The sequence below is a fragment of the Mucilaginibacter sp. genome (genome assembly GCF_036568825.1).
In the GTDB taxonomy this organism is placed as follows: domain Bacteria; phylum Bacteroidota; class Bacteroidia; order Sphingobacteriales; family Sphingobacteriaceae; genus Mucilaginibacter.
Genome location: NZ_DATCRU010000086.1, coordinates 1 through 56,761 on the forward strand (window position 1 = coordinate 1; position 56,761 = coordinate 56,761).

Here is a 56,761-nt window from a genome sequence, read left to right on the forward strand (position 1 = left end):
ATGGCTGCTACGGCCGACCCTGCCGAAATTAAAGAAGCAGTGAGGCCTGAAGGAATACCATGAATGGTAGCCAATGTACCGCCAAGACCAGCCAGGCCAACGCCGAATACTTGTACTTTTTTGAAAAATGCAGGCGTATCAGCGGTGATACGCTGCCAGAGGGTGAGGTTTTGCATGAGGGAAAGAGGAATAGGGATTTAATGAATAAAATTATTTTTTTGCTAAGGATTCGTCAATGTAAATCCATTGGTATTTAATGTAGCAGGGGAAGTGAGGATATATGTTCCTTTTACAGATATATTACCCAACAGCCTTTTTGCCCCTGAACCATTTAATGTGAGGTTTTGATAGCCTGAAGTTGGGTCGGATGGTATTTGAATATCCTGATTGCCCGATGCACCATAAACAAATGTATTGGTCGCTTGATTACAGTATAGTTTGCCGGTTATCATTGGCGCCGTAGTATTTTGGTAAGTAAGTATGCCTCTGCAATCAAATGTTGAAGATGTATTATCTCCATTAATTGTGCCTGTCATTGGTACCAGGACATTGCCATGCAAATGAATGACAGATATCGCTCCACTTACAAGCCAGCTGCATGCCAATACGCCTCCATTAATTATGGCAAAATCAACAATCTGATTTGTCGTTGTAAATTTAAAAGTACCTGTTCCAGTGTAAACAGAATATACACTCAAAGTAAGACCAGCTCTGAATTCAACATTTGGGTTGCCTGCTCTTAAATCCACTACGGTTGAAGTATTTGATCCGTGATCGAATCTTGCAGCGCCCTCAAAAGTTATATTGCAGAATGAGCTTGCCAAAAAAGCATCATAACAAGTAAATGCGCCTTTTACATCCAAATCAAATCCTGAACAATCAAGTATCGAGCCAGCAAAACCATTTGAACCTATTACTAAAGTTTGATTTACTATAGTGGAGTCACTTAGATGTTTTGTGCCGCTTGAACCTCCTATAAAAAGATTCGCATAAGATGTATACGGTAAGGTGAAATCGCCATTAAATACATAGCCAAGCGTAGAAGATGAGGTGTTTTTATAATTAAAAATTCCGGTTGCCATTGGCACATGGTTGTAACCTAACCAAAGAACGCCATTATTATTAAAAGTAGAACTCGATACAGTGCCACTAATAGTGCTATTAGTTTGAAGTGTGCCACCCGTTAATGTAACCGTAATAGAACCCGAAACAACAATAGCAGCATTCCATACTCCTCCTACATATGCAGCGCAATTAAGAGTTTGACTGTTAGTTGAAAATGTCCAAGTTCCTGACCCTGTTGTTAAATTAAAGGTGTGTATAATCAATCCCTCTCTAAACTCAACGTTTGGGTTTCCTACTGATAAATCAGTGATTCCTTCAAAATCTGCACTGCCAATAAATAGTAGTGATCCAGTTGAAGAATTCTTTGTAAATTTATATGGCTGGCCCGTTTGACCTATTGTGGAATTGCCATTTACTACCAAATTATATGCTCCACATTCAAAACCACTTAATGGGGTGAATGTTCCCGAAATCGTCAAATCACTTACCATATATTTTTGAGCACCAGTTGTGCTTAGATTTTTATATGGTAGATTTAAGATAAACTGATCATTATAAGGTGCTCCAAAGTTTATTGTCGAGTTCCCAGGTGTAAAGTTTGAGTATTGAATTGAGTTTGAAAGTCCATTTAAGTTAACAGTTATATTTGAGCCTGTAAAATCAATAAACCCTGTAACTTGCAGATTCCCATTTATTGTGAGGATTTGAGATGCATTTGCAGCTGTTAATTTCCCCGAAATAAAAAGGTTGTTTATTGTAGTAGATTGTAAACTGTTCGTATCAAGATTTACGGAATGACCTATGTATACATCATCAGCGCTCTGGGGTACGGTAATTAGATGCTTAGCCAACGCATTACTCATCCACGTGTTCGGATCTTCCCAATTACCATCGCGGACACTATACCAGACATTTTTCTTCCGGCGCATTATGGCGTGGTTTTGTGATGTGGATACTGCCAGCTGCATGTTAGAATCCTCTTGTTTTTAGTCGTACGTAGATATCGGCGGTTAGGGCGGTTTTGTTTACTACGTAAAGGGGTAGGCCGCTTTCGATAGTGATGACGCGGTTGCCTGCCAGGTCGAGGTCGAATACCGCAGGGGCTAGTGCTGCCAGAGATGCCAGGGTGGTGCTACCGTTATTGCCCGAGTTTGCCGGGATGCTTACCTGCACCAGGTTGTTTTCGGCTGTGGCGGTGTTTCCTATGAAGAAGTCGAGGTTGCGGGCGGTGGAGGTTTCGGTGCTTCTGAAAAGTATATCGGTGATGACCGAGCCGTTGGTTGCTCCTGTAAAAAGCAGGGTGGCTGTGTTGGCTGCCAACCCTGATGCCAGCTTTACGGCAACATAGGTTGAGGTTAAAGTGGCGAAGACGGTTTGATTTGAGTTACTTGTCATTGGTTGTAGTGGTTAGAAAGGTTGGAGAAGTTGTAGTAGCTGAAGTAGTTGTAGTGGTGTAATCTCTAACAATTCCAACCTTTACAACTTTTACAACCACTTCAACCTAATCAACTAAATAATGGATTGCGTAAAGTTTGCATTGAATTTATTGGCGGCTGATTGGCGGGCGGTGGCTTCGGCATTTACCAGGCTGGTGGTTTTGGCGCTGCTGTATACCGATGTGGTCGAAGCGGTTGTGTCATCAATAGATGGCCCTGTGGCGGGTGGGTCTATCCAGTGATCATTGTAATCGGTGCCGTCTATTTTGGCTAATACCTGTCCGGCGGTTCCACCGGTTGGTACGCCTGTTCCTGCCGGCCCGGCAGGACCTGTGTCGCCGGTATCGCCTTTTATTCCCTGCGGACCTGTTGGGCCTGTAGCTCCGGTTGGCCCGATTGCACCATCGGCTCCGGCTAAACTTACACCATCCGGCCATACTCCCCCGGCTTTCGGGCCAAAGAACATGAATGTGCTGGTATTGATATAGAAGTCGCCATCAGCACCGGTTGACAGGTTGGAAGGATCGGTTGTTCCATTGAGAATGGATTTGCCGTTGGTGCCATTTGTGCCGTTGGTTCCAGGTATGCCTTGTGGTCCGGCGGGTCCGGTCTGCATGGAAAATGACTGGTTCCAGGTACCGGCTGATTTCTTGTAGAAAATGCCGGTTCCGGTATTGATGTAGGTATCATTGTTGTTTCCGGTTGCGCTGCCCGGAACACCCAGGCCATATAACACCGTTCCATCTGTTGAGCCTGAAGATGATGGAAGGGTATATACGACGGTCCACACGCCGGATATTTTTTGTGCGAAATTGCCTGCTGAGGTATTGATGAATACATCGCCGTTTTTGCCAATGGTGTTTTGAGGTAGTGTTCCGCCGAAGGAGATATTGGCGCCGAGGTTTAGGTTGGAACCGATAAATCCCAGCAGGGTAGAGAAGGCGAATTGGTAATCGGTGCCGTTATCTACCAGGATTGAAATATCAGAGGTGCTGATGGATGTGGCTATGGGGAGTTCGGTTATTTTTTTGTCAGACATAATGATATTGTTGTTTCAATTGGTGTGTGGGCTGCTCAATTGCCGCTAGGCTGTTACTTTTTTCTTGATAAAAAAGTAACCAAAAAATCAAGTCAATAGACGCTTGCTTCTTTGCCGCACCTGGCCTTTGCCCTGCAAATCAGACAAAACCATCCCGATAATTATCGGGACAATACTTTGCCCTACTATCGTTCGCTCTGGCCCTTGCTTCGGCAAAGTTTGTTAATGCCCTTTCCTGCGCTTGAGGCCACCATTGTTTTGTCTGATTTTGGCCGAAGCTGGTCTATTGACGGTTGGTTTCATGTGAAGGAATCCAAAATATAGTAAACGAGGTTTATCGCACCGCACTATCCTTCGATAAACTCAGGACAGGCTGGCTCAGTTTGATACCCTTTTTGCTTAATTATTTAGGATTGAATCGAGCGGTAAGTAGTTGCCTGCATAATCATCGCCGGGATAATTGAAGGCTGTTTTGTCAATACTGCGGATGCGTGGGCCGGCCTGGCGGCTGCTCCTGTTTTTAGGGTTGAATTGCCATAGCGGGAAATCGGCTTTATGGTCGCGCAGGAATTTTTCTACTTCGTTGGCGTGGGCATTGGCTACGCTTCTGTGTTGCTGTACCAGTTTGGTTATATCCTGGGGCGAAAGTGGGTCGGCATTGTCGTGGTGTTTGATCACGGGGCCTGAGGATGTGTAATGTACTGCGTCGGCCTCGACAAAGCGGGCAAAGGTGAAATAAACCAAGGTCGGCAACAAGCCTTCATAAAGAACGATGTGACCATAGCGGTCGAGGTACTCAGTGCCGTTCAACAGGTCTTTGTACTGCTGGGGGGTATTATCCTGCAATGTACCGTCAACATTGAAATACTGGATAAAATCATAATACAAAGCATGACCCAGGAAAGGCTTCAGATCGAGCTCCTGTGCTTTTTTAACGAAGACTTTTATCCGGTCGGATTTGATGTTGACCGATAAGTCCTCGTAGTTTTGAAATGTGATCTGGTCGATCAGGTATGGGGTGGGCATTTTGTTAATGAGTGAATGAGTGAATGAGTGAATGAGTGAGTTGGTTAAATGGTTGATTATGTTAGATTGATGGCACAGTGTTGTGGCGTAGAGTTGACTCACCCGGTCATAGCTTCGCTCGACCACCCTCTCTATGCTGCGCATAAAGAGGGGATTTTTTATTTTTTAATTTTTTCTTCTCCCTCTTTATGGCTTGCCATAGAGAGGGACTAACAGCGTAGCGCATTCGGGGTGAGTCAACTCTGCGACTGGCTGAATAGATTGGTCAATGTGCAAGTTCAACCGCAATCAACCACTTAACTCAATCAACTAATCAACCATTCTCTCTGCTTCTTCCTGTTTAAAGCCGTAGGCGTAAACCAGGGTGGCGATTTTGTTTTGGGTTGGTATTGTGGAAAGCAGCAGGTCGTTGATGCTGTTTCCTGCGGTGATGCCGGCATTGTCGTCGGCGACTGAGGTTGGTACAGGTAAGATATTCCAGTTACAGGATGGGTTGATATTGGTGCAGAAGTTGCCAAATATTTCGGCGAAGGTTTCAGATAATTCCTGCCTGTCGGGGGCGGTGTTATCGTTGAATTCGCGGATGGCTTCTTTCTTTTCGCCGCCATTACTCAAGCCGGATGATTTTTCAGCGTTAATCAATTCCTTTGGTATCGAGAAGCCTTTGATTATACGTGCCTCTACTGATTTTTCCGTCGACTCAAATAGTTTGTCATTATTTTGGATAGAATAAGGCTTGAACTCGGGCTTTGAGTTCTCATCTTCATATTCGATCACAATGATCTTCTGTGCGCTTTTTGCTCCCTGGAAAGTACCAAGGTCGCGCTCCAATTGTGAAGGTACATTGTAATAATGCTGCTCATCGCTGTCAGGGCGACTATTATCTGCTTCCTCTCTGCGTGATTGCATAAAGAGCATGGTTGACGGCAGAAAGCCTGTGGTTACCTCGCGGTTGTTGAATATTTTGATGCCGGCTTCGGTTTCAAAATCTTCCCAAACGCTGTCGGCTTCAATCAACGGATAATCATCAACTTCGGGGTTAAAGTAAAAGAGCTGCCCTTTATACTTATCCCATCCGCCTGCAGCAATTACCTGTTGTTTAATGGCCGTCGGATCAGGGTTGTATTTATCCAGGAAAGTGATCTTGCTGCGCATGATGTTTTTCCAGGTTTTGCGTCCCCAATCGGAGTATAAGGCATATTTGTCGGCAGTCTCCGGCGAATCGGTATCGCCCATGCGAATGTCTTCGAATTTCATATAATTCACTGAAGCCACTTTGTAAGCAGCATTATAGTTGATATGAATGCCGAAGCCTGTAAATAAAGCTTTATCGGAAGCGACAGCCTTTAACAATTTTGCGAGTGTGAGCCCTTTTGAATTGATCACCGCCTTACCCAGATCGATCTGCTCAAAACCGGTTCCGCCTATAAATTTTGCCCGTTTGTTCCAGCAGTCTTTTGCTGTAGGTGAAGATGCAACCAGTTCCAGCATGCGTTGAGGATAGGCATTGTCGAGGTCGTAATTCAGTATGCCGAAAGTTTGATTAGGACGTACTAATATGCGGCGTTCAATTTGTGGTAGATAGGTTTTCATTAATTTTTGTGATTACACAGATTTTATTGGTGATTACACCGATTTGTGTGAGTAGTCAGTGGTGAATAGTGAATTCATAGTGAGTGATGAATCGCGCCGTTTTAATTGTCTTGATACCAGCAGAGGGGTGACCGCGTTTGCGACGTTTATTCACTATTCACAATTCACTATGCCGCCAGCGCTTCAATAGCGGCAAGTGTGCTGGCGTAAGTTGCTGATCCGCTTTCTGGTGCGATGGATACAGCACGGGGAGGGTAGGGTTCCCGCATTTTGTCGGGATTGGTTAATTTAAGTTTGTAACCGCCTTCCAGGGTTTCGTCGGCTGCGTTGCGCTCGGCATCGGTCAGGATCAGGCCGTTAACTGCACCAAATAATTCGATAGCCGAATCGCCTGATTTGTAATTGTTAACAGCGATAGCTTTTACCCGTCCGTAGCCCATTGCCATTAGCTGTGTTTTGATATCGGTTGATAAGCCGGCAATGTTAAAATCGATTTCCTCGGTATAACGTGGCCCAACCTGTGTTTTGGCCAGTTTCGACATGGTATTGAAGCTGTTGTTGGTACCTTCGAACTTGTAGATCTTGGCTCCGGATACAGCAGTGAGACCGGTTACGATAAGTGGATTACTGATATTGTAGGTTAGGGTGATGTCATCCTGATTGAAGATGTAGATGACATCCTCGATACCGGAAGTGACGGGATCCGCTGTACCCAGGCTGAACCCTGCGTTTATTTTGTTGTAAATTGACATGTGTTGTTTAATTAGTGAATGAGTGAGTTAGCGAATGAGTGAGTTAATTATTTGATTTAATGAATTATCAATTTAATAAAAGATCAGTAGCTTATTTTTTGCATTCACTAAATCGCTAACTCACTCATTCACTCATTATGATCAGGCGCTCAAGTAAAAAATCTCGTTGGCAAATTTGTAGTTCACGGCGGCTTTCATTCGGGCCTTCATGCGCACTACGTTGTCGTTAGTGTAAGGCTTCATGTAAACAGTTGACAGTTCGGATGCATCACCTAACAAATCGACTCCTAAAAACAAGTTTGATGAGCGTGCACCAAGAATAGTATTTGCCTGCCAATGGTTCATCAGTTGAAGAGGTACACCTAAATAATCCATTTTTTTAGGGTCAGAGAAAGCATTCAGGACGTTTGTTGCTTTGTTTGCCTGAGCCTGTGCATAAGCATAACCTATATGCAGGGGGATTTGCAGGTTGAAGTCTTCCTGGCTGCGATCGGCAGGGTCGAGTTGTGAATAAACGCTGCTCAATACGCCTAATACGTTGCTGGCGTTAATATAGCTGACAGTAGCTGCGGTTGCAGTTCCGCTGAAAGTTGCCGGTTTGCGCGTATTGATCTCATTGAAATTGCGAACCAGTTTAAAGGTTGTACCGCTTGCTATCTGAATGAAATAAGACTGACCTTGAATTGCGATACCCGGCGCGCCATTGGTAGTATCTTTGCTGGTACCGGTTACAGCGGTAATGGTTACCACGTCGCCATCAGACAAGGTAGAGGTATCGGATACGGTAACTACTCCTGAAGCATCGATAGCTGTAGCGGTCATAGAGGTTGCTGATTTGCCCAAGCCTACTTTATAAACGCCTGTAGCTGCTGAGATAGTTGGCAATAAACCCGCGAATGAAGCTGTAAAGGCGGCTTCTTTAGTTGCGGATTTACCCAACCAATATAGGCGTTCATTTGCAATTTGAATTTTGGTTAAATAGCGCTGAACCATAAAATCTGACAAATCGACAACACCTTCGTAATCCATAAAGGCACCTGGTTTAAGGCTTTGTGATTCCCATGACTGGACGAGTTTGTCCCATTGTTCCTGTTTCATAAACTCGTATACTACCGGGTCGAGGTAGCTTTCGTTTTGTAATGCGGTGGTTCCCTGGTCGGCGAATATACCGGAAGGGTCCTGTAGCACTACGTCGTCGTCCACATCAAGGATGACCTTGCGGGATTTGACGTCGTTAATAACAGTCAGCAAACCGCGTTTCACCGAATCGGCTTCCAGTAATGTGCTGGCCATAAAACCTGCCAGCGCTTCGCCGGCGTAGGTATTGTTTGTAAATGTAAATTGGGGCATTTTGGTTGTATTTGTTGTAGGGGTTGTAAAGGTTGTAGTAGTTGTAGAGGTTGTAGTAGTTGTAGAGGTTGTATTGGTTGTAGAGGTTGTAGTAGTTGTAAAGAAGTTGTATTGGCTGAATTAATTGTAGTTATAGAAGATAGGGTTGTCGCCTTAAAATTTAAAAGTCGGCCTTTTTAACCACTCCAACTTTTACAACCAATACAACCTTTTCAACTATTTAGCAATAGCTTTTTTAACAGCGTTTTTTGCGAGAGTGGATTGCGGGGCGAAGAATGGGGCCGGTTCGGATTTGGCTTTGTTGCTGCGGCGGGAGTTTTCGGGAGTGAAGTCGGAGTGGATCTCGTTTTTTATTTCATCGCGGGTTTTGTTCAGGCGACCATTTGCTGCATCAAGCGCTGCTTTTGCTTCCGCTAGCAGGGCATTTTGTGCATGTAATTTAGCTTTGATCGAACGGATACGATTTTGTACGTCAGTTTTTTTCCTGGGATTGATGAGGAAGTCATCAGAAATGTCGGTATCGTCATCATCGTCAGCATCCGGATCACTTGAGGGTGTTACCGATTGCACTTTTCCGCCTTTTACTGCTACCTTCTGGCCCGATGGGGTGGTATAGCAGTCAGCTGTCGCCGGAGTGGTCATGTCTTCATCCTGGTACACTTCTGTACCTTCGTCCAGTTCTCCGGCATGATGTAATGTGCCTTTGTCGGTAATGGTTTGTTTGTTGACGACCTTCCTGAAGAAGTTCATAATCTTATCCAAAACCGTTGTGGTTTTTTCGATAAGGTCCTTGTTTTCAATGTTCATGTTTGTATTTGTGTTTAAGAGCTTGTTGATGCAGCGTCGATAAATGGCAGGTGCCGAGTCAGTATATTTTTTGATAAGTGCACTATTAATGATAGGTTGACTGTAATCCTCAATTTGGTCGATAAAACCCAGATCGAGCGCCTGATCTGCAGTCATCCAGGTGACGGAGTTGATCAAACTGTTCACAGTAACTCCGTCCAAACCGGTTTTGTCCATATAGATCTGTGCGAGGCGCGATTGAACTACATTGAGCATTTGTACATCTTTCAATAATTCATCGGCATTGCCGCCCGAGCCAACCATTGGTTTGTGGATCATGAGCAAGGCATATTTGCTCATCGCCACCGTCTGGCCGCCCATAGCCACTATGGAAGCGGCGGAGGCGGCCAGTGCATCTATATAGGTTGTTACTTTGCCAGGGTACTTTTTTAGTAGGTCGTAGATAGCAATGGCGTCGAAAGCGCTGCCGCCGACGGAACTGATGTGTATTTCTACATCCTGGCCGGCTGCGTTTTGCAGCTCGGCCTGAATGTAAGCTGATGATAAAGTGCCTGAGCCGATGTTATCGGTTTCGGTGTCGTATAGGTAGATTTTGTACATTTTTTAAGATGTGAGATTTGAGACGTGAGATTTGAGATGAACACAATTTTGGGATTATCGAGATTTTCAAGATTGAATCACTTAATCTTGTTCAATTTCTGATTCTCTCCAATAATAGATTACCAGCGCTGTCAGATAGATAATGATTATTCTGCTGATTGGCATATTTCAAAGATCGGGTTTATTGTTTGTTAAGGTGGTGACAGGGATTTGTCAGTGGTTTGAACACGATTTTTAGATTTATCGGATTTGCAAGATCATGGTGATTCTTTTAATCCTTTAATCGTGTTCTGATTGATATATTCAAATATCGGGATAGTTGTTCAAGATGGTGGTGCCAGGATTTTGTCAGTGGTGGAGAATTTCTATTTTTGTAATAGCTCATAAACCTGACTCTAATCGATTGGAAAAAATACTCCTTGTCATTAATTTGACGATTTGTGTATGTTTTGCGAATGCACAGTCAAAGCACATAACTAATCCGGATAAAATCTACACAGCCGTTGAGAAGGAGCCTCAATTCCCGGGCGGCCAGGTCGGCTTTTACAAATCACTTCAAAAAATAATAGTCATTCCTCAAAATTGTTTAAAAGACTTGAGCGATTTAAAGGTAGTCATTGAATTTGTGGTCGAAAAGAACGGACGATTAACTCATATAAAAGCTGTTAAGGGTGGATGTCCGGAAACGAAAGAAAGAATTTTAAATTTTTAAGAAATGGGCCTAAATGGAAGCCCGGCAGTATTGCGGGAAAAGTTTGTAGGGTTCGTTTAAGGATACCCATTCAGATTGAACCATCTCTTACGGAATAAAAGCGATTCATCTATATATCTTTCTATGAAAAAATACCTGATATTATTGATTGCCATTATATTATTCAGCTCTTTCGGCCAAAAGAAAATAGTTTGGGTAGCGATCGGCGACTCGATTACTTATTTAAACGATCACCCGGATGAAACAATGAACAGAGTGACCAGTGGCTATCTGAGCCGGGTTACAGCCACATTGCCAAACGTTCAATACATTAACCAAGGCCACAACGGATGGAAATCAACCGACATTGCAGCCAACATAGACAAACTGGGGCTTATAAAGGCTGACGTTTATACTATTTTCCTGGGAACGAACGATTGGTGGGGCGGTGTTCCTGTTGGCAATATTAATGATTATAAAAATGCAACCGGAACAGGGACTGTTTTTGGTTCATTCCGGATAATTATAGATAAAGTTCGCCAGTTGAACGGGCAGGCTAAAATAATATTGATAACGCCCATGCAGCGCAGTGATTTTGTTTATGTGCTTGATCACAACAATAATGCCTATGGATCTTACAAGCCGAAAAACGGGCAGTTGCTGTCGGAAGTTGCGGATGCGGTGATCGCCATTGGAAAATATGAACATCTGCCAGTGATCGATATTTATCATGATCCACGGTTTGATATTAAGAATATAGTCAATTTTAAACGCCTGAAGGATCCGCAAACAGGTAAATACAAAGATTTTCTATATCCGGAGTCGACGACGATTCCCTATGATCCAAAAACCGATGAGTATCCTTATCCTCCGGCAGCTATCAACATGACTTATGACGGTCTGCACCCATCGGATAAAGGGGATTCGGTTATTGCCCGTTTGATTGTGGATAGTTTTGACCGGCTGGGCGTTTCCGGGAGAGATAAATAGATCTGGCCTATCAGGATATTTATTTAGCTAAATCTCAACTTAAATTGGTTATTAGTTTTACTTTCAACTCAAAATCTTCCCGGCTTAGTTTGCCTTTACGCAACTGGCTTAAATATTTTAACCCGCTTAACCTGTCAAGTTCGTTTTGGTATACCTGGTGTTCTTCGTCAGTTTTTGGCGCTTGCTGAAGCCGTAAACGGATGGAGGTACGTGATATTTCATCTTCGAGCGTATCGGGCGGGCAAGTACTGAATTGCTCATAAACTTTTTGGGGGAGTGGAACGGCAGTCATCTGTTTGGTTTGTTTACCTATTATACGACCTGCTAAAAAATTAGGTTTTAAGGTGGTGTTACCATTGTGTTATGAATTTTGTAGATTTGAGATAAACCTTGTTACAATGAAAGACTTACCATATTTTCTGGCACTTGTTAAGAAAAACGTGATCTTGTGGACAATCATCACAACAGGTTCTTTTGCAAAGATTGATTTTAGTAATACACAACACAGTTCAACAAGCCATAGTATATTGCTGAAAAACTATTCATTGAGTAATGAAGATAGATTTGACGATGTTATGATAAGCATCAGGCCATTTGAAACAATTGTGATATTTAGAGGTGCAGATAAGAAATATAGCCAAAACGAAAAATATTATTTTGGAACTGATGAAATAACCGGTAGCGCAAGTGTTGTAAACGACTCATCTAAATACAAGAGAACAATAACTATGCTGGGGCCAATAAAATTAAATGCAGATACCAGCGTGTATATTTTTCCTGATGAGTCTCGAATTACGCTCAGATATGTTTCAAATAACTACCTTATTGTCAAGAAGAAACGATTAGATAGTCTGGAAAAAATAGACAGCTTGAAAAAATAATCCGCTTGAATCAAGCAATCGTTAATTCACTAATTTAATTTATCGGCTTAAATATCCTGTTCCATCTGATCTTACTGAAGAAATTTTGTGTTGAATCGGTGCTGAAAAAGGTGATCATTGCCTTACCCACGATGTGATCCTCGGGTACATAGCCCCAGAAGCGGCAGTCCCATGAGTTGTGACGGTTGTCGCCCATCATCCAGTAATAATTCATTTTAAAAGTATAGCTGGTAGTTTTCTGTCCGTTTAGAAGAATATCGTTACCCTGGATTTCTACTTTATTATGTTCGTATAGCTCAATAGCGCGCCGATATAATGCCATTGTTGAATCATTTAGTGGAATTGTATATCCTCGTTTAGGCATAACCAGAGGGCCATAATTGTCCTGGTTCCACTTAAAAAGTGGATTGCGTGGAAAGACATCTTTAGCATAAACGCCCGGTGGCTGGACAAAAGGGGTTACGCTTTTTATAAAAGAGTTGCTTTTTAAGACCGTCACATTTTTATATGGGATTGTGACGGCGGTATGTGTACTGTCTGTTTCAGATGGCTTAATATTTAAGTTTGAATAGAAATCCGGGTTGATATTGGAGCCGTCAGTAACTATTCGATAATCGGTTTGAGAATCAGGGGCATTCGGCGCGGCCTTGCCGTTGATGTAGACTTGTCCGTTTACAATGGTCAGTACATCACCTGGTGTTGCCTGACAGCGTTTGATTAGGGCGGTGCGTTCGTCTACGGGTAAATTATATTGCGGATCGGCTTCTTCGGGTTTGTTGAATACCACAATGTCGCCTTTTTTTACCTCAGTGAATCCCGGCAGACGCCAATAGGGTAGTTTGATCCAGTCGAGATAGGTTTTTATACCATAAACTTTCGGTTCGGTAAAAGGTATGGAAAGCGGTGTATTGGCTATGCGGGGACCGTAGCTGATCTTGCTTACAAAAAGATAATCTCCAACCAGTTCCGTCCCTTCCATAGAGCCGGAAGGAATGGCATAAGCTGAAAAAAGCAATCCACGGATAATAGTAGCAGCAACGAAGGCGAATAGCAGTGCATCCATCCACTCGCGCAGTTTGCTTTTCTTCGGTTTTTGGGTATCAGTCTTTTTTCGGAACGGGGATTTCCAATTCATGATAAATATGATTTATCATGTTAGATGGGTGAGGGGGCTAATTGTTACAGCGAACGACAATTATTTGCTATTTTAGTAAAACCTAAGCCGATGAAGCGACTTATTCTGGCAATTTTATTTTCGGGATTTTATCTTCTTACAAGCAATTATGTTTGTGCTCAGTCAAGTATTAACTATGATAGAGCTAAAAAGTTGAGCGATTCTGCGCTTATGTTGGAGGCCACACAACCGAGTCTGGATGCAGAGAGTTTGTATGAAAAGAAAATAGAGCTTATTAACCAAGCCATAAAAATTGATAGCAACTACTTCCTAGCATATTCTGACAGATTTATGGTTGAGTTTGAACATAAAAAATATAATGAGGCGATTCTGACAGGGAAGCAGATGATTAGAATAGAGCCGACAAATCCTGATTTAGAAATAGACGTTGGTGGTGTCTGCGAAAATAATAATGATACGAGTTCTGCTATTCAACACTATAAGCAAGGTTTAGCAAAATATAATCGGATACTCGACACAATTAGCGTTAAAAATAAAAAACGATCTGAATATGAAGCAGGAAGAGCCATCGCGTTTATTTTATTAGGTGATGAGCAAAAAGGACGCACATTATTAAAAGAGCTTTACGATAAGGCAACAGATGATGCAGAAAAGTGGGCATTGCGGAATTTTATAAGTGCGCCCCGAAAGTTTTTTGTCTATTAAATATCATTATTACTTCAATGAACGCCTTTTTGATGATCAATTCTCCTCAAAACTATTTAGCGCCCGCCAGATGGTGCGCTCATCCCTGTTGAATTTTCCGCCGGCTTCAAGTACTGCCTGGTTCTTGGTTAGGCCGCGGGTTTGTATTTGTGCCTGTACCCAAAGATATATTTCGCGATAAGTGAAAACTTTAGCGGTGATGAATCCTGCTTTGTATAGTTCGGAGAATATGCCGTCGTCGAAGAGTGTGTTGGCGATTTTGATGTTCATGGGGAGAGTTAAGTGGTTGATTAGGTTGAGTGGTTGATTGGGTTGGATTAAGTTGGGCCTCATCCTAAATCCTTCTCCAAGGGAGAAGGACTTTTAATGCACAGTTATAGATTTACCCTGTTGATGGTTTGGGCGAGGATGTTTTGCTGATTGTTGATGTCTTTTACATCGACATATACAGGAGGGAAGTTATTGATCATTTGATAAGCTACTGTGTTGGCTAAATTCTTTTGGTCATTTGCAGGTTGGTTATAGTAACGGTTGGCATTGCCGCCATCGGTAAATATGCCACCTACAGCATAACCTCTTGACAGGTGGGGAACCGAGAAATCGCGACCCCCATAAGCAACATTGATAGCGCTGACCAGGTTGCGAGCCCAAGGATCGCGCATAGCTTCTGAGACCACAACTGCTTCGCCGGAACGCAGAAATGCATTGGTATCGTCTGTATGACTATAGCCTGATAGCACAGCGCCCTTTCCATCTGATTTGAAATAACCGCCTTTGGCAAGTGCGGGTGGTTGTTGTTTGCTGATAATTGCTAATTGTGCCGCTGTTTGTGCAGCAATAACTCCTATTGCTATAGTTCCGGCTATTGGGCCTAATGTGGCTTCAGCTTTGGTAATGGCAATGGCACCATTTATAATTGCCTGCGCCCTTGCTGCATTTTGATCAGCTTTGAAAGCCTTCTTTTTTGCATTATTTTCTAGATTATCATAGGTCTGGTTAATACTTGCTATTTGGGCCTTATCATCTCCAGCAGCCGCTATTCTAGCCTTTCTATCTCTTTCATCTTTTAAGATCTCATAGTCACGCTGTGAATCATTGCTTTTAGTCATTATAGAAAAAATCGAGTCGGCAGTTTTTTGAGTGCTATCGATAATACTTGCACGGATTTTATCCTGGGATGCTTTCGTGTCCGTTTCAGCTTTTTTATTGGCATCCTTATTAATATCGACTATTGCCTTACCCGCAGAATCTGAAGAAGATTTGTAAAAACCGATAACGTTACTAAAGACTTTTTTAAATCCATCGCTAAAGAAACTAAATATTCCTGTGCCCGTTTTTTTTATATTTTCCGTTGTAGTTTGTAGCTGAGTACCCTGATCTTTTGCTGTTTCGGATAATTTTGCAGCACTTTTTTCAGCATTGGCAGCCAATTGCGAAAAGTCTTTATTCAGGGTGTCAATATTTCCGGAAAGAGTATCAAATGGTTTGCTGAGGCCACTGATACTGTTCCGAAGATTGTCGATAGATGCTTTATATTGATCAATCTGATCCTGACCATCTTTTATAATTTCTATATCAATCGTGATTTTTTTGTTAATGTCGTCAGTCATATATTTAAGAGTTATTATGTTTTATATGCTAATTGGCATAATTTGATGTGAAAGATAAATTGTTGAAGGCTTATTAAATTATTAAAAAAATTGGACTTTGTTTAAAGATCGGATCGCCTTTTTGCTGCAGCCGCGTTCGAAAGATCAGTGTTCTGATACCTGAGTCGAAGAATTAATGCATTGCCGTAAAGAACAATGTGAAGAGATATCACGTTTCTATTTTTTGATTGCCATAACGTTCTTATATCAATATTTCCCTTTAGAAGCATTCTGATCTTTTCTGAATTAGTATATCCCGGAGCATTATAAACTTCTCCAGGTTTTCCATAAACTGCTGTGATATCTGCAACCAAACTATCATAATAATTCAATATATCATCTGTATTTGAAAAGTCAAAGAAAGCATCATAGGCCTTATTGTCCATAAAAAAAACGTTCAAATTGTTTATAGGCCTGTCGCTAAAAGAAAAATTGGAAAATGTAAGCTGATCTTTTTTGGAAAGTGAATCCACCTTAATACCTCCTTTTGCCAACACCGCAGCTTTTACCGTTGCTGAGTCACTTTCAAACGGAATATCCATAAACCCATCAATTGATTTTTTTTGAGCGAACGCGAAGCAGGGGAGTAAAAATATAAGAAGGGATAAAATCTTTTTCATACAATAAGGTTTGCTAAGTATATTAGCAAATATAAGAATCAATAATTGATTTTACAAACATTTTGTTTTACTATCTTGCCTCACCTAAATCCTCTCCAAAGGAGAGGGCCTGAAACAACCTATCCCAATTTTACCAGTTCCACTTTACAAGGTTGACCTTTGCGCCAGCTGTCTATTTTATTGATGTAGTAATAGGCGTTGTCTTGTTGCAAGTAGACTGGTATCATCAAATCCAGCTCAAGAATGTCCCGGGGAGTTAAGAGGAAATAACGGATCACCTTTTTGGTTTGTGTTAGCACCTTTTGCAATTCGGGGTAATATTTGGTTTTTAGTCCTGGCAAAGTGGTATTAGCTGTTCCGGGCATATCGCAGAAGCAAAGGTTATAATCGCCTTCAGGTTTATAGAAATAGGGGGTGGAGATGATATCGTTTACGATAATATTATTAACGCCGTCAGTAAACGTAACGGTTTTATTGGATGGAAGATGAGTTTTCTGATCAACCAGGATGCGCGGCGATACCCCAATGGAAAAATCCATACTGCCGGACGTATTGTCGATCATTTTTATTTGTGCAATCTGTCCTATAAAGTATGGTCTGTTTAATGTTGGGGCAAACTGGCTCTGGGAGAGATCGGCTGTTGCAGGGAGGGTGGCATCATTGATATTGATCTGTGCGTTGGCAAAGTCTTTTGGTAATACATTGTCGTCCTCTTTGTATTTCAGATAATTCGCCTGTGCATAATTGCCTAATTGAAATGACACCTGCTTACCCTGATCAATGCATTTTCCAGTCCAGTCTTTTGCTATCGGGATATTATTCACAATATCACGTAATGAGTTGAAGCTTACTGTTCGTGTCGCGTTATCCGTTTGACATATAATGCCAAAACGCTGCAGGGTATCTTTCAGCAGATCTTTCTGGCTGATATCGGGGAAGATGCGTTCGCACTGAACGGTTTGACCGAATTGTACATTCTGATTTTGCGACTGAACGGTGAAGGTAGCGCCCTGGTAAATGACAAATGATGCGGGGTTGTCGCCCAGCCATGTGTAACGCACTTCCACACTTTCACCAGAATTCAGTGTTGCTTGGAATGAAGTTACCGTATTATAAATATCAACATTTCCTCTAATATTGCCACCGTCACCGCTGGTTCTCTGCCACGAACCCATATCCCAGGTAAAATCAATACTTGCTGATTCGGCATCGCCAGAGGATGTGTGCGTGATCAGAACCACTTTAAAATGTGTCGGATGATTGCCGGTTATTTTACCGGTCATGCGTACATGTGGAAAGGTAACGGTAACAAGCACATTATTTGTCTGTGACGATACGAATGTAGTACCGCCTGAGAATTGATTGGATGGGTCTGAGTTTACGATATCCCAAACCAGGGTGCCGTTTGGATTAGCGTCACTTGGATGATCAAGTAATGTATTAATTCCGGTTGCTACAGCACAGCTCCGGTTATCCGGTTGGTTCTGGTAATCGGTTCCATGCGTCCAGGAACTGTTACTGAACTGGCAGATAAGTAATGGGTATAACGGATCATCAAGCAATGAGCCTTTGCCTTTATAGCCAGTTGATTGTAACAACAGATCAATGGCTGATTTGATAAAGAAGCCTGGCCTGAGATAATGAACATCGATAGATGGAGTAAAATCCTGCCCGTTAATAAATCCGTAATCTATAACCGGGTATATCCAGCCGTCGGTTTTGGTTTGGGAAATAGCTGCATTCTGGAGGTTCCAGGTATGATCATAATTTTTCCAGACAAGGTTTTGGCCGTAGTTGGTCCATTGACTGGTGCTATCGCCCATGTCATATAATTTCCCGTCTATGGCGTCGAAGAAATCGACATTGCCGGATAAGACAGTAACGTTAGCATTATCCTGTTCGATGCTGTTAAGCTCAGCAATACCATAAGGGATGATCTCCAGACCATCCTGGATTAACCTGGCAGGATATTGCTGATAGGGTGCATTGGTGGTAAAGGCAATATCATCCGGGAAGCCAAGTATCTGTCGGTTACGTTGTGTAAGCGGAAGTTTGAACTGGTTGCTGGTGTTACCTTGTTGATTTTGCACCTCTGTGAGATTATTGATTTGGAAGGTGAGGGCGATGGGACTATCGTCGTTGAGGTCGACGAGCTGATCATTGATGTATAATTGGAGTTGGTTCATGCTGAGTGAAAGTTGTAAGGTTGAAAAGTTGCAAGGTTAAAGCATGGATTATTGTGATATTTATTAACTTAGATGTACCAATAATCTAAATCTTAATGAATAAAGTTTTCGGCATACTCTTTTTGGTGATTTTAATGGGTAACCTTGTGGCTTGTAAAAAGGATGCCAAGTCTCAAATCCCGGCTGCATTAATAGGTAAATGGTATGTACGGCAGTACACAACCACATCGTCTTCAAATGCCTTTTCGGATACACCCTATACCGTCCGCTTTTCTGATACGGCTACTAATGTTTATATTCAATTTAAAAACGACGGTACAGGTCTTGAGGAATATTCTGCTGATCCTAATTTCGTTTCTGTACCGCCTCTTGGGTTTACTTATAATATTTCCGGCAACAATATTACCTTTTCGCAGATCACGGCAATAATGATGGGAAAAACCTATTCGTTTGAAATGCCGACCAGCAATTCGCTGCTCTTGCATATCAATTATAGTTATACAGCTGCGGGTATGGTTATAAATAATGTACAAGAAATAACGCTCGGCAGGTGAGTGGTGAATAGTGAGTGGTGAGTGGTGAGTGGTGAGTGGTGAGTAGTCAATGGTCAACTATGACTTATTAACTTTGATTAATTATTCACTATTCACCACTCACTATTCACCGAATCATTGTGTTTGTATATTAATGGATGGCATATTGAAGGTGATGCTGAAAGGCGCCTGGCCGTTCATGGTTTCGTATTCGCTGTAGGTGGCGGTGTTGATGACGATGGTTTGCCATTTAACCGGGTTTTTGTTGATCAGCATCTGCACTTTAGGGGAATATTTGATGGACTGCAGACCTTTGATGTCGTTAACCGACAAGTCCTCGGCCATCACTTTCATTTTTTGGCCTGCATCTTTGGAGATCACTTCTTCGATACCATCCTGGTTTTCCCAGTCGGATACAAAGTTTTTGATGATGGTGGCGTTTTGCACATCGAGCGAAATTTCCTGGTTGTAAACGAAGCGGTAATATTCCCAGCTGCCACTTAAGCCTATCCACCGCAGGTAAACAGAGCGCTCATCAATTGCATCATCAATGCGGATAGTTTGGGTTTGGGTTATTGCGTGAGTCGCTCCATTTTCGTCATCGTACTTTAAGGTAAGGGTAAGATATCGTGCTTCATCGGGGAAGTTGCCGTTGATCAATAAACGGTTCAATCCTAATTGCGCCGGAAGAGGCGTTGTAGAAATAGTTTGCCCTGAAATGATGAGTTTACTGCTATCCTGGTTTAAAAGCCATGAACCGTCCTCGTTTAACAGGAAATTGGCTTGTGCATCTCCGGGCAATGGATTGCGGTTTATATCCAGTAAAGTGAGTTCATAATAGATATTCAGGCCAAGCAGGCTCTCGCTATAAATAAAACCGATATCAAAAGGGTAGCCGTTGGAGTAAGCAGGTTCGGCAAAATCGGTGACCCATTTGGCCAGTTGAGAATTGTCGGTCACTAATGCAAAAGGTACATAGGCCGCCAGGTTGCCACCGTATTTGGTACCTAATTGCTTGGCTGAATAAACCACATAATAGGGATCGGTAATGGGAATATAGGATGAGGTGTAACCGTCTGCCGTGCCGTTGTCCCAGCTTTCAGCATATTGGATTTGATAGCTGGCGCTCAGGTTATCGTCGCGAAAGTTTGCTTGGGTAAAAGTGCTTTCGTCTTTTGCGCGCAGCAGGCTTTGCAGAAAGTTGGAGAAATCTGCTCGAATGATGCCTTTATTATCCGGCCTGTTTATAGCCTGAATGGTTTGTTGCTGGCCGGTTAGCTTATCCTGGTAAGTGATCTGTGTGAGCATTTTGTAATATGGCCGCAGGCTATTGATGTTGACATAACCGCCTGCTGTTGACGAGGAGACATAAGGCGTATTGATGATGAGGGCATTATATTGTATCCCGGAAACCTGATAAACGCCATTGTAAGCTCCCGCATTCACATAGATCATTTCATTGGCTTTCGTGCCGATCACTGTAGCATTAATATTTAACTGTGCTTTTTGTGTCTGACTATCCTGTGTGATACTGGTTACCTCGAAATCTTTACGCTGGTAAGTGAATACGATTGGATTGAAAGCTGCATTCCACCGGGAGATATTGCCATTGCCTAAGTCGACAGATGGATCGCCGATCAGCAGGTTGCGAACTGTGAGCAGTGTGAATTGCTTAACAGCAGTACAATTGTTTGCATCGCGTATGTAGGCGGTATAGGAGCCTCCGGTCAGGCCTGTAAATATAGGCGATGATTGGTAATTGCTGGCATCCAAACTGTACTGGATGGGGCCATAACTGGATGAGGCGTTGATGGTAATTTGTCCGTCGGCGGCACCGGGAGCAGATTCTTTTTTGTCGGTAATGATAGCGTTGATGGCGGCATCACACACCGTCGGTGGGCTGGGCGTACCTTCGGCAGAATCGACCACCGTGAAATTGCGGATGTCAATTATAGTACCATCCGAAGCTTGCTTCCGGCTCAGGATGCCGCTGTAGACCAATAAGCTTTGGCCGGGAACAATAAAGTCGTGATTGTTGGTGTTTCCTGTGTCGTAAAAGGCAACGGTTACGGACATGTTGTTACCATTGGCGGGGTTATTATTTTCATCGGTGATAATGATATAAACGTCGCCATTGGTGTAGATGATGCCATGATCGGTTGTGCTCACTTGATTGGTGATCCGTATTTGGGGGAAGAGAGACATGGGTTTTAATTAGTGAATGAGTGAATTAGTGATTGAGTGAATTTTTAACTCAAGCCTAATGAATCAATTATTTGCTGTGCTATTTCGTCGGCCATTGGATTAATGACCTGATCGAGTCTTAGATCAATATTGGCATCGCTTAGCGGCTCAGAGAGTATGCCGGGTGTACCTTTGAACCCTTTTTTATCAATAGACTTTTTGATCGCCCATGCGGCTTTGTCGGGTATGTCTTTGACCTGGCACCATTGCTTTATGCGATCGATCATGGGTGGGCTGCCGGGTATTGCATTTGGACTGGTTGGGCTACGGCCAGTTTCCAGTATTTGTAAATAAGCAGGTAGTTGCAATTGCGGATTGTCGCTATCGCTAGCATCAATAGTGATTTGTTGTGCGGTTTGCCCGGTGGCGTATTTGCCATTTGATTGTAGGGAATGGATGATGTCTGCTTTGAGGGATTCGAGGAAGTCGGTTAGGTGGTTGTTGGTCATTTGTTTTGCATGTTGCAGAATTTACTCACCCGGTCATTGCTTCGCTCGACCACCCTCTCTACCGCAAGCGGTAAAGAGGGGATTTTTATTTTTTCTTTACCCTCTTTGCGGAGCAGAGAGGGTCGACCAGCGCAGCGTTGTCGGGGTGAGTTGATAGAGCTTAATAGCTTTCGAAATACATCGTCGCTAAGCTGAGGGTCAAGCTAACACCTGTTGAATTAACATCGAATTTGTTGTAAACGGGGAGACATTTGGCTTTGTCGCCAGCTTTGATGCGGAAATAACGGCCGTCGCCTTCGCGGTATTTGGACGCTTTGACGATAAATTCGTTAGCCATGCGGAGCGCCTGATTTACATAGTATTCGTTGCTGGAGGTGTATTGGTCAAATTCTGTTTTGTAGAGGAATTCCATGTAGACTGAGAATGTGTTGTCTACTGATCCATTGATTTGTGGCGAAACAGCAATGGGTTGCAAAGGATACATGAAAACGCAAGGGAATGAGGCGTCATCAGCCAATTGATTGATCTCATTTACTGTACCGTAGATGAAATTTGGTTGTTCTGTGAGCGATTGGGTTATTGCTTCGATTTGGTTTCTGATTGGCATTTTGTTGGTTTATTGGTCATTGGTCATTAGTCATTTGTCATTGGTTGATTGGGGGATTGTCTGAATCAGAATTTTTAGAATTAAAGGATTTTCAGAATTTAGCTAATTCTAAAATTTTGTAAATTCTGATTCAGACAAAAGCTTAACTGCGGAAAACCTTAACATGATATGAATTATGGCAATTATTAATAGATTTCAAGTCCGGAATAAGTTCTTATTTTTCACCGGGGCTTTAATATTTTGTTCGACAGCTTTTATTCGAGCGCCAAAAATGATAATGGCAATCTTGTTCTATTGTTAACAATTTTCGGAGGTATTATTATGTGCCTTGGTTTCATAAAGCCGAAAGAAAAATCCGATAATTAGTTTGCCCCAATTCATTCACTGGTTTAAGGGTTCATTGCAATGCTTCTAACGGAGTGTCCTTGACTTAACAAAAAGGCACTCAATTCGTAAATCTAATCTTAAATCACCTCTGCGCATTTAATAACTCCTGGTACTTTCGTTGATACTCAGCTTCGGTTTTATTCAGCAAAAGCTTAGTTAGCACGCGGTCGTAGGGGAGGGCTAGTATTTCGGCCCATTTGGTGATGTCGCCGCCGGCGAGTGAGTTGATGGTGTTTATATATTTAAATTTTTCAAACGCCTTAATACCTGCCTTCTTCTCCAGTACAGATGCAGGCGCTGAAAGAACCCGATCTTCTGTTTCAATAAGTCGGGATAACAGGTAAAAAAATGCTTGGCTATGGGCAGCGCCTCCGTTACCCTTAATTTTTTAACCTCATCATTAAATTCTTCAGCTTCGTATTCGTCGTATTTTTTGCCCGTAGCACGGCAGAAAAAGTATTGTGCCAATACATTGCAGCAGGCTTTGAGCGAGGGCTGAAAATGCTCTTTCCAGTTCTCTTCGCCATACAAGTTAATGTGGTTGTTGATCTCGTCGGCAATAATATCGCGTGCAGCCAGGAATGCTCCGGCTGGCTCAACAGAAAGGTTATGAACTACCTTAACTACCACTTTGCGTTTGCCGAGCATAAAGTTTACGTTGTGTGGAACAATGTCGCTATTATACAAGTATTTGATCTGGTGTGCCAGCGATTGGACTGATTCGCCGAAGACGCTAAAATCGTTAAAGTTGATGACGTTTTTCAGGTCGTCTTTAGGGATGCCGGAGAGGATGCTGATGGCATCCAGATCGTCGAGGTAATGCTTCTCCTGTATCTCGATCATTTGACCGAGCGTGATCTCGTTGAGGATGGTGGGAATGCGTACCCTCAGGCTACCATCGATTGTTTTAAGCGTTTTTTCGATCATAGATTTATCAGATTTGAGAGCGGCGCCTGCGTGTTTTTTTCCTTGTAAGGGAGTCTGCTTTTGGGCATAGCTAATTTATTGATTTTTAATTTATTTAATGCAATATATCGCAGCGGATCGATGAGGTGATTGTAACTATCTACAGGTTCATTTATGGCTTTGCCCGAACGGTCCGTGCGCCATTTGTAGCGGCTTAATTCTTCGCGCATGTTGACGCTGTTACGGGTGATATTTAGTTTATAACGTTTCAAGATATCGATAGAGTTTTTAATGCTATCGGCTCCTTTTTTTACTCCGATCACATACCAACCTAAACGTTTGAGTTCTTCAATTGATTTAGGTTCCGCACTGTCGGCAATAATTTCTACGTGTTTGCTGATTCCAAGAGTGGTGAGCCTTTCGGATATATCCAGGTTGGTTAGTCCCGTTTCGTAAATGAGCTCATTTATCCAAAGCTCGCCGTTGTACCGGTATACTTCGATGCAGCCGGTTTCATCGTTGGTAAAACCAAAATCGAGCCCCAGGGCGATTAGCTTTGCGTCTTTTGGAATAGCGTCGCATAGATGCCAATTGCTTAGGACAAGTCCGCTGACTTTACCTGTGATACCCCTGGCATATACTTTCCATTTTTCCTTATCTGTTTGCTGTAGTGACTCGATCTTGTTGTGCGTGCCATTATCCAGGAAGGGATTATGCCGGTGATCGGATATGATAAGCTGAACATCATCGCGCCCAAGCAGATTGTCATGCACCCAAAAGGCAGTGTTGGGATTGTAGTCGATATAGATCCGTTTTCGCGTACGTAAAGCCAACTCGCTGTAAATCTCCCAATCTATTCCATTGGCCTCATTTATAAATAGATAATCTCTCTTGCCAGATTTGGAATCCTGCGCATTTCCATAACTTTTGAATTCGATGATGCTGCCGTTGCGAAATGAAAAAATACGCTCTGATTTATTGTAAGATTTAATGCAGGCGGTTATCGGCTTCGAATCATTGTATATTTTAAGGGCATCGCGCAAAGCGCCTGCTTTAAGATTAGGGATATCCTGGCCAACCACGGTTATCACCTGCGCTGGTAGCTCACCCGCAAGGCTAAAAAGCGCCTGCATAATCGCGTAAGTCTTGCCTGAACTGCTTCCTCCCTGATTGACTACAATATGGGTAGTTGCGGTATAATTTGCAGTGAAAAGTGCAGAGGCTAATTGGTTTGTAAGCATTTGATTTGTAGGTAATTATTTATAACTTTATTTTTAGTTTAAACCAAACATTATCAGCCTGAATAATTATGCGCAAGTTTTATATCCCATTACTGGCAAGTTTGTTGGTCTGCAGTTTTACCGCTTGTAAAAAAGGCAGCGATTCTTACAACGCATCTAAACTTATAATAGGCAAATGGAATTTGCAGCAGCAAAAGACTGTAATATATGTGAATGGCATAAAGCAGATCGATACTGTTTACAGCGCATCCGTATTTAATGCGGCGAACGCAAGGTTTAACAGTAATGGAACATTCAGCAGTGTAGGTTATTTTCATTACCCGGGAACTGAGTCAGATCCGTTAGCCATTGGGTTGAACAATGTTGCAGGTGTAGACTCAACTTACGGTAATTATAGCATTGTCAATTCCAGTTTGAATATCAGTCAAGCCATGGCTGGGTTTAGTAACATGGTGGGCTTTTATGATGCCGCGACCTCTCCTAACACTCTACATCCTGTAAACGTTGTGTCGCGTAGCTCACAAATCAATCAGCTTACTTCCTCTCAATTTAAATTGCACTATGAGTTGATCTACAATATCGTCATCGACGATGCGAGTAGTAGTTATAAAGAGGAAGAAGATTACTATTATACCAGGTAGTTACAATACCACGTCACGTTCGGATGAAGCAAGCGGCGGCCCTGATGTTATGATCTCGGTTTTGAGATTTACATTGGTTGCTTCAGAAGGTTTGTTCTCATCCTGACCAGTCCAATCCAGCATACCCTTTAACGCAAAAATAGCACCGGAGGCGGGACCGTTATTCAATTTCTTCTCGTACTCATATATGATGCGCAGACGGCCGCCTTGAATTAGCTCGGGGTATTTTCCGGTGGTTTCATAATCTGCCATTTCTTTGAGGCTGTTGAAACCGAGGTGAAGTGCCAGACCTGCAATAGTAGGAGGTTCGGGCTGGCGGACCCAAACTATTTCATCAGTAGGTACACCTTTTATTTCTTTTTGTTCCGTATGATTTTCCCCTTTGATCCATTCAAAATATTGCGTGATAAGATTGCTCAGCCTTTCGGCCGAAGCAAGTTTTGGTTTAATTTTTCTCATTGATGATTTGAATGCCGGTTGGCATAAAGGAATAATCAAAGATACTAAATTTTTTAGTTAGGAGCAAATGTTTTTGGTGATTTGTTGTTAAATGGTTAAGTAGTTGGGTGGTTTGATCAAGTTGTAAAAGTTGTAGTTGTTGTAAATTGTTGAAAAGGTTATGAATACTACAGTTGCTATTTTTAAGAGGATGATCGGCCAAACTTTTCCAACCATTGCAACCTCTATAGCCACTACAACCATCTGATCCCAAACCAAAGTGTCATCCTGAAATAATCTTTGAACTTTTTAGGAACGGTCGTTCCGGTTTTGATTTAGATTTGCGGAACAATCATTCCGAAAAGGAAATTTAAATCACGATAACGACATGAAAAAGTTAGAAAACAAAGTAGCAGTAGTAACAGGTGCATCAAAAGGTATTGGTGCAGGTATAGCAAAAAGCCTGGCAGCAGAAGGCGCGGCTGTGGTAGTAAATTATGCTTCAGCAAAAGATGGCGCTGAAAAAGTAGTTGCCGAAATTGAAGCCAATGGCGGTAAGGCTGTTGCAGTACAAGGCGACGTATCAAAAGCAGCTGATGTGAAACGCCTGTTTGACGAAGCAAAGAACATATATGGTGAAGTGGATATCCTGGTAAATAATGCAGGGATATATAAATTCAGTCCGGTAGAAGAAATTACTGAGGATGAATTTCACCGCCAGTTTAATACCAACGTGCTTGGTTTATTGTTGGCCACCCAAAATGCAGTTGGTCATTTTGGTGACAAAGGCGGCAGCGTGATCAACATAGGTTCGGTGGTGAGCCGTATTACTCCTCCGGGAAGTGCTATTTATACTGCAACCAAAGGCGCTGTTGATTCAATCACCCAGGTATTGTCAAAAGAATTAGGCCCTAAGAAGATCCGCGTAAATTCAATCAATCCGGGTATGGTGGAAACTGAAGGCTCACATTCTGCGGGCTTTATTGGCAGCGATTTCCAGAAATGGGCAGAATCGACTACGCCGCTGGGCCGTATTGGCCAGCCTGATGATATTGCACCTATTGCCGTGTTCCTGGCATCTGATGATTCAAAATGGCTGACTGGGGAAACTATTTTAGCCGGTGGTGGATCAAGGTAATCAGTTTGCAGTTGCAGGTTTGCAGTTGGCAGTTTGTTAATCAGTTAACCGGTGACCAGTTGATCAGGGGGATAAGATTGTGATTGGTCGAATGTGAAAGGGTTCAGTGAGATAGATTAAACGACTCTGATTAACCGGTAACTAATCACCGGTTAACTGATTAACTGACCAACTAATCACAAAAATCAATAGCTTTGCTCATAAACGGGCAAAGCTTTTCTGTTATGGCAAGGACTAAAGATTTTGATGAGGATGAGGTGCTGCAAAAGGCCATGAACATTTTTTGGCACAAAGGGTATAACGGTACTTCGATGCAGGACCTGGTGGATGGCCTGGGCATCAGCCGGTCGAGTATGTATGATACCTTTGGGGATAAGCATACGCTGTTTATCCGTGCGCTGGAGAACTACAAGAAGATAGCCACTAATGAAATGAAAGCACTTGTGGACAAGGCGCCGTCGGCTAAAGAAGCCATCAGGCGGATGTTTGAATACACGATTGCCGAATTGGTGAGTGACAAGCAGCACAAAGGGTGTTTCCTGGTGAACGCTGGTGTGGAGATGGCTCCGCATGATACTGAAGTAAATAAAATGCTTTGTGAAAATGACCGTCAGTTGGAAAAGTATTTTAACGAGGCCATCAAAAAAGGCCAGGCGAGCGGTGAAATATCTAATGAGAAAGACAGCCACGCACTGGCCCAGTTTATTTTAAATTCCATAAAGGGCATCCGCGTTACTGCAAAGTCGGGTGCTGATAAAAAGATATTCAGGGATATTGTTGAGGTGACGATGAGTGCGCTTGGGTAGAATGGTTCATATGTTTTCTTGAGCGTGGACGCTCAAAATTGGATCATTCAAGCGAGACGTTTGAACGGGCGGATGGGTTAGTTGAAACACTTAAGTAATTAAAAGAAAATGATCAAATATGCTTTGTTCCTGATGCTTATTTTTTGCACTTACTGTAAAGGACAAAACAAAACTGAATTACCAAAAGCTGATACCAAGCCCGAAAACAAAGAGTTAATTACCTCACACGGACCCAAGAACATCGTTCGTAATATTATACAAGACCGAAAGGGAAACATTTGGATTGCTGCATTTGATGGTATTTTTCGATACGATGGGAAATCGTTTACCAATATTACCAGTAAAGTAAGTTCGGCCAGGTTCTTTTCAGTTTTGGAAGATAGGAAGGGCAACTTATGGTTCGGCTCTATTGGCTCAGGTGTTTATTTATATAATGGGAAATCCTTCCGGAACTTTATGACTAAGGACGGACTTGCCGGTAATGATGTTGGTTGCATTTATGAAGATAGAACGGGCAATATTTGGTTTGGCACAGGAAGAGGAGCAAGCTGCTACAATGGCAGATCCTTTCGAAATTACACAATGAAAGAAGGACTGTCCAATAACGATGTTAATTCTATCATTGAAGACAAGAATGGAAAATTCTGGTTTGGAACCAGGGGTGATGCCTGCATTTATGATGGGAAGAAATTTACCGTGTTCACCCATAATGGCAAACCTTTTACATATGTTTGGTCCATAATCCAAGATAAAAAACGCAATATCTGGCTCGGTGGCAAAGATGGCCTGTGGCGTTACGACGGCAGTTCATTTGCTAATTTCACACAGAAGTTTGTTGGTTCTGTAATCGAAGATAAAAAAGGCAATATTTGGACTGGTTCAATAAGCGCCTATGGCCAAAGCTGGGCACTTTCCCGGTACGACAGGAAGACATTGTCTGATAAAAACCCAACTGTAATGGAAATAAAGTCAAAAGAAGGAATGATTTCTGGAATTTTAGAAGCTAATGATGGTGATATTTGGTTTGGCGCTGTAAGAGGTGTGCACCGGTATGATGGAAGCACCGTAAAAGACTTTAATGAAATTAATACTGTCACAAGTAATCCATTCTCAGGATACTAATTTAAAGTCGCTCATTTCTTTTGTAAGGAATTCTTCCAATATGTCCACCGGAATTTCCCGTTTGCCATTTTCGTCGACATTGAGGTAATCAATTTTAGTAATACCAAATATCAGGGCAAGGCCGGAAGGTTCAAAGCCCATCACTTTAAATTTCTGCATATCGTTTGCCCAAATCTGGCCTTCTTGTATCATATCAATTTAACCTGTGGCTATTCAATTTGTTTGATAAAATCACCATCAAACATTTCCCGCACTTTTTCCTTTTTTACTTACCAATCAACCAAATATGAACAGAACCATCGGGATTGTCCTTTTAATCATCGGCGCAGCCATGCTGATATGGACAGGGTTTACCTACACCAAAAAAGAAAAAGTTATTGACGCCGGCCCCATACAGGTTTCTGCTGATCGTCAGCATACCGTAAACTGGCCACCGTATGCTGGAGGCATACTGGTAATAGGAGGTATAATTTTACTGGTGACCGGGAAAAAGACGGCCTGAAGTGGATAAGCATCCCCGGCTACTGCTTAGTATAAACCAGCGGGGATGGCACACAATTGGCATTGGGCGGACAGGTAAAATACAGATAAAGGATGTTTTTCTGCCCATTAAACCCAATGGTATAAGTGTCATTGCTTTGGCCGTTGACAGCAACAAGGGATGATTCAGGGCCGTAACTGTTGTCGGGATTTGAATAGTTTTGTGTACTTTTTAATGTAAGCGTAGTATTCTGCAGCGTGTATGTGCCGACAGTTTTATAACGATAACCGATTGTACTTTTGCTTGCACTGTCAATCTCCAGCACATCATTTTCGAAAGTTAAATCACTTTTAAAAACGAACTGCATTTTAACGGTACTATGGGTTTGGGTCCACACACCTAAAATGCCAGCCTGAGTGTTCTCTTTTTTGCACCCGAGGTAAGTTATGGCAACAAATAAAGTGAGCAATAGTAAAGGTTTTGTTTTCATAATTGCCCTTACGGATTATATTCTCTTTTCGCTACAAAAGTAGGGGGAATGAGGTGAAGAAAATGTCTGAATCAGAATTTCCTGAATTTAAGAATGATCAGAATCTTGGTAATTCAATAATTCTGAAAATTCTGATTCAGACAAAGAATATTGTCGCTTATTTAGTTGCTGCCGAAGGTGCTTTTGCTGCGTTTGCCAATGCTTCTTCGGTAATATTTATTGGTTGGGCGGGTGCAGGCACTCCAGAGACCTTGGTTACTACAGTATAAGCATTACCAATGTCCAGGCCGATGGCTTTGTCGGCATTTAGAGGGCCGGTCCACTGTAATGAACGCAGGCAATAACCTGTGCTGGCCATATCTGCTGCGCCCGGCGGAACGATAACATCCAGCACGCCGTCGAATTCCTTTTTAAAGTATTCTACCAGATCCGGGTATAAAGCGCCGCCGCCTACCAGGTAAAGCTTATCGGTTTTTTCAAAATCAGAATCAAGGAAATTCTTTTTAAGGGTAGGGGATATGATCTCGTCATAATAACTGGCCAGTTGATTTTGCCTGATGCCGGTTAGGTCCTGCTTTTTACGGTTAACAACCGCCTTGCCGTGCTGAAAGTTCTGGTTTACTACGTGCTCGTTTTTCATGCCCATATTGAAGCTCCTGTTCAGCTCGGTTTGCATATTATTCACTGCATGGCGCAAGCCGGGGACACTTGTGCATGTACGGCCGATCAGTCCGTTTTCAGTGCTCAGGCCGGTTTCGCAGGTGCCGTAACCCAGGCTGACGATAAAGAAATTATCCTTTTCGGCGACAGGGCCCTTGCGTATACCATTTATACAGCCCAAAATTTCGGGCATTATTTCTACATGGGTTATGGTAAGGTGGGTGCGTTTATGTTCGTTGGTTGAAAAAGTATCGCCATTGAACTCGATAAAAACATCCTTCAGCGAAAAGAAATCTTCTGCCTGTTGCTTATACACCTCGTAGGTGGTATAAGGGAATCCGGTGGTGAGCACAATCTCACCTGATTTGGCGCCGGTGGCAATCAGCAAGCCGGCTTTAGCTAAAAGCTGGTAGTCGAGATCGGCAGGGGAGCTGTTGATGTTGCGATAGGGGGAGAGCCCTTGCGAAAAAGCAAGCTCGCCTATTAAATAACCTACGCCCGCTTCATACAATTGTATTTTCTTTTCGGGACTTGATGATACGTTGATAAGCGCCTGATTATAACGCTCGATAACGCTTGGGATGCTGACAGAGTTGAAGTTCATTGGGGGCTTTACTTTTTGTCAATCTTAAACCTTTGTTGTTAATTGAACGATAAATGAGGGTTAATAGTTCGGTTTTTGAGCACATTTTTGAACAAATTTTAATTGAAAAATGGCCCAATACTTTAATAGGAAACGGTTAATGCATTCCTGATCTTGGGGTTATCAAGATTTGGTCATAGTAAAAATTTGGCGCTTTGTGACGGAGAAAAATAGCGTATCAAACAAATGAGTGGTTCAAACAAAATGTCAGACCCCTGCATGGCCGCTCTGTATAGCATGCGATTGCTTCGTTGCGCGGCACACACTACCCGCCTTGCGCCTCGCAATGACAAATTGGGGAGATTAAATACCTGCAAACATACTTTGTGCCTTTTCGCCGATGAGTGGAATGGGGGTCTTTTCGCCATTTATCGCTCCAAGAAAACCGAGAACCCAAAGGACAATAATGGAAGTTCTGGTTAGCCAGTTTAAAGCTGATGCCACCCAATAATCGGGACTAAAAAGGAGGTAAAAGAAAATTAGGTCTAAAGCAGCTACTACGACCGTCGAAATGATATGGAACAGTAAAGTTTGTCTGAGCTGATAGCTTCCAAGTCCGGTTTTGTTCTTATGATGCAAAGCAAAATAAGCGATAAGCCATCCAATAATAAAGAAATAACTTACTATACCTGCTGCTTTTCCATCTTCATCAGGCAGAGGATTTTCGTTCGTTTCCATCTGATAATTAATTAATTAGACTTGGTGGTGATATAACCGACAAGCACGCATTTTGTTTTAAATAATGTTCACGGTTCCAGGAAGAAAATCTTTCGGAAAATATTTGCTTTTAAATATTTTCCATCTATCTTAGGAAAATATTAACCTAAAAATATTTTCCAATTGAAAGAAAAGATCGTTGAAGTGGCACTGGAGCAATTTCTGCAGCATGGCATACGCAATATGACCATTAAGAAGCTGATCGAGCCTATGGGGATTTCGACAAAGACTGTTTACAAATATTTTGAAAGCAAGGAAGATCTGCTGACCGAATGCCTTCAGGTTTTATATAACGGTTACTATACTGAGTTTAAAGCTATTCTGGATAAAGGCTATGATCCTGTAAATACTTTGCTGATTGTTTATAGGGGTGCGTTAGAAAAAGATTTTGGCGTAAATCATCAGTTTTTTCATGACCTGAATCATTATTATCCTGAATTACAGAATGCAGCTATTGAGCAAAGCAGCAAAAACTATGGCAGCATGTTTATGGGGTTAATGGAAGGGGGAGTTAATGAGGGCTATTTCCATGATTTTCTGATTCCTGAAGTTGCACTGAAGGGCATATTAACCTTATACACATCAATGACCCGTTCTGAAGAGTATAAACACTTTAAAGGTGGTCCTGATAAGCTTTTTAAGAACCTTGTAGAAGTTTACATACGCGGTATGTGCACCGAAAAGGGCCTGAAAGAAATCGAAAATAATCCACATCACAACGATTAATTATATGAAGAAGATCATCCTTATTGCTTTCCTGTTTTCTTGTTGTATTGCTGTTAATGCGCAGCAGAATACATTGAACCTGATGCCTGTGCCGAAACAACTCACCGAAATGAGTGGCAAAAATCGTATCACCAATAAATTTACTGTATCGGTACAAGGTAATGCAGCAGATACTGTTTTGTTTAAGGCGGTTAACCGGGCTTATCAAACACTGAACCGCAAAACAGGTTTGGCGTTTGGTCAGCAATATATTACGCCGACGGATAAGAATGATTCGGCGTCTTTAATGGTAAATGTGAAAGCCCAGGTTCATGCAGGTATCGGAATGGATGAAAGTTATTCGCTTAAAGTAAATGAGAAGCAAATTATGCTGAATGCGGCAAATACAATTGGCGCTTTGCGTGGCTTGCAGACCATCGTTCAGCTTTGTGATAAGGATGAGAACGGTTATTATTTCCCTTGTGTGGTAATTGAGGATTCACCCCGGTTTAAGTGGAGAGGATTGATGCTGGATGTGGCACGGCATTTTATTTCTTATGACGAAATAAAACGGAATATTGATGCAATGGCAGCAGTAAAAATGAACGTATTACACTGGCACCTGACGGATGATGAAGGTTTCCGTGTGGAATCAAAGGTGTTCCCATTATTGCATCAAAAGGGATCGAATGGTGATTATTATACCCAGGCGCAACTAAAGGAAATTGTAAGATATGCAGCGGAGCGTGGGATTGTAGTTGTACCGGAGTTTGATATGCCGGGGCATGCGCAAAGCTGGTTTGCAGGTTATCCGGAACTGGCGAGTCAGCCGGGGCCGTATCACCCTGGTCAGCGGATGCAGTGGCAAAAGGAGCACCCGGAGATAAAAACCCCGCCGGTTACCTCCATAGCAGACATTGTGGCTAATATGGTTGCTCCAACGTTCGACCCGACGAATGAGAAGGTGTATGATTTCCTGGATAAATTTATTGGGGAGATGTCGGGCATTTTCCCATCGGGTTATATGCACATTGGTGCTGACGAGAACAACGGACAGGCCTGGAAGCTGAACCCGAAGATAATGGACTGGATGAAGCAGCACCAGATGCAAAGCACGGACGATCTTCAGCGCTATTTTGTTGAACGCGTGTACGGACTGATGAAAAAACATCACCGCACGATGGTAGGCTGGGAGGAGATCTATAATGACAAACTGCCAAAGGATGCTATTGTGCATAAATGGATACCTTCTGATAATAGTATGATTAAATCATACGGCATAGCCAATGATATTGCGCAGCATAACCCGGTGTTGATATCTGAAGGTTTTTACCTCGACCTGTTTTTGCCAGCTTATATTCATTATAACAATGCGTCAATAGCTGCGGCTAATAACCCCAATATCCTTGGCGGCGAGGCGGCGCAATGGACCGAACTTGCAGACAACAATAATATTGATGGCCGGGTTTGGCCCCGTGCGGCTGCTATTGCTGAAAGGCTGTGGTCGCCGGCAAGTGTGGCGGATGTGGATGATATGTATCGTCGCTTATATATTTTGAGTAACGAACTGGATGAGCAAGGCCTGAATCATCTGACCAATTATGAGCGTGCCCTGCGCCGCCTGACCAACGGAGAGCCAACCGAACATTTGCAGGTATTGACCAATGTACTTAGCCAGGTAAAAGGTTATCGCAAGTTGGTTGCTATGATGATGAGAGCGCCGCAGGCATCTTATCAAACTACACCACTTACTTCTGTTTCGGATGTGATACTGGCTGATCCGGCAACAAAACGAAAATTTAGGGCATTGGTGAAACTGTATTTGGAGAAGAAGGATAAAAATGCCGAGGAAGCTATTCGGTCTTACCTGCAAACATGGAAACAGAATGATGCGTACATGCAGCCTTTATTTGCGGGAAATAAGCGTTTAATGGAGATCCAGGATCATTCTAGGAATCTGTCAATAGCTGCAGCGATTGGTTTGGAAGCTTTGGACAGGATAGATAAAGGTGTTACCGATGTTGTCTGGGTGCAGAAGCAATCGGATGCATTGAGCGCATTTGAGAAAGCGCATTATGAAACAGAGCTGGTTGTTATTCCCGAGATTGAGGAATTGGTGATAGGGCATATGATAGCTGAACCGGAGAAGTATTCGGCGTTTTGATCGCTTGCAGAGTTGACTCACCCGACGACGCTACGCTGGTCGACCCTCTCTACCGCAAGCGGTAAAGAGGGGAAAAAATAAAAACCCTCTTTATGCGCAGCATAGAGAGGGTGGTCGAGCGAGAGCGATGACCGGGTGAGTCAACTCTGCGCGATGCATATTAGTACGATCAGAATGTATAACCAACACGCAATCCTACCAGGCTAAAATTGGTGTTGATATTGTCATTGACATAATAGCTTTTATTGTTTCCAAAAAAGCTCTCATACCGAAGTGAGAAATCCCACGATTTAACAGCATATCCGAAACCGCCCGACCACAGCAATTTGGTTGTTCTGGGAATACCGTTGTCGACGTTTTTAAGGACGTTGAAATTTTGTGTTTCAAATCCCGCGCCGGCCTCTCCACTGAAATAAAACCCGGAGCCGACGTGCGCTTTCAATCCCAGCTTGACAGGTACCATGCCCATTGCAGCGCGGACATTGGTGCCCAGGAACTCATAATAGCCGGAGGTGAGCGTTAAGGCAAAGTTTTTGGAGACATCGTACTGTACACGGCCCGTGGCGCCCAGCTCTGTTTTTGAAGCAATGCCCGAAAGCGTGATGCCGCCTTCTGCACCTACTCCAAAATGCAAGGGATTGTCAGAATGTGTTTGTGTGATTTGTGCTTTTGCAGTGATGGCAAAAAGACAGATAGCAAGAACTCCCGTGAATAAATTTTTAAGTGTTTTCATATTTATAAGGTTTTTGATAATACCTATTGAAAACACTACGCAAGGTCTTTTATTTTATGACAGACCTTAGTTTAACAATCTTTAACAATGATCATACTTCCGCTTTTGCAAATCCCACAGTCTCCCTATATAACTGTGGTGATACATCAGCATTGTTTTTAAAGAAGCGGCTGAAATAAAATTCATCATTAAAGCCTAGCTCGTAGGCAATAGATTTTACGGGTTTCGAGGTAAGGTATAATTCCCGTTTGGCTTCAATTACAATTCGCTCGGCAATCATATTGGTGAGTGTTTTATTGAAGTGGTTTTTGGTGATCTTGGCTAATGCCTTGGGTGAGATATTAAGCAGTTCGGCATAATCAGCCGGTGAGTGTTTGGTTTTAAAATGTTTCTCGATAGCGTCCTTCAGGTTTTGCAAAACAAAAGGCTCTTTCAATCCAGAGATTTCTGCTGAAGCAAGTGGGTTTTGTTCTACCCTAAGACGGGAGCCGTGGATCAGCAATATTTTGAGGTAGGATATCAGAAGTTCGTATTGTGCCAGTGCAGCATTTTGCATTTCGGCTTGCATCTGTTCAATTATATTGAGCAATATGACAACATCTTTATCAGTAAGTGTGATAAATGGCGGCTGATAAATATTATTAAACAATACACCATTGCAGGCCACCTCTTTCTGGTGCAGGTGGATACAGAAAAAATCCGGATGGAAGTTTAATACGACGCCATTTAACTCCTCTACCGGACTGATCATAAATGGCTGGTAAGGCGAGAAACACATCATCACCTGTCCTGTGAAATCGTACGTCATGAAATCAGATTTTAACTTGCCGCTGCCTGAAAGGTTGATGACAACAGTATAGTAATTGTTTCTTTGTACATGATCAAAATGACTATTATCGCTGTAAGGAAAAATCTTGAAAGCGAGATTGCCATTTTTAGGGTCGACCAGTGTTAACGGCTTTTGCGTTTGCATAAATTACTTCAGTTTCCGGTCCGACTCCTTTATCGGCAGATCGTTGATGCTGGCATAGCGTTTACGCATATAGCCATCTTCGTCAAACTCCCATAATTCATTACCATAACTGCGATACCAGTTGCCTGAGTCGTCATGCCATTCATATTCAAAACGCACAGCCATACGGTTTTCACGGAAACCCCATAGTTCTTTTTTTAATTTATAGTCCAGCTCCTTTGCCCATTTGCGTTTCAGGAACGCTACTACTTCTTCGCGCCCGTTAATAAATTCGGAACGATTACGCCACTCTGTATCAACACTGTAGGCCAGTGATACACGTTCAGGGTCGCGGGTGTTCCAGGCGTCTTCGGCGGCCTGCACTTTTTGCTGGGCGGTTTCCATTGTAAATGGCGGTATCGGAAATCTCTTTTCCATGGGTTCTGAAGGTTTTATGCAAATATAATTAGAGGCTCGGTCGGGATAGCTTTTGTTATGTCATATTCACCCCACTTTCCTTTATGGAAAGTGGGGTGAAAATTGAAATATATTATAGTTCTGGAGCCAGAGGAAAATCAACCGTTACATGGGTCAGGTTGTGCAAATAGTTCATAATGGTTTTATCGCCTATCAGCATAACCAGATCAATCAAGCTGCCTTCATTATAACCTGCTGCAAAGAAGTTGTCTACTAGCGCGCTGTCAGCCTTTCCTTTAGTTTCGGTGATGTTCTTTGCCAGTTTTACCAATGCATCCAGTTTAGCATCAAATGAAGCGCTGCCTTTACGGATCTCGATTATCTGCTCATCGGTTAAACCATGCATTTTACCCAACATGGTGTGGGCGCTTAAACAGTAGATACATCCGTTTACCTGGCTGACGATCAAATTAACAGCTTCTTTTTCTTTGCCGCGTAATGAGGTTTTGCCACCCTGGAAAGTTACATAATTGCCTAAGGCATTTTCAGAATAGGCCATAGTTGCATACAGGTTCGGCACCATGCCAATGGCTTTATTTAGATTATCAAAAATTGCCTGGTTGTGTTCTGACACCTGATCCCTTGTTGGTACTGCGAAAGTTTTCATGGTTTTAACTTAATTTTTTGTGTTTGAATTGATAAGTCAAAGTTGCGCTGTTTAGCTTCGCAAAGGAATGGAGGAAGGGAGCAAGGGCATGGACTATTTTCCCGGGGGGGTAGACAGATCGCTTGCAGAGTTGACTCACCCGGTCGACGCTACGCTGGACCACCCTCTCTACCGCAGGCGGTAAAGAGGGAAGAAGAGAAAAGATGTTTACCCCGCCTGTTCAAGTGTCTGCGCTTGAACATATAACGTTTTGAGCGTCCTCGCTCAAGTCGGTTATTTTATTAGTTCTTTCTTGAGCGTAGACGCTCAAAATAGAATCGTTCAAGCGGGACGCTTGAACGGGCGATAAGAAAAGAAGAGAAAAAATGTTTACAACGATTTAGTTATCACAATCCCAATAATTGCGGCAGCTGTGAAACTCATCAGTGTGCCTATTAAAACGTATTCAGTTTTCTTTTGGGTGTTTTCTTTGTCGCTGAAGCGGAGAATGGATTTTGCAGCGATGAGAAAGCCTACGGCCGCGAACTGATTACTGATAATGAAAGTGAGTATGAGCAGACGTTCAAAAAAGCCTATCCAAACGCCGGCTTTGGCTAATCCTTCTTTATTTACTTCGGCTGCTTCGCGCCATTTTTCGGTTGCCATGCCTATGATGAAACCCAGCGGCCAGGTAACCAGTACATATCCTGTAACTACAAACCAGAATTTGGTGTTTTGTGCCAGTGCAGTGAGGTATGCCCAAACCGTATGCAAATTGAAGCTGATGATGATCCAAAGAGCTATGATGATCAGGATGTGAAAAAGCTGATCGAGGAGGAAATACTTTAGATTTTCGGGGCGGTTTAGTTTCCAAAGATCGATAAAGAAATGGGTTATCATTACTACGAGTGGGAGCCACCAGTTATACCATAGTCCTGAGAAAAGATAGGCTGTGGCGCCAGCTACCAATATGTGCAGATAGAGTTTGCCTGAGCGGTGTTTCTTTTGCTTTTTCTGATTTACCCATGCAGTTGGCTGTAGCACAAAATCGGTAAGCAGGTGGGCAACCAGTAAACGTAATAATAAATTCAGCTCCATTACATCATTGCGTTAGTGATGCAATATAACGCATTGTTTTATCAATTTCTTTCCAGCGGGAAAGCTTTATGCGGTTGTTTACTGCCGATTGGGCAATTTTTAGTTCATTGGCTATCTCCTGCTGAGTCTTTCCTTCGAGTAAAAGAAATACCGCTTCGGCCTGGTTTTTTGTCCATTGACTGATGATAATATTGGCTAGATTAAGGATGATATCTAATTGTTCATTTAGTTTGGGATCATTGGTTGATATCTGCAAATAGTTTTGCGTAGTCTTCATTTCATCAAAGGCACGGCCCGATAAATGAAAGGCTTCACCATCGGCATCTAAAACCGATTTTCCAAAATAAGCTACATCGCCAATGCCGATAGACAGGCGCGCATCCAGGGACTCATTTTCGGTGCTATCTGAGTAGCTTTTAAGCCAGCATCTGATCTGTATGCTTCTTTTCAATGATTCGGCCACATTGTCAAATACTAATTGAAAGCTATCCCCCCTGAATATCTCGGCATATTCCGGTTTGGTCACCCATGATTTGATAAGCGCACTTGTATGATCGATCAACTCTTCACGTTTATCAGCATTTATCGATGTGGAATTGGCGATATCTCCTGTTACTACGCTATACCTCATATTGTAAAATTATCAATTTTAAATTAGATAATCAATAAATATCTATAAAAAAATAGATAATATCAAATTATCTACTATTAAATAGATAATACGTAAGTCTAAATAAAAAGTTTTATTATGCTCAACCTAAAAGATATATGCGGTTTTTTTTAGCAGATTAAAAACTTTAATATTGCGCCCCTAGACATTTATAGACACCGGGTAGTCAATTTTATAACTTTATCGATGAGGCGGTTTTTCGCTGTTATTTTTATACTGATTGGGAGCTTGCTATTAACCGCTAACCTGTATGCCCAGGACAGGCCGCTTATCCCCATAACCAAATATCCGCGTAAAGATACCGCCAAGGTAATGCCGGCAGAAGTGGAACAGGAAACGGATATTTCTGATTTATTACAGTCTATTTTTACTAAGAATTATAAACCTGCCAAGCTGGATACTATTGGCCGCAAGCCTATTGTGTCATTTGTGCCTGCAGTAGGCTATTCGCTGCAGACCGAATTTGCCGGAACGATAACCGGTAATATCGTTTTCCGCTCTGCACCGAATTCAAAAGTGTCAGCTATTACAACTAGTATGGGTTTTACGCAACGGAAGCAGTTTACATTGCCAATCGTATCGAATATCTGGACGAACAATAACAAATTTGTTTTTGTGGGCGATGCGAGATTCTATGTGTATCCTCAAAGTACTTATGGGCTGGGAACAAACTCCAATATTAAAGATGAGGATCCAATGCGTTATAACCTGTTCCGTTTTTCGGAGGTGGTAATGCGACAGGTTACCGGCGACTTTTACCTGGGTGCGGGTTATAAGCTGATGCAGCATTGGAACATTTCGCACAAAGGACCACTGGATGGGGTGCCGTCTGATTATGACGCTTATGGGGCTAGTCCACACACCACTTCGTCGGGTTTGAGTGTGAATGCCTTGTTCGATAGCCGGGATAATTCTGTTAATGCCTCTAAGGGCTTTTATGCGGCTATTCAATATTATGATTACCTGAAATTCCTGGGTAGTAATAGTGGCTGGAGATCACTAGTTGTAGATATACGCAAATATTACCGGCTGCCGGAGAATTCTGATAATGTGATCGCCTTTTGGTCGTACGATTGGCTTACGCTCTCTGGCCGACCGCCATATCTTGACCTGCCGAGTACTTCGTGGGATACTTATTCTACTACCGGGCGTGGTTATATCCAAAGCCGCTTTCGTGGGGCGCAAATGGTGTATGCGGAAGCCGAATACCGTTTCAGGATAACGCCTAACGGACTGCTGGGCGGTGTTGTGTTTCTGAACGGGGAAAGCTTCTCATCGGCTCCCGGTACTCCTTTACAATCTATCCAGCCGGGGTATGGCCCAGGTTTACGTATAAAGCTGAGTAAGGTATCTAAAACCAACCTGGATATTGATTATGGGTTTGGTAATCAGGGTTCTAGAGGTTTGTTTTTGACGGTAGGAGAGGTGTTTTAGGAAGTCGGAAGTCGGAAGTCGGAAGTCGGAAGTCGGAAGTCGGAAGTCGGAAGTCGGAAGTCGGAAGTCGGAAGTCGGAAGTCGGAAGTCGGAAGTCGGAAGTCGGAAAGAATTTGGCTGATCAAAATACGAAAACTAAATTACTCACCCCGGCTCGTCCGAAGTGAGTAAATCTTAATACCAGCGTCCTCTTGTAGCGTCAGCGCCGCCGTTAATAATGTTTATTATAAACAGCAGGGCCGCCAAGACTAATACGATATGTATGGCATGGCTGTGAACGTGAAATGCAAACAAACCTAATAGCCACCCAACTACCAGGATGACTATTATTATATAAATTATCCTTCTCATAATAATACAACCAACCCGACGCCAGGATTGTTTGTTGTTGATAATAAATGGTTTATCGGTTTATCTCGCATATTTAAATGGAATGAAATTGAGGTTGAGACCGCCTGGGTGATGTATTCTTAACAGAAATCATAATCAATAATTCAATATTTCCTTTTCCTCCAGATTTTTTAAAACATCTTTATAGTTTAACAGTGCCGGGCGCAGTTTTTTCTCAGATAAAAGTTTCAATTGATCGCCCATATGCTTGTTGCCAGGCTGAGAAGAGTTACCGTAGCTCAGTAGCACCATTGCTTTTGGTTTATTTCCAAACTCGATAACTGCAACATAAGAATCACCACCGTCCGCTACAAATTTGCCGTCCTTGTCACTGAAATAGTTTATTGATCTGTATGAACCAAAATCCGGTGGGGCACCATTGGCCGGGTAATCGAACTTACCCCGTCTGAAGCGAGCCACCTTACCCCATGAAATATCAGGAGAGCCATACATCTGGATCACCTGTGCCGCTGCCTGTTTAAGTTTTTCTACCGCGTATTTAGGATCGTATAAACCATTTGGAGTTGTAATAGGATGATTGATGTCATACTTGTTTTTAAAAAAAGGCTTGCCTCCGCTGAACATATTGTTACACCATTGAATAAAGAGTATTGCACCGCGACTTGCTGTATCTGCGCGTCTGTCCCATGCTTTTAACACTGCTGCAGCTTTGGTTACAAGTGTATCAGGATCTTGATCAGCAGCTTGCAACAAATCATCCAAACATCTGTCAGCGATTTCGAGCCCCGTATTAAGTTTGTAACCGACGAACTGGTTGAGGGTAACCGCATGATTATCGCCGATCATATTAATAGCCCGTTCTTCGCGCATATCTACGGAAGACCATGTTTGATAAGGCGCTATGTAAGCCGGGTATTTCCGGTGATCTAAGGCCAGAGGATAGGTGCAGGTCCATGGCACATCGTTGCAATTTTGTACAAACCCCGAAGGCGGGTTAAATACTTTAGGCAAGCTGTCGTAAGGCAGTATTTTGGTCCAGATGTATTTAGATTGCGTGCCATCCACATTATAATGCCAGAAGTCAAAGTTGCCTCCGCTTCTTTTTGGAAAGTTGCCGCCATCCAGGTACATGATATTTCCTGCTTTGTCGGCATAAATGACGTTGAACATTGGCATCTGCATCATTTGTTCTGCGGCTTCAAATTCCCTGAAGTTTGATGCCTTTGCCATTTTGTGATATTGTTCAATCAAATATGGGTTGTTCAACCCGGCAATCCTCACAGCGTAGGCATTACTGCCTTTTTCGCTAATTACCGGGCCTTGCTCTGCGTCCCTGCAAATCAATTGCTCTTCTTTAAGAGAGCCATCATCCTGCTTAATTTTCAGTGTTACCGTTCGTGTTTTAAAAGCTCTCACTGTTCCATCCAATAAATAGCCATTGTCTTTAAGGCTCAATTTGTAGGTCGTAGCCGCGTCAATCACGTTGTTGGTATGTGTCCATCCAAGGTTGTTGTTGAAGGCAATGGCCAGCATCGGCATGCCTGCGAGCGCAGCGCCATAAGCTTCAAATCCGGGACTATTCAAATGCGCTTCAAAAAATGTAAATAGACCACGCCAGGGCAAATGCGGATTTGCCATTAGCAAAGCGTGCTTTGATGCCGACCGGCCGGCTGCTATAGCCATTGCGTTTGATCCGGGATGACCTCCTTGCTGCCGTGCCTGGTAAATTTTGTCGCCCGCAACAAATGTCAGGCTCAATACATTTATCATATGGGCAATTACATCTTGTGAAGTTATTGGAAGTACCTGCTTATAGCCTTCGCCGATATTTTCAGGATGTGATTTGGCATAGTCATTAATGCCCTTTACAAATGCGTCAAGATAATCCCGGTATTCGGCATGCTGTTCGTTATATATCCTTTGTGCCAATGGGGCAAGATCAAATCTTTGTACGATTTCATCGTTATTAAGAAACCTTTTACCCCAGTATTCAGCCGCTACACCACGTGCCTGGGCATACAACTGAAGCAAAAGATTGGCATCATTGTGCATTTGGGCCCAGCCTAAGGCATAATACATACCTGCAGTAGTTTTACTGTAAATGTGCGGGACTCCATAATTATCCCATAATATCTGTGGATGCTTTTGCTGCGCAAAGCTTGTGCAGCAAATAAAAAGCAAGCTGCACGCTAAAAGTATTGTGATGATGCGCTTCATAAATGAGAAATTATTTGCTGACCTTGTTCCAAACGTCTTTGGCGCTCACAATTAATTTAGCGACCTTTTTGTCTCCGCCGCGCACAAACTCTACTGACCAGCCCTGGCCCGCAATTATAAAATTATCGCCATTTAAATGATCCAGGTGCTTTTCAACTTTATCCCACGATTGTGTTGCTACCAATGCACCGTCCTGAATTTTAATTATCACATACAGGTTTGTATCGCGGCTCAGTTCATATTTCCCCGTATAGTCGGTTAAGGCGTCCTGATGAAAGCCGGAAATTATTGTGTTAAAAGTAAAACGTGGTGATGCCTTAACTGCAAATGAAGCTACGATGAGAGATAAGCTTAAAATCAAATGTCTTTTCATAATTTTTGTTTTTTGAGCAAAAGAAGACACCTGGGTGATGTTAACCTACTCAAATCATGATTTGAGTAGTATTCGGGTCTGATGCAAGCTTTTGATATTGTCCGGGAGTTACACCTGTAATCTGTTTAAAGCAGCGTTGAAAAGTAGCCAGTGAATTAAAACCGCAATCCAGGCCGATAGCTGCTATAGTAAATTGCCGGCAGGCCGGGTCTACAAGTTTCCTTTTCGATTCTTCAACCCTGTACTCATTTATAAAGTCATTGAAATTTTTCCCGATGTGATGGTTTAGTAAATTAGAAACGGAGCGTTCAGTTAGCAATAATTTGTCGGCCAGCATATCCATTTTCAGCGAGGGATCAAGGTAGACTTTATCGGTTTCCATCAGATAAATTAGTTTGCTCTTATAAGTGTTTGCTTCCTCGTCTGTGAAATACACTTTCGGGATCGGCTTTACATATTCCAATACGTCTTCTGCCGTCATATGCGATTGGCGCTGGTAAATAGCCATACCTGTCCAGTAGATAAATATGGTTGCAGGTATAAATATGATATAATAGCTCCAGACGTAAGTGTATGTATATAGTATTACGGTTATAAGCAATCCGATTGTTTGTGCGATTATCATATAAACAATATTCCGGGCCCGCTTCAGGTCAGCCAGTTTGTATGCAGATTGACTGTCAACTGCCAGTTGGCTACGTATCATCCGCAAACAAGCAATGGAATAAGCCGATAAAGAGAGCAGGACGGGAAGGTTATCCAGGAAAATACTTCTTCTAAAAAGAAGTCTCTGAACAGCGGGGGTGAAATAAAATTGTTGTACTGAAGGGATGGCTAAAATGCCTGAGATATACAAGATGGCTATAATCAGGAATTGCATATCAAGTACCAGTGGAAGAAAATGCCAATAATCCTTTTTATCTAATCTAACTTTATTGTATACCAGGCTGCGGATATAAAAATAGAGCATTGGGCCTACCGCCAGTCGTAATACAGGAATAAAGGGAATAATACGGGTATGGGCCTCCAGATATCCTGATTGCTGTGCTTCATTCACAAGGGTTATTTCGGCTATGACAAAAATTAATGCAGCTATCCAATAGTTGCTGCGGATCTTTCTGGAATGATAGGCCAGCACAATAGATAATACCAGGCCATGCAGTGCCAAAAAGAGAATAATAAAATCGACTATGCCAAGTGAGGTATACACTACGCCAATTTAGATTAAAATACGCTGATTAAAAATAACCTCATTACTAATTAAATTATCTTAAACTTCTCTTCCTCCAGATCAAGCTGACGCAGGTGTTTCCGGATAATGTCTTCGTCGATATGACCGTCGATATTGTTCCGGTTGATTAGCCACTTTCTTTGCTCGTCTATTACCTCAAGATATATTTTTTTGCTTTCGGCAGGAATTTGAGGGTCGAGTTCCTCGTTTATTTTTGAATTCCATTTGTCGATCATTTGCTGCAGCAGGGGATGATTGGCGAGGTGGTCTTTATAGTTGTCGTTAAGGTGTTTGATTGCATTCCTGGCAAGCCCTCTTTTTATCACTTCTTCTGCTTTATCATCGGGTAAATAATCATCAAACGCCGGCAATGCTATCTTCCTGAGCAGATAGGGAAGTGTGAGACCCTGAAGAAGCAGCGTAGTTAGTATGACAATAAATGTGATAAACAAAATCAGGTTACGGTGCGGAAAAGCTGAACCATTATCTAACTGAACAGGAATAGACAAGGCAGCCGCGAGCGAGACTACACCACGCATTCCTGTCCATCCTAATATGAATGGAACCCTGTAGCCAGGATGTCTCGGGTCGGCTACTTTGATGAAATTGCGGGCGATCAGGGTAACAAATACCGCTCCATAGGCTGACAATATCCTAACGAGTATTAATATTCCGGTTATCAATAAGCCATAGCCTATAGCACCCTGAAAGCTTATGCCCTCCTGTCTCAGCCCGTCAGTAATTTCGGGCAGGTCCAGGCCGATCAGTAAAAACACCAGCCCGTTGAGGAGGAACACAAGGCTCTCCCAAAAGTTTATGCCCCGTAAACGGGAAGAGCTTCCTAAAAAATAATGCCTCTTGTTTGACAGGAATAATCCACCGCTGACAACCGCCAATACGCCCGAGCTATGCACTTCTTCGGCTGCCATGTACATTACATATGGAGTAACCAATGTAAGTATAATATCCATATTCACATCAGTCGGCAGGTATTTATGTGCTTTCATAAATATAAGGCCAATCAGTAATCCTATCCCAATACCTCCCAATAACATCCATACAAAACTTAAGGCAGCATGATACCAGATAAACTGGCCTGTACCGATGGCTATTAAAGAGAAACGGAAAATGATAAGCGATGAGGCATCATTCAATAAACTTTCACCCTCCAGTATTGACGACATCCGTTTTGGGACTTTTACGAATTTTAGAATAGCACTTGCACTTACAGCATCGGGTGGTGATACTATTCCGCCAAGCAGAAAACCTAATGCCAATGAAAAACCCGGAATGTATGCGTTGGCCACAAAAGCAACCGACATAGCAGTAAGAAAAACCACCACAAAAGCAAAGCTACCCACGATGCGCCGCCAGCGCCACAACTCTTTCCATGATATGGCCCAGGCAGCTTCGTATAAAAGTGGGGGCAGAATAATAAGGAATATCAATGAAGGGTTTACATGCAATACAGGTATTCCGGGTATAAAACTTATGAGTAATCCCGCGACGACAAGCAATACGGGGTAGGCAACTTTTATTCTATCTGCCAGCATTATCAATAATATAATGGCGACAACCATTACCAGGAAAAAAGGGAAATGAGCTATCATAAGGTATTAGCGTTACGGATGTGTACCGTTTAGTAACGGAATGAATTTAGGCAATGTTTGGGATTGTTTGCTTATAAATCTTCCGTTTTGTTGATGATGCGTTTGATCACATCATCCAGTTCCTGTGTTGCTGATTCGAGGTGTTGCAGTAATTGCTTGTCAGGGTTTTGGTTCTTGATATCTTTAAATAATTGTATCAAACCTAATATGCTGGCAATAGGCTTCCGGATCTCGTGCGAGTTGATAAGAGCTATTTCGATGAGGCGTTCGTGCTGTTTTTTTAGTGTAGAAATGTCCTGCATGGCGCCGATCATTCGTTTACCGATACCATTTTCATCCCGGATGATAACTCCCCGGTCTAATATATGGGCATATTCTCCGCATGCTTTACGGAAACGGTATTCATGGGTCCAGTGTACCATGGTACCGTATTTCACCTGGTCGGGATATAATACAACACGTTCCCGATCATCGGGATGAACATTTTCGGAGAAAAACGGTAGGTTATCATAGCTTGTGCCTGCACGATGGCCAAACAATTTTTGCATGTTATTGGAATAATAAACTGCATTTGTTTCAAGATCCCAGTCCCATATAACATCAAAAGTGGCTTCCATGACATATTCAAAGCGCTCGTTGGTTAGCTGAATGGCCTTATGCCGGTGATAGTTTTCAAGGATGATGCGCAATAGATGGGTAGCTCTCTCAACCGTATTTTCTTCCTGTTTGGAAGGAGCCCGTTCTTCGCAGCAATAGAGAGCGAATGTGGCCATTACTTCATCATTGCTATCGATGACCGGGTATGACCAGCAGCTCTTCATGGGATACCTTGCAATTATTTCGCGGAAGTTTTCCAAACGAGGATCAGTTGTCATGTTACTGACAATTATCTTTTCTTTTAACCAGGCTGCTGTTCCACAGGCTCCCATTTGATCGGCAATAGGTAAGCCATCCGGGAATTGCCAGAATTCGTCTGGCAGGCTGGGCGCTGAGAGTCCGAATAGTCGGTCATTATGTTTTTCGAGCACTGAGCATTGAATACCTTTATGCAGAGATTCCATCCCTGATAAATAAAAGCTGATAATCTCTTTCAATGATTTTTCGTTCCGTGCGCTATATTCCAGGACCTGTTTTTCAAGGGTATCAAGCTCCTGGTAGTAGCGTGTTTCTGTTACATCCTGTACAATAGCGATGGATGCGCGCCGGCCATTGTAATTGATGAGCTCGCCACGGATGTCCATGTACATCACTTCACCGCTCTTTTTTAGATGACGCCACAGGCGTTGATGACTTTGCTCATATGCTTGCTCCGATATGGTGAACTTATCGACAAGCGGGATATCTTCTGCCGGACGTATATCGCGGATATTTAGCTGTAAAAATTCTTGTTTAGTATAGCCATATTTACGTACTGCAGCTTCGTTGCAATCAATAAATTGCTGTGTTTCAAAATCCCATACAGCGATGGGTAAAGGGTTATTGTCGAACAGGTAACGGTATAGCTTTTCTGACTCTATAAGTGCTGCCTTGCTTTTCTTTATTTCCGTAGCATCACGGGCAATACCATAACGGACATTTTCCCGTGGATCAGCAACTGCCGACCAGTGCAAAGGCACCAGTGCCCCATTTTTATGAACATAGTGGTTTTCTACGTTGGTCACTTTTAGCCCGGCTTTAACGGTATTAGCTATCTGCAGACTTCTTTCCTTATCAGGCGGATAAATAAAGTCGAATAATCGCTTACCGATCATTTCTTCCGGTTTGTATCCAAGAACATTTTCTGAAGCCGCATTAACGCTTACAATGATATCGTCTGTATCGATAGCAAAGATCATATCGGCAGACGAATCCATTATTTTTCTCAGATCGCTCCTTGTTGCTTCAAGAGCCTTTGATTTCATTACCTCGTCCGTTACATCCATAATGGTAGTGATGGTATAATCTTTGTTCTTTACCGGGATGCTTTTTACATTTATAAACCGCTTTTCGCCAGACCTTGTTACAATCTCAACAGACGGCCACCGCATAAGTAATTGGTCGCCGGTTCTCAGATCGGCCTGCATTTTATCTATTATTGCCTGCCGGTAGTCATCATCAGGAAAAATTTTAAGAAGAAGCGTCTGCTTATCTGCTAGTTCACATTGCGGCCAGCCAATCACCTCGCTGAAACGGGCATTAGTATACACGAAGCGGTCGTCGTCTTTTTTACTGACCGCTATACCTATAGGTAATTCCTGAAAAATATCTTCTATAAATGCATCACTCCCAATTAATGCATCTAAGGTATTTAATGGACTCATTATCTCCTTTCAAATATTCAGCATATCAACTCCTGTCAGCAATTAATGCGATAATGATGATCCCATAATTGGCATATCACTTTTTACGAAAATAATACCAATAAGTTAAATAGAAAAGCGAATATTAATTTAAAGGAAATTATATATCAAAGTGTTTATTTTTATATATAATTTTCTTTTGATTCTGTAGAAATTCTGGAATTTTTTGCTACCTTGTTTTTCTCACAAAAAATGTGATAAGGTTTAGGTTAAATGCTCCTGCGTGCGAGACGATGGAGCATTTTATTTTTGAGCGCTTCTTGTTTCAGAAAAGGCTTGAATGATGAGTATACCGTTCTATGGGAGCAGGAATTTCTCGCGAAAGATCAAAGAGGAATGGTTTTAACCTTCAGGACTCAAATGTTCAAAGTAATCTGATACCTCGGCTTCTGTTATTTCAGTCAAAATATAGGGGCATATTCTGCATGCATCGTACTGTTTTTGTACGAACCACCTGCATTTGTGCCTTATGGAACATGGGAAATGTGGATCAATCTCATTTACAGCATCCAAAAACTGAACAACACGGTCGGCTACACCGCAGCCTGTACCTGTCCATTGTTTGCATCCGCCTTCAATACATTTATTAGTAAACCTGAAGCGCTCTTCGGCCGGAGTCGGGTGTTTCTTGGCCTGCTCAATAAACTCAGCATCTATAGTGAGCGCCTGAGGAAAAATAGCGATAATGCCATTTTCAAGGCGGGCGCCAAGCATTAATGAGCCCTGCTTGCAACGATGGGCAGGGCACATTATTGGGTCATGGTCACTGCTCATTTAATTCAGCGCTTAACGGACCTTCATTAAAAACACGCCCCTGTACTGTTTTTTGCACTTCGGGGCCGAGTTCAGCACGCTCCCACACAAGGATGCCATTGATAATCGGGCCTTTGAGATATTGAACAAATGGCACGAGCGCCACATTGTTGGGTAACTCAATATTCCCCAGTTCTTTTGCAACCGCACTGTGAATAGCTGCGTTTATGCTTCTTCTTTGTGCATCAGTTAAACTCAGATTGCCGAGATCAACTGTAAATTGATTGTTTGTATTCATAACGATGATTTTAAGTTTCCTCAGTTCTGAATATTAGATCAACATAATAGATAAAACCTTTTGTTGGGTTTTGGCCTCTTTATTTTATTCGGCAGGCAGGTAAATTTTTAGAATTATACTAGATTTTGTTCGCAGATCTAATATTTTGAAATATTCTATCAGGGTCTTAATAGATAGTTAAATGTAGGCAGATCTTCCAGGAAAAAGCATAGTGAAAACACCCAGATTTACCGGGTGAAAACACCCATTCTTTTGACTCCGTAAAGCTTAACAGAAATAAAGGGGCCTATCTGATAATTGCTTTGGTATTTTAAATTTAACCGAATGACACAAAATCAGACATCACAAAACAGGCTGCTTTTTAAAACCCCTGATCTGGCTGAAAATCCAATGAAATAGAATTCATGCAGTAGCGCTTGTGTGTTGGCGGCGGGCCGTCGTCAAAAATATGACCAAGGTGAGAGCCGCATCGTGCACAGCGCACCTCGGTGCGTTGCATGCCGTAGGAGTTGTCCTCTAAATAAACAACACTGTTTTTGCGGACAGGCTCAAAAAAGCTGGGCCAGCCGCAATTACTGGCAAATTTTGCATCAGAACGGAATAGCTTATTCCCACAAACGGCACAATAGTAAGTGCCTTTGGCAGTGGCATCCCAGTATTTGCCGGTAAAAGCAGTTTCGGTGTCGCTTTCACGGGCTACGGCGTATAGTTTTGGAGATAATATCTTCTTCCATTCGGCATTGCTTACATGCAGCGGTTTGGTATCGGTATTGGAATAGTAAGGGTTATTCCCGTGTCCTTTATCACTTTTTATATTTTGTGCCGATGCCCCGGAAATCGTAGCAACGACAATCAGCAACGTTAAACGGAATCTCATTTATTTCAACTTATTTTTAAAGACAGCCTTAAACTTTTCCAATTCGGGTTGTATCACATATTTGCAATAAGGCTGATCGCCATGCAGGTTGTAATAGTTCTGATGGTAACCTTCTGCTTTATAGAAAATCGTGTAAGGCGTTACTTGTGTCACGATCTTGTTCTTGTAAGCTTTAGCCTCGTTCAGCTTATTAATATAGTACTCAGCCTTTTGCTTTTGCTGAGTATTATGATAAAAAATGGCCGAACGGTATTGTGTGCCTACGTCGTTACCCTGACGGTTAAGCTGAGTAGGATCATGGGCGACAAAAAATGCCTGTAGCAGGTCGTCATAACTGATCACTGATGGATCATATACGATATTACAAGCCTCAGCATGTCCGGTTTCGCCGGTGCAAACCTGTTCATAAGTTGGGTTTGCAACATGCCCTCCGGTAAAGCCCGATGTTACCTTTATGACACCTTTTAATTGCTGGAATTTTGCTTCAGTACACCAGAAACAGCCTGTGGCAAAAGTAGCGGTATCTGTTTTGGCAGGTTTAAAATGGCCGTTGACAAACAGCGATAAAAAACAAAGTATTTTGATCATATACTCAATAAACGGTATTGGTAGAAACGCAGATAGCTGACGGAATCAATTTGATGCAAATATGACAATTTGTGTGAAGTTGATTGAGTTGGATTAAGTTGATCAGTTAAGTGGTTTAACCACTACAACATTTATCTCCTTCTAACAACTTAATCCAACCTAATCAACCATTCAACTCAATCAACTATTCACCTATATGTAACAATCTTGTCTTTTAAGATTATTTAACATTTGGGGAGTAATTTAAATTAAACTATTTGCGCTATTTGCGGTCGTAGCGTTTTTAACCCCTGAAACGATCGTTCACAAGTTGCAAAATATAGCGTGCTGGTATGTAAAAGCTTTGCTTTTACTGCTGATTGTTATGTCATCGTTTTCTGCTTTTGCGCAGAACGACAAATACATTCCACTGGCAAGCCAGCCGGATACTGCCAGGCCCCATACCGATACCAGTAAGCTCACCGATTTGCGCGATGTGCTGCAAAAAACCTTTCATACAAAATGGTTAAGCCGGAAGGGCGATTCGGTGGGGTTACACCCGGTGGCATCCATAGTACCTGCTTTTGGTTATTCGCTGCAATCGAGATTCGCAGTATTGATTTCAGGTAATGTAGCTTTTCGTACGGCTCCGCAATCTAATGTGTCCACTTTTGTCGGGAGCATCGCTTATACGCAAAATAAGCAGGTCACGCTGCCAATTCAATCAAGTATCTGGAGCAAAAACAACAATTATAATTTCGTAGGCGAAATCCGATTGTATCATTATCCGCAGTCTACTTTTGGATTGGGCAGCGCTTCGGATATAGAAAACCAGGCGCCGATGGATTATAACTATATCCGGTTTTCAGAGGTAGCACTGAGGCATATTACCGGTAATTTTTATTTGGGTGCAGGTTATATAATCGATTATCACGCGGATATCACTATCGGCCCAACGGAGAATGGTACAGAATCAGATTACCTGATCTACAGGAGAAAGTCAACAAAAACACACTCTACTTCAACGGGTTTTACGCTAAACGGGCAGTTTGATGACCGGGATTCGCCAATCAATCCTACTGCGGGTTTTTATGCAACTTATGAGTTCAGGCAAAATCTGAAAACAATGGGCAGTACGTTTACCTGGAGTTCCTTAATACTGGATGTACGCAAATATTTCCGTTTCCCTGAATCATCGCACAATGTACTTGCATTCTGGTCGTACGATTGGCTGACGCTAGCCGGGCGGCCGCCTTACCTCGATCTTCCGTCTACTTTGTGGGATGCCTCTACCAACGCAGGCAGGGGATACATACAAGGCCGCTTTCGCGGCGCCCAAATGGTTTATGGTGAAACGGAATACCGTTACCGTATTACCAGTGATGGTTTGCTGGGGGGCGTGGTGTTTTTTAATGCCGAATCTTTTTCGGCTGAGCCAGGTACGCGGCTGCAAGCCATACAACCTGCTGTCGGGCCCGGTTTACGTATCAAACTCAATAAAGTGTCCCGTACAAATATCAGCATCGATTATGGCTTTGGCCGGCAGGACTCTCATGGGTTGTTTATTAATATCGGTGAAATATTTTAAGGCTTATTTAAGGAAGGTTAACTCAAAAGTTAATAATTGTTAAATTTCAATATTATGACTTTTAGGGTATTGCAAAACCCAATTATTTACCTAAATTTAATCTATCACAAAAGGAAGTGCTTATGGTGAGGTTTTCCATCCTTTTTTTAGGTTTTTTAACGCTGATATCAGTTGTGCTAACTGCCTGCCAGAAGGATGAAAATGTAACTCAAACCACTGCCCAGGTAACCGACTCCACTAAAATAAGCTCTATTCCTTCATCAGGTAATTTTCTTGCGAGCAAGGGTACTTTGACTGTTAAACTCAAAGATTCTGTTTACTCTTTTAATGCAGAACAGGATTCCATTGCATTTGTGAACATCAATATAGATGGCGAGCAATACTACGGTGTTACCGCTATAAATAAGGCCCATACAGTTAGCTTTGGCATCAGCTCGTCGGGCGCACCCATTGATGATGAAGCCAGCTATATATCCGGCGCTCAGTTTTTGTTAAAGGGAACAGGTAAAAAGAACCTGGAGTATACACTGATCCAAAGCGAGCGACCTCAGAAATTGGGTAATATAGCTATTGAAAAATATAATCAGGATACTACGCTTGCCAAAGGCTCTTTCCATACTACGCTTGCTACAGATACCAAAGCCACCTCTCCAAAATATGATGTGGAAGGCAGCTTTGAGCTGAAGATAAAATAAGGCACGATTTTAGGATTTTATTTATTACTCCAAATCATATTGCTTTTGTACATATTGAAGCAAATCGGTAGCCCTCTCTCTTAAACCACTGTAGTCTCTTACAAGTTCAGCACTATTTACTTTTATCAAAGCCATGTCCGCGCCTAATTGAGTAATGTCGGCTTGGGTAAGGTTCCGCATTTGCGCATCGGGTAATGCTTTATGATTAAAGGCAGCATTGAGGTTTGCAGGCGTAAAATGTTGCCGCAAAAACGGATCGAGCATATTACGTTGGTATTGCAAGTAAATGTCCTGAACAGTACTCGCCAATTTGGCTTCTCCTTCATATTCTGCAATAAGGCTGATAATCTTTGACTCTGAGAACTGTTTCAAATGTAATTCGTTTTTGATGGCCGCACTGGCTCCACCACTTGGATGGAACGGGAACAAATTATGGGATTTAATGATCAGCTTTTGTAGCTCTTTTAGATCGATTTTTGCTAATGGTTGTTGCGAAAGAACAAATAAACTATCGTTAGCCGTTTCCACTTTATGTACCTGGAAGTTGCTGGCCCTATTTAACTCGGAAGTATCGGCTTTTAAATCCTGAACCAACTGCGCAGTTAACTGGCGGGCATGTTCATTATTGGTGATATTCTCCCTGATGTTCTCAGCAATAAAGCCCATCATCACAGCAATAAATATCATCAGTCCTTCCAGCAGGTATTCTTTAAGTCCTTTTTTTTCTACTTCGGGGTGGTGGTGTACTTCCATTTTGATTTCGGATTTCGGAGTTGCGATTTCGGATTTATTTTCGACTTCGGGTTGCGAAGTGTTGACTTCGGGATGGATATCCTCTTTCGTTTCAACAGCTTTCTGCTTTGGTCTTTTAGCTTTCTGCTCTGACCTCGGACTTCGGGCTTCTGATTTTTGCACTCTGCCTGTATTTTTCCTATTGGTACCGCTCATAAATTCAGAAAATAAAGATATTAAATGTGTCTTAATTGCCCAATGGTCAGTAGTCAATGGTGAATACTCAATAGTCAATGGTCATTGCCACTATTCACTATTGACTATTCACCACTCACTTCTATTCCTCTATTTTAGATGTCATCCAGACGATCAGTAGTCCCAAAACAGCGATGAATGAGAATGCCCAGCGCAGGTTGGCAGCTTGTGCTACAAAGCCTACTAAAGGCGGTACCAGCAGGAATCCTAAATAGCCTACGGTTGATACGGCTGCAATGGCCGGTCCGCCGCTCATGGACTTTGACCTTCCGGCTACACTGAACACCAAAGGAACCATGCATGATACACCGAGTCCAACAAGTGCATAGCCTGCGATGGTTGGTATTATGTATGGAAGAGCGATGGCAACTGCAAAACCGCTTACAATGAGCACGCCACTGTATCTCATTACCATTTTGATGCCCTTTCTGTTTACTATATGATCTCCGGCAAAGCGCCCGGTAGTAACAGCTATCATGAAGACTACAAAGGATGCAGTGGCTATCACTTTTGTAGCATGTACTGCCTTAAATATGTAGACGCCACTCCAGTCGTACATTACATTTTCGCAGGCCATGGATGAGAAGCAGATCAGGGCAAATTTGAGCAGTTCTTTATCGGGAAGTGAGAATATCGGTTTGCGTTCCTGTGGTTCAGGTTTTTCATGCAGCGTATTGGGCCATGCGAGGAACGCGATGAGACAAAGCCCTATGCTTACCACCAGCAAATGCCAGGTTGGGGGCACTTTAAAAGATGCCATTATCAGGCTAAATACTGATCCGGAAAGCCCGGCAAAGCTCCAGATACCGTGGAAAGTGGTGATGATGGATTTTTTATATAGTTTCTGAACGCCAACAGATTGCGTATTGATACTGAGGTTAAGAATATTGCGCGATGAGCCGAAGAAAAATAAAATGGCGATGAATTGCCAATATTCGGTAGTAAAGCCAAGCAGCCCCAGCATCAGGTTAAAGGCTACGGCGCCTACCAGCATAATACGGCTGCTGCTGAAAGTAGCGAGCATGCGGCCGGTAATGGGCATGGTGATCATCAGTCCGGCAGGAAGCGCCAATAGTGCCCAGCCCAGGAATGCCTCGTTCAGATGGAGGGATTGCTGTATGTAAACGATGCGCGATGTCCAGGTGGTATACCCAAAGCCCGACACAAAGAAAAACAGCGCATTGGCGATACGTATTTGACGGGGTGATTTGGTGAGGGCGGTCGCGGTATGCACTATGATTGTTTGAGGTGCTAAAATAGTGAATTAGTGAGTGGTGAGTAGTGAATGGTCAATTAAAATTATTCACCATTCACCACTCACTACTTTAAATTTTGTGATGACAAGTGATTTGTTTATTTTCATCATGTTTAATTGAAATAATGGAGACCTCAACCATCACATCCTCTAAAAAACCAAATAACACTATTCTTTTCGGCGGTATTGCCCTCACACTTGGCCTGCTCATTCTCTTTGATATCTGGATGGGACATATGCAAATGGCGTATTATGACAAGTTGTTCTACTCTCGTTTTATCTACTGGGGTATCCTGGTGGTGTTACTCTTTTATGCATTTAAAATAGAACGTCAACCATTTCTGCTTTGGAAAGAAGAGAATAATGCGATAGGGTTTTTTCTGCTTTCGGTGCTTTTGTTGTATTTGTCAAGCATAGGAGCGGCATTTGTATCAGCTGTGCCCGTTCTCCTGGGCCTGCATGAAAAGAACATCGTAATGAAAAAGATAATAGCACTTATTACCGGGCACCAGGCGATGATATTTTTCATAGCGCTCACAGCTGGCGTAACTGAAGAACTTATTTTTAGAGGCTATTTGCTTACACGCTTATCGCAATTGTTTAAAAATAATGTTGTGGCGATTATAGTGTCTTCCTTGCTATTTGCAGCATTACATTACAAATACGGCAGTCTGCGCGAATTGATCTTTACTTTTCTCATCGGCATAATATTCAGTATTTATTATATCAAATACCGTAATATAAAGGCGATTATCATAACACATTTCCTGATA

The 56,761-nt window shown here is 42.5% G+C and carries 59 protein-coding genes (1 of these 59 cut by a window edge); 17 read left to right on the forward strand and 42 right to left on the reverse strand.

Translation table 11 applies throughout. The features are described 5' to 3' along the window. Nucleotides 1–221: 221 nt before the first annotated feature. The 7 genes from VIM89_RS18580 to VIM89_RS18610 form a co-directional block, all read right to left on the reverse strand. Nucleotides 222–1,994 carry a hypothetical protein gene (locus VIM89_RS18580; protein ID WP_488157678.1) on the reverse strand — a complete coding sequence of 591 codons (1,773 nt, stop codon included), beginning with the start codon at nucleotides 1,992–1,994 and terminating at the stop codon, nucleotides 222–224. Between the two features lie 40 nt (nucleotides 1,995–2,034). After that, a complete protein-coding gene (locus VIM89_RS18585; protein WP_488157679.1) occupies nucleotides 2,035–2,460 on the reverse strand; it encodes a hypothetical protein in 426 nt (141 codons plus the stop codon). Nucleotides 2,461–2,574: 114 nt separating this feature from the next. After that, nucleotides 2,575–3,540 (reverse strand): hypothetical protein, encoded by a 966-nt coding sequence (locus VIM89_RS18590; RefSeq protein ID WP_488157680.1) that lies wholly within the window; start codon nucleotides 3,538–3,540, stop codon nucleotides 2,575–2,577. Nucleotides 3,541–3,939: 399 nt separating this feature from the next. Next, complete coding sequence (locus tag VIM89_RS18595) at nucleotides 3,940–4,566, reverse strand: DUF6712 family protein (protein WP_488157681.1); 627 nt, start codon at nucleotides 4,564–4,566, stop codon at nucleotides 3,940–3,942. A 309-nt stretch (nucleotides 4,567–4,875) separates the two neighbouring features. After that, entirely contained in the window at nucleotides 4,876–6,159 is a 1,284-nt protein-coding gene (locus tag VIM89_RS18600) for a hypothetical protein (protein WP_488157682.1), read from the reverse strand. A gap of 167 nt (nucleotides 6,160–6,326) precedes the next feature. Continuing rightward, the gene (locus VIM89_RS18605; protein WP_488157683.1) at nucleotides 6,327–6,911 is read right to left on the reverse strand and encodes a hypothetical protein; all 585 of its coding nucleotides are present in this window, start codon (nucleotides 6,909–6,911) and stop codon (nucleotides 6,327–6,329) included. A 141-nt stretch (nucleotides 6,912–7,052) separates the two neighbouring features. Next, nucleotides 7,053–8,261, reverse strand: coding sequence for a hypothetical protein (locus VIM89_RS18610; protein ID WP_488157684.1), 1,209 nt, complete (start codon nucleotides 8,259–8,261; stop codon nucleotides 7,053–7,055). 1 nt (nucleotide 8,262) lies between these two features. On the opposite strand from VIM89_RS18610, the gene VIM89_RS18615 reads away from it, so the two are divergent. Beyond that, a complete protein-coding gene (locus VIM89_RS18615) occupies nucleotides 8,263–8,385 on the forward strand; it encodes a hypothetical protein (protein WP_488157685.1) in 123 nt (40 codons plus the stop codon). Nucleotides 8,386–8,477: 92 nt separating this feature from the next. On the opposite strand, the gene VIM89_RS18620 is transcribed toward VIM89_RS18615, so the two are convergent. After that, entirely contained in the window at nucleotides 8,478–9,668 is a 1,191-nt protein-coding gene (locus VIM89_RS18620; RefSeq protein WP_488157686.1) for a head maturation protease, ClpP-related, read from the reverse strand. A 403-nt stretch (nucleotides 9,669–10,071) separates the two neighbouring features. On the opposite strand from VIM89_RS18620, the gene VIM89_RS18625 reads away from it, so the two are divergent. Both VIM89_RS18625 and VIM89_RS18630 read left to right on the forward strand, forming a co-directional pair. Then, nucleotides 10,072–10,380, forward strand: coding sequence for a hypothetical protein (locus VIM89_RS18625; protein WP_488157687.1), 309 nt, complete (start codon nucleotides 10,072–10,074; stop codon nucleotides 10,378–10,380). A gap of 123 nt (nucleotides 10,381–10,503) precedes the next feature. Next, nucleotides 10,504–11,349 carry an SGNH/GDSL hydrolase family protein gene (locus VIM89_RS18630; RefSeq protein ID WP_488157688.1) on the forward strand — a complete coding sequence of 282 codons (846 nt, stop codon included), beginning with the start codon at nucleotides 10,504–10,506 and terminating at the stop codon, nucleotides 11,347–11,349. Nucleotides 11,350–11,383: 34 nt separating this feature from the next. Here VIM89_RS18630 and VIM89_RS18635 read toward each other — a convergent pair whose 3' ends face one another. Next, on the reverse strand, nucleotides 11,384–11,641 hold the full coding sequence (locus VIM89_RS18635; protein ID WP_488157689.1) for a hypothetical protein: 258 nt from the start codon (nucleotides 11,639–11,641) through the stop codon (nucleotides 11,384–11,386). A 106-nt stretch (nucleotides 11,642–11,747) separates the two neighbouring features. On the opposite strand from VIM89_RS18635, the gene VIM89_RS18640 reads away from it, so the two are divergent. Then, on the forward strand, nucleotides 11,748–12,230 hold the full coding sequence (locus VIM89_RS18640; RefSeq protein ID WP_488157690.1) for a hypothetical protein: 483 nt from the start codon (nucleotides 11,748–11,750) through the stop codon (nucleotides 12,228–12,230). Nucleotides 12,231–12,264: 34 nt separating this feature from the next. Here VIM89_RS18640 and lepB read toward each other — a convergent pair whose 3' ends face one another. Then, the gene (lepB, locus tag VIM89_RS18645; RefSeq protein WP_488157691.1) at nucleotides 12,265–13,365 is read right to left on the reverse strand and encodes a signal peptidase I; all 1,101 of its coding nucleotides are present in this window, start codon (nucleotides 13,363–13,365) and stop codon (nucleotides 12,265–12,267) included. Nucleotides 13,366–13,455: 90 nt separating this feature from the next. Here lepB and VIM89_RS18650 point away from each other — a divergent pair, with 90 nt between their 5' ends. Further along, complete coding sequence (locus VIM89_RS18650) at nucleotides 13,456–14,070, forward strand: tetratricopeptide repeat protein (protein WP_488157692.1); 615 nt, start codon at nucleotides 13,456–13,458, stop codon at nucleotides 14,068–14,070. Nucleotides 14,071–14,106: 36 nt separating this feature from the next. Here VIM89_RS18650 and VIM89_RS18655 read toward each other — a convergent pair whose 3' ends face one another. From VIM89_RS18655 to VIM89_RS18670, 4 genes are all read right to left on the reverse strand, one after another. Beyond that, on the reverse strand, nucleotides 14,107–14,340 hold the full coding sequence (locus tag VIM89_RS18655) for a hypothetical protein (protein ID WP_488157693.1): 234 nt from the start codon (nucleotides 14,338–14,340) through the stop codon (nucleotides 14,107–14,109). Between the two features lie 104 nt (nucleotides 14,341–14,444). Continuing rightward, complete coding sequence (locus VIM89_RS18660) at nucleotides 14,445–15,680, reverse strand: hypothetical protein (RefSeq protein WP_488157694.1); 1,236 nt, start codon at nucleotides 15,678–15,680, stop codon at nucleotides 14,445–14,447. A 101-nt stretch (nucleotides 15,681–15,781) separates the two neighbouring features. After that, nucleotides 15,782–16,339: a hypothetical protein gene (locus VIM89_RS18665; protein WP_488157695.1), complete on the reverse strand. Its 558-nt coding sequence runs from the start codon at nucleotides 16,337–16,339 to the stop codon at nucleotides 15,782–15,784. Between the two features lie 119 nt (nucleotides 16,340–16,458). Further along, nucleotides 16,459–18,525, reverse strand: a complete 2,067-nt coding sequence (locus VIM89_RS18670) for a hypothetical protein (protein WP_488157696.1) — start codon at nucleotides 18,523–18,525, stop codon at nucleotides 16,459–16,461. Nucleotides 18,526–18,620: 95 nt separating this feature from the next. On the opposite strand from VIM89_RS18670, the gene VIM89_RS18675 reads away from it, so the two are divergent. Continuing rightward, nucleotides 18,621–19,079 (forward strand): lipocalin family protein, encoded by a 459-nt coding sequence (locus tag VIM89_RS18675; protein WP_488157697.1) that lies wholly within the window; start codon nucleotides 18,621–18,623, stop codon nucleotides 19,077–19,079. 114 nt (nucleotides 19,080–19,193) lie between these two features. Here the strand turns inward: VIM89_RS18675 and VIM89_RS18680 are convergent, their stop codons facing one another. The 5 genes from VIM89_RS18680 to VIM89_RS18700 all read right to left on the reverse strand — a co-directional run bounded on the left by VIM89_RS18680 (nucleotide 19,194) and on the right by VIM89_RS18700 (nucleotide 24,892). Beyond that, nucleotides 19,194–21,263: a hypothetical protein gene (locus tag VIM89_RS18680; RefSeq protein WP_488157698.1), complete on the reverse strand. Its 2,070-nt coding sequence runs from the start codon at nucleotides 21,261–21,263 to the stop codon at nucleotides 19,194–19,196. Nucleotides 21,264–21,307: 44 nt separating this feature from the next. Then, entirely contained in the window at nucleotides 21,308–21,751 is a 444-nt protein-coding gene (locus VIM89_RS18685) for a hypothetical protein (RefSeq protein ID WP_488157699.1), read from the reverse strand. A 160-nt stretch (nucleotides 21,752–21,911) separates the two neighbouring features. After that, nucleotides 21,912–22,358 (reverse strand): hypothetical protein, encoded by a 447-nt coding sequence (locus VIM89_RS18690; protein ID WP_488157700.1) that lies wholly within the window; start codon nucleotides 22,356–22,358, stop codon nucleotides 21,912–21,914. A gap of 621 nt (nucleotides 22,359–22,979) precedes the next feature. Next, nucleotides 22,980–23,672, reverse strand: coding sequence for a hypothetical protein (locus VIM89_RS18695; RefSeq protein WP_488157701.1), 693 nt, complete (start codon nucleotides 23,670–23,672; stop codon nucleotides 22,980–22,982). After that, nucleotides 23,669–24,892, reverse strand: coding sequence for a terminase large subunit (locus VIM89_RS18700; RefSeq protein ID WP_488157702.1), 1,224 nt, complete (start codon nucleotides 24,890–24,892; stop codon nucleotides 23,669–23,671). Before VIM89_RS18700 ends, VIM89_RS18695 begins: the two co-directional genes overlap by 4 nt. A 68-nt stretch (nucleotides 24,893–24,960) precedes the next feature. Between VIM89_RS18700 and VIM89_RS18705 the strand changes: the two genes are divergently transcribed. Then, nucleotides 24,961–25,533, forward strand: a complete 573-nt coding sequence (locus VIM89_RS18705) for a hypothetical protein (protein WP_488157703.1) — start codon at nucleotides 24,961–24,963, stop codon at nucleotides 25,531–25,533. Here VIM89_RS18705 and VIM89_RS18710 read toward each other — a convergent pair whose 3' ends face one another. After that, complete coding sequence (locus VIM89_RS18710) at nucleotides 25,534–25,992, reverse strand: hypothetical protein (protein WP_488157704.1); 459 nt, start codon at nucleotides 25,990–25,992, stop codon at nucleotides 25,534–25,536. A gap of 367 nt (nucleotides 25,993–26,359) precedes the next feature. Between VIM89_RS18710 and VIM89_RS18715 the strand changes: the two genes are divergently transcribed. From VIM89_RS18715 to VIM89_RS18725, 3 genes are all read left to right on the forward strand, one after another. After that, nucleotides 26,360–27,109, forward strand: a complete 750-nt coding sequence (locus VIM89_RS18715) for an SDR family NAD(P)-dependent oxidoreductase (protein ID WP_488157705.1) — start codon at nucleotides 26,360–26,362, stop codon at nucleotides 27,107–27,109. A gap of 224 nt (nucleotides 27,110–27,333) precedes the next feature. Continuing rightward, the gene (locus VIM89_RS18720; protein WP_488157706.1) at nucleotides 27,334–27,915 is read left to right on the forward strand and encodes a TetR/AcrR family transcriptional regulator; all 582 of its coding nucleotides are present in this window, start codon (nucleotides 27,334–27,336) and stop codon (nucleotides 27,913–27,915) included. A 108-nt stretch (nucleotides 27,916–28,023) separates the two neighbouring features. Beyond that, nucleotides 28,024–29,037, forward strand: coding sequence for a ligand-binding sensor domain-containing protein (locus VIM89_RS18725; RefSeq protein ID WP_488157707.1), 1,014 nt, complete (start codon nucleotides 28,024–28,026; stop codon nucleotides 29,035–29,037). On the opposite strand, the gene VIM89_RS18730 is transcribed toward VIM89_RS18725, so the two are convergent. Beyond that, nucleotides 29,026–29,229 (reverse strand): hypothetical protein, encoded by a 204-nt coding sequence (locus VIM89_RS18730; protein WP_488157708.1) that lies wholly within the window; start codon nucleotides 29,227–29,229, stop codon nucleotides 29,026–29,028. The two genes, VIM89_RS18725 and VIM89_RS18730, sit on opposite strands and share 12 nt — an antisense overlap. A gap of 94 nt (nucleotides 29,230–29,323) precedes the next feature. On the opposite strand from VIM89_RS18730, the gene VIM89_RS18735 reads away from it, so the two are divergent. Beyond that, entirely contained in the window at nucleotides 29,324–29,539 is a 216-nt protein-coding gene (locus tag VIM89_RS18735) for a hypothetical protein (RefSeq protein WP_488157709.1), read from the forward strand. Nucleotides 29,540–29,558: 19 nt separating this feature from the next. Here VIM89_RS18735 and VIM89_RS18740 read toward each other — a convergent pair whose 3' ends face one another. The 3 genes from VIM89_RS18740 to VIM89_RS18750 all read right to left on the reverse strand — a co-directional run bounded on the left by VIM89_RS18740 (nucleotide 29,559) and on the right by VIM89_RS18750 (nucleotide 31,989). Next, nucleotides 29,559–30,008 carry a hypothetical protein gene (locus VIM89_RS18740; protein WP_488157710.1) on the reverse strand — a complete coding sequence of 150 codons (450 nt, stop codon included), beginning with the start codon at nucleotides 30,006–30,008 and terminating at the stop codon, nucleotides 29,559–29,561. A gap of 157 nt (nucleotides 30,009–30,165) precedes the next feature. After that, the gene (locus VIM89_RS18745) at nucleotides 30,166–31,272 is read right to left on the reverse strand and encodes a hypothetical protein (protein WP_488157711.1); all 1,107 of its coding nucleotides are present in this window, start codon (nucleotides 31,270–31,272) and stop codon (nucleotides 30,166–30,168) included. A gap of 342 nt (nucleotides 31,273–31,614) precedes the next feature. Further along, on the reverse strand, nucleotides 31,615–31,989 hold the full coding sequence (locus VIM89_RS18750; protein ID WP_488157712.1) for a hypothetical protein: 375 nt from the start codon (nucleotides 31,987–31,989) through the stop codon (nucleotides 31,615–31,617). A gap of 162 nt (nucleotides 31,990–32,151) precedes the next feature. Here VIM89_RS18750 and VIM89_RS18755 point away from each other — a divergent pair, with 162 nt between their 5' ends. Next, entirely contained in the window at nucleotides 32,152–32,754 is a 603-nt protein-coding gene (locus VIM89_RS18755) for a TetR/AcrR family transcriptional regulator (protein WP_488157713.1), read from the forward strand. A gap of 4 nt (nucleotides 32,755–32,758) precedes the next feature. Next, nucleotides 32,759–34,897: a beta-N-acetylhexosaminidase gene (locus tag VIM89_RS18760; protein ID WP_488157714.1), complete on the forward strand. Its 2,139-nt coding sequence runs from the start codon at nucleotides 32,759–32,761 to the stop codon at nucleotides 34,895–34,897. Nucleotides 34,898–35,066: 169 nt separating this feature from the next. On the opposite strand, the gene VIM89_RS18765 is transcribed toward VIM89_RS18760, so the two are convergent. The 6 genes from VIM89_RS18765 to VIM89_RS18790 form a co-directional block, all read right to left on the reverse strand. Continuing rightward, on the reverse strand, nucleotides 35,067–35,630 hold the full coding sequence (locus VIM89_RS18765) for a hypothetical protein (RefSeq protein WP_488157715.1): 564 nt from the start codon (nucleotides 35,628–35,630) through the stop codon (nucleotides 35,067–35,069). Nucleotides 35,631–35,721: 91 nt separating this feature from the next. Continuing rightward, complete coding sequence (locus tag VIM89_RS18770; protein WP_488157716.1) at nucleotides 35,722–36,603, reverse strand: helix-turn-helix domain-containing protein; 882 nt, start codon at nucleotides 36,601–36,603, stop codon at nucleotides 35,722–35,724. Between the two features lie 3 nt (nucleotides 36,604–36,606). Beyond that, entirely contained in the window at nucleotides 36,607–37,020 is a 414-nt protein-coding gene (locus VIM89_RS18775; protein ID WP_488157717.1) for a nuclear transport factor 2 family protein, read from the reverse strand. Between the two features lie 112 nt (nucleotides 37,021–37,132). Further along, on the reverse strand, nucleotides 37,133–37,666 hold the full coding sequence (locus VIM89_RS18780; protein WP_488157718.1) for a carboxymuconolactone decarboxylase family protein: 534 nt from the start codon (nucleotides 37,664–37,666) through the stop codon (nucleotides 37,133–37,135). A 369-nt stretch (nucleotides 37,667–38,035) separates the two neighbouring features. Continuing rightward, nucleotides 38,036–38,743 (reverse strand): DUF3307 domain-containing protein, encoded by a 708-nt coding sequence (locus VIM89_RS18785; RefSeq protein WP_488157719.1) that lies wholly within the window; start codon nucleotides 38,741–38,743, stop codon nucleotides 38,036–38,038. A gap of 4 nt (nucleotides 38,744–38,747) precedes the next feature. Next, nucleotides 38,748–39,374, reverse strand: coding sequence for a SatD family protein (locus tag VIM89_RS18790; RefSeq protein WP_488157720.1), 627 nt, complete (start codon nucleotides 39,372–39,374; stop codon nucleotides 38,748–38,750). A gap of 225 nt (nucleotides 39,375–39,599) precedes the next feature. Here VIM89_RS18790 and VIM89_RS18795 point away from each other — a divergent pair, with 225 nt between their 5' ends. After that, a complete protein-coding gene (locus VIM89_RS18795) occupies nucleotides 39,600–40,847 on the forward strand; it encodes a hypothetical protein (protein WP_488157721.1) in 1,248 nt (415 codons plus the stop codon). Between the two features lie 174 nt (nucleotides 40,848–41,021). Here VIM89_RS18795 and VIM89_RS18800 read toward each other — a convergent pair whose 3' ends face one another. From VIM89_RS18800 to msrA, 10 genes are all read right to left on the reverse strand, one after another. After that, nucleotides 41,022–41,198, reverse strand: a complete 177-nt coding sequence (locus VIM89_RS18800; RefSeq protein ID WP_488157722.1) for a lmo0937 family membrane protein — start codon at nucleotides 41,196–41,198, stop codon at nucleotides 41,022–41,024. Nucleotides 41,199–41,333: 135 nt separating this feature from the next. Further along, nucleotides 41,334–43,415, reverse strand: coding sequence for an acylase (locus VIM89_RS18805; protein WP_488157723.1), 2,082 nt, complete (start codon nucleotides 43,413–43,415; stop codon nucleotides 41,334–41,336). A gap of 10 nt (nucleotides 43,416–43,425) precedes the next feature. Then, nucleotides 43,426–43,788: a hypothetical protein gene (locus tag VIM89_RS18810; RefSeq protein ID WP_488157724.1), complete on the reverse strand. Its 363-nt coding sequence runs from the start codon at nucleotides 43,786–43,788 to the stop codon at nucleotides 43,426–43,428. A gap of 49 nt (nucleotides 43,789–43,837) precedes the next feature. Next, complete coding sequence (locus VIM89_RS18815) at nucleotides 43,838–44,998, reverse strand: helix-turn-helix domain-containing protein (RefSeq protein WP_488157725.1); 1,161 nt, start codon at nucleotides 44,996–44,998, stop codon at nucleotides 43,838–43,840. 50 nt (nucleotides 44,999–45,048) lie between these two features. Continuing rightward, entirely contained in the window at nucleotides 45,049–46,629 is a 1,581-nt protein-coding gene (locus VIM89_RS18820) for a Na+/H+ antiporter (RefSeq protein ID WP_488157726.1), read from the reverse strand. 71 nt (nucleotides 46,630–46,700) lie between these two features. Beyond that, nucleotides 46,701–48,929: a PAS domain S-box protein gene (locus tag VIM89_RS18825; RefSeq protein WP_488157727.1), complete on the reverse strand. Its 2,229-nt coding sequence runs from the start codon at nucleotides 48,927–48,929 to the stop codon at nucleotides 46,701–46,703. A gap of 381 nt (nucleotides 48,930–49,310) precedes the next feature. Then, nucleotides 49,311–49,742 (reverse strand): hypothetical protein, encoded by a 432-nt coding sequence (locus tag VIM89_RS18830; protein ID WP_488157728.1) that lies wholly within the window; start codon nucleotides 49,740–49,742, stop codon nucleotides 49,311–49,313. Next, nucleotides 49,732–50,019: a hypothetical protein gene (locus VIM89_RS18835; RefSeq protein WP_488157729.1), complete on the reverse strand. Its 288-nt coding sequence runs from the start codon at nucleotides 50,017–50,019 to the stop codon at nucleotides 49,732–49,734. Before VIM89_RS18835 ends, VIM89_RS18830 begins: the two co-directional genes overlap by 11 nt. Nucleotides 50,020–50,380: 361 nt before the next feature. After that, complete coding sequence (gene msrB, locus VIM89_RS18840; protein ID WP_488157730.1) at nucleotides 50,381–50,896, reverse strand: peptide-methionine (R)-S-oxide reductase MsrB; 516 nt, start codon at nucleotides 50,894–50,896, stop codon at nucleotides 50,381–50,383. Continuing rightward, nucleotides 50,897–51,484, reverse strand: a complete 588-nt coding sequence (gene msrA / locus VIM89_RS18845; RefSeq protein WP_488157731.1) for a peptide-methionine (S)-S-oxide reductase MsrA — start codon at nucleotides 51,482–51,484, stop codon at nucleotides 50,897–50,899. A gap of 364 nt (nucleotides 51,485–51,848) precedes the next feature. Between msrA and VIM89_RS18850 the strand changes: the two genes are divergently transcribed. Beyond that, a complete protein-coding gene (locus VIM89_RS18850) occupies nucleotides 51,849–53,051 on the forward strand; it encodes a BamA/TamA family outer membrane protein (RefSeq protein ID WP_488157732.1) in 1,203 nt (400 codons plus the stop codon). A 122-nt stretch (nucleotides 53,052–53,173) separates the two neighbouring features. Then, nucleotides 53,174–53,746 (forward strand): hypothetical protein, encoded by a 573-nt coding sequence (locus VIM89_RS18855; RefSeq protein WP_488157733.1) that lies wholly within the window; start codon nucleotides 53,174–53,176, stop codon nucleotides 53,744–53,746. Nucleotides 53,747–53,770: 24 nt separating this feature from the next. Here VIM89_RS18855 and VIM89_RS18860 read toward each other — a convergent pair whose 3' ends face one another. Both VIM89_RS18860 and VIM89_RS18865 read right to left on the reverse strand, forming a co-directional pair. Further along, nucleotides 53,771–54,694 carry a hypothetical protein gene (locus VIM89_RS18860; protein ID WP_488157734.1) on the reverse strand — a complete coding sequence of 308 codons (924 nt, stop codon included), beginning with the start codon at nucleotides 54,692–54,694 and terminating at the stop codon, nucleotides 53,771–53,773. 121 nt (nucleotides 54,695–54,815) lie between these two features. Beyond that, nucleotides 54,816–55,967 (reverse strand): MFS transporter, encoded by a 1,152-nt coding sequence (locus tag VIM89_RS18865; RefSeq protein ID WP_488157735.1) that lies wholly within the window; start codon nucleotides 55,965–55,967, stop codon nucleotides 54,816–54,818. A gap of 146 nt (nucleotides 55,968–56,113) precedes the next feature. On the opposite strand from VIM89_RS18865, the gene VIM89_RS18870 reads away from it, so the two are divergent. Further along, nucleotides 56,114–56,761: the 5' portion of a CPBP family intramembrane glutamic endopeptidase gene (locus VIM89_RS18870; RefSeq protein ID WP_488157736.1), read on the forward strand. 45 nt of this gene lie beyond the right edge of the window; the window shows 648 of its 693 coding nt (coding positions 1–648); the start codon lies at nucleotides 56,114–56,116; its stop codon lies beyond the right edge, outside the window.

Excerpts from the sequence above, each read along its gene's own strand:
- VIM89_RS18725 (WP_488157707.1), top strand. The coding sequence starts at position 28,024 with ATGATCAAATATGCTTTGTTCCTGATGCTTATTTTTTGCACTTACTGT.
- VIM89_RS18730 (WP_488157708.1), bottom strand. The coding sequence starts at position 29,229 with ATGATACAAGAAGGCCAGATTTGGGCAAACGATATGCAGAAATTTAAA.
- VIM89_RS18850 (WP_488157732.1), top strand. The coding sequence starts at position 51,849 with ATGTCATCGTTTTCTGCTTTTGCGCAGAACGACAAATACATTCCACTG.
- VIM89_RS18690 (WP_488157700.1), bottom strand. The coding sequence starts at position 22,358 with ATGCCAATCAGAAACCAAATCGAAGCAATAACCCAATCGCTCACAGAA.
- VIM89_RS18580 (WP_488157678.1), bottom strand. The coding sequence starts at position 1,994 with ATGCGCCGGAAGAAAAATGTCTGGTATAGTGTCCGCGATGGTAATTGG.
- VIM89_RS18695 (WP_488157701.1), bottom strand. The coding sequence starts at position 23,672 with ATGATCGAAAAAACGCTTAAAACAATCGATGGTAGCCTGAGGGTACGC.
- VIM89_RS18685 (WP_488157699.1), bottom strand. The coding sequence starts at position 21,751 with ATGACCAACAACCACCTAACCGACTTCCTCGAATCCCTCAAAGCAGAC.
- VIM89_RS18705 (WP_488157703.1), top strand. The coding sequence starts at position 24,961 with ATGCGCAAGTTTTATATCCCATTACTGGCAAGTTTGTTGGTCTGCAGT.
- VIM89_RS18790 (WP_488157720.1), bottom strand. The coding sequence starts at position 39,374 with ATGAGGTATAGCGTAGTAACAGGAGATATCGCCAATTCCACATCGATA.
- VIM89_RS18760 (WP_488157714.1), top strand. The coding sequence starts at position 32,759 with ATGAAGAAGATCATCCTTATTGCTTTCCTGTTTTCTTGTTGTATTGCT.
- VIM89_RS18595 (WP_488157681.1), bottom strand. The coding sequence starts at position 4,566 with ATGCCCACCCCATACCTGATCGACCAGATCACATTTCAAAACTACGAG.
- VIM89_RS18785 (WP_488157719.1), bottom strand. The coding sequence starts at position 38,743 with ATGGAGCTGAATTTATTATTACGTTTACTGGTTGCCCACCTGCTTACC.
- VIM89_RS18745 (WP_488157711.1), bottom strand. The coding sequence starts at position 31,272 with ATGAACTTCAACTCTGTCAGCATCCCAAGCGTTATCGAGCGTTATAAT.
- VIM89_RS18600 (WP_488157682.1), bottom strand. The coding sequence starts at position 6,159 with ATGAAAACCTATCTACCACAAATTGAACGCCGCATATTAGTACGTCCT.
- VIM89_RS18605 (WP_488157683.1), bottom strand. The coding sequence starts at position 6,911 with ATGTCAATTTACAACAAAATAAACGCAGGGTTCAGCCTGGGTACAGCG.
- VIM89_RS18750 (WP_488157712.1), bottom strand. The coding sequence starts at position 31,989 with ATGGAAACGAACGAAAATCCTCTGCCTGATGAAGATGGAAAAGCAGCA.
- VIM89_RS18740 (WP_488157710.1), bottom strand. The coding sequence starts at position 30,008 with ATGAAAACAAAACCTTTACTATTGCTCACTTTATTTGTTGCCATAACT.
- lepB (WP_488157691.1), bottom strand. The coding sequence starts at position 13,365 with ATGAATTGGAAATCCCCGTTCCGAAAAAAGACTGATACCCAAAAACCG.
- VIM89_RS18795 (WP_488157721.1), top strand. The coding sequence starts at position 39,600 with ATGAGGCGGTTTTTCGCTGTTATTTTTATACTGATTGGGAGCTTGCTA.
- VIM89_RS18665 (WP_488157695.1), bottom strand. The coding sequence starts at position 16,339 with ATGAAAAAGATTTTATCCCTTCTTATATTTTTACTCCCCTGCTTCGCG.
- VIM89_RS18610 (WP_488157684.1), bottom strand. The coding sequence starts at position 8,261 with ATGCCCCAATTTACATTTACAAACAATACCTACGCCGGCGAAGCGCTG.
- VIM89_RS18780 (WP_488157718.1), bottom strand. The coding sequence starts at position 37,666 with ATGAAAACTTTCGCAGTACCAACAAGGGATCAGGTGTCAGAACACAAC.
- VIM89_RS18635 (WP_488157689.1), bottom strand. The coding sequence starts at position 11,641 with ATGACTGCCGTTCCACTCCCCCAAAAAGTTTATGAGCAATTCAGTACT.
- VIM89_RS18680 (WP_488157698.1), bottom strand. The coding sequence starts at position 21,263 with ATGTCTCTCTTCCCCCAAATACGGATCACCAATCAAGTGAGCACAACC.
- VIM89_RS18775 (WP_488157717.1), bottom strand. The coding sequence starts at position 37,020 with ATGGAAAAGAGATTTCCGATACCGCCATTTACAATGGAAACCGCCCAG.
- VIM89_RS18835 (WP_488157729.1), bottom strand. The coding sequence starts at position 50,019 with ATGAATACAAACAATCAATTTACAGTTGATCTCGGCAATCTGAGTTTA.
- VIM89_RS18670 (WP_488157696.1), bottom strand. The coding sequence starts at position 18,525 with ATGAACCAACTCCAATTATACATCAATGATCAGCTCGTCGACCTCAAC.
- msrB (WP_488157730.1), bottom strand. The coding sequence starts at position 50,896 with ATGAGATTCCGTTTAACGTTGCTGATTGTCGTTGCTACGATTTCCGGG.
- VIM89_RS18820 (WP_488157726.1), bottom strand. The coding sequence starts at position 46,629 with ATGATAGCTCATTTCCCTTTTTTCCTGGTAATGGTTGTCGCCATTATA.
- VIM89_RS18810 (WP_488157724.1), bottom strand. The coding sequence starts at position 43,788 with ATGAAAAGACATTTGATTTTAAGCTTATCTCTCATCGTAGCTTCATTT.
- VIM89_RS18735 (WP_488157709.1), top strand. The coding sequence starts at position 29,324 with ATGAACAGAACCATCGGGATTGTCCTTTTAATCATCGGCGCAGCCATG.
- VIM89_RS18720 (WP_488157706.1), top strand. The coding sequence starts at position 27,334 with ATGGCAAGGACTAAAGATTTTGATGAGGATGAGGTGCTGCAAAAGGCC.
- VIM89_RS18830 (WP_488157728.1), bottom strand. The coding sequence starts at position 49,742 with ATGAGCAGTGACCATGACCCAATAATGTGCCCTGCCCATCGTTGCAAG.
- msrA (WP_488157731.1), bottom strand. The coding sequence starts at position 51,484 with ATGATCAAAATACTTTGTTTTTTATCGCTGTTTGTCAACGGCCATTTT.
- VIM89_RS18655 (WP_488157693.1), bottom strand. The coding sequence starts at position 14,340 with ATGAACATCAAAATCGCCAACACACTCTTCGACGACGGCATATTCTCC.
- VIM89_RS18765 (WP_488157715.1), bottom strand. The coding sequence starts at position 35,630 with ATGAAAACACTTAAAAATTTATTCACGGGAGTTCTTGCTATCTGTCTT.
- VIM89_RS18825 (WP_488157727.1), bottom strand. The coding sequence starts at position 48,929 with ATGAGTCCATTAAATACCTTAGATGCATTAATTGGGAGTGATGCATTT.
- VIM89_RS18640 (WP_488157690.1), top strand. The coding sequence starts at position 11,748 with ATGAAAGACTTACCATATTTTCTGGCACTTGTTAAGAAAAACGTGATC.
- VIM89_RS18620 (WP_488157686.1), bottom strand. The coding sequence starts at position 9,668 with ATGTACAAAATCTACCTATACGACACCGAAACCGATAACATCGGCTCA.
- VIM89_RS18700 (WP_488157702.1), bottom strand. The coding sequence starts at position 24,892 with ATGCTTACAAACCAATTAGCCTCTGCACTTTTCACTGCAAATTATACC.
- VIM89_RS18855 (WP_488157733.1), top strand. The coding sequence starts at position 53,174 with ATGGTGAGGTTTTCCATCCTTTTTTTAGGTTTTTTAACGCTGATATCA.
- VIM89_RS18715 (WP_488157705.1), top strand. The coding sequence starts at position 26,360 with ATGAAAAAGTTAGAAAACAAAGTAGCAGTAGTAACAGGTGCATCAAAA.
- VIM89_RS18800 (WP_488157722.1), bottom strand. The coding sequence starts at position 41,198 with ATGAGAAGGATAATTTATATAATAATAGTCATCCTGGTAGTTGGGTGG.
- VIM89_RS18650 (WP_488157692.1), top strand. The coding sequence starts at position 13,456 with ATGAAGCGACTTATTCTGGCAATTTTATTTTCGGGATTTTATCTTCTT.
- VIM89_RS18860 (WP_488157734.1), bottom strand. The coding sequence starts at position 54,694 with ATGAGCGGTACCAATAGGAAAAATACAGGCAGAGTGCAAAAATCAGAA.
- VIM89_RS18770 (WP_488157716.1), bottom strand. The coding sequence starts at position 36,603 with ATGCAAACGCAAAAGCCGTTAACACTGGTCGACCCTAAAAATGGCAAT.
- VIM89_RS18805 (WP_488157723.1), bottom strand. The coding sequence starts at position 43,415 with ATGAAGCGCATCATCACAATACTTTTAGCGTGCAGCTTGCTTTTTATT.
- VIM89_RS18660 (WP_488157694.1), bottom strand. The coding sequence starts at position 15,680 with ATGACTGACGACATTAACAAAAAAATCACGATTGATATAGAAATTATA.
- VIM89_RS18710 (WP_488157704.1), bottom strand. The coding sequence starts at position 25,992 with ATGAGAAAAATTAAACCAAAACTTGCTTCGGCCGAAAGGCTGAGCAAT.
- VIM89_RS18675 (WP_488157697.1), top strand. The coding sequence starts at position 18,621 with ATGAATAAAGTTTTCGGCATACTCTTTTTGGTGATTTTAATGGGTAAC.
- VIM89_RS18630 (WP_488157688.1), top strand. The coding sequence starts at position 10,504 with ATGAAAAAATACCTGATATTATTGATTGCCATTATATTATTCAGCTCT.
- VIM89_RS18585 (WP_488157679.1), bottom strand. The coding sequence starts at position 2,460 with ATGACAAGTAACTCAAATCAAACCGTCTTCGCCACTTTAACCTCAACC.
- VIM89_RS18590 (WP_488157680.1), bottom strand. The coding sequence starts at position 3,540 with ATGTCTGACAAAAAAATAACCGAACTCCCCATAGCCACATCCATCAGC.